A 57,671-nucleotide genomic window follows, 5' to 3' on the forward strand; every position below is an offset into this window, starting at 1 on the left:
CATACCGAACACGGAAGTTAAGTTCTTCAGCGCCGATGGTAGTAGGGGGCTTCCCCCTGTGAGAGTAGGACGTTGCCGGGCAATTTAAAAAGCGAGTCAAGGATTTTATTCCTTGGCTCGCTTTTTTGTTTGACGTATTAATGGAGAAAGTCCCGCCCGTTTATTTTGAACAGTTGATAGGATGAAAAGTGTTTTTTAACTAATCGCAGGGTTGACTGTGAGGCATGTGGCAACAAAAGTCTCTCCCATAGCAAGAAGCATCCGTTTATCTACTTCACGCCTAGTACAGTGCTCATAAACCTGGGCATCCGCTCATAAAAACATAAATGTGCTCATAAATGTGCAAACCCGCTCATAACCGTAGAAAACTGATCATAAAGCAGAAAAAACGCTCATAAAACTAGAAAAGCGCTCATAAATCAGAAAACCCGCTCATAAACCTTCAAAAGTGCTCATAAAATCACCGACTTCTTCTGAGGAAGAGCGCCATGCGAATATTACAATCAATTTCAAGGGATTATGAGCGCAATTAAAGTTTTATAAATACATTTCAACAGTTCGGAGCATTTTACAAGATTAATCCACACCATTGTGGTTTTCTGAGCTATTCATAGAATGGGATAATTAACGCTTCATATAATCTACCAGTGATTCAGTTAGAGACAAAGTGTATGGAATTCACTTGTAATCATAGCGAATCCCATGTACCATGTATCTTGTAGAATGGAGGGGTGCCACATGAATCCTTGGGTAATGGTTTTAATCATATTTGTGATTAATATCGTTTATGTAACATTTTCCACGATTCGTATGATTTTAACTCTAAAAGGATATCGCTACTTTGCAGCCCTCGTTAGTATGTTCGAAGTGGTTATCTATGTAGTAGGCTTAGGGTTAGTATTGGATAGTCTGGATCAAATTCAAAATTTAGTTGCTTATGCGCTCGGCTTTGGCTCAGGCGTAGTTGTAGGTACAAAAATTGAAGAGAAAATGGCACTTGGTTATATCACCGTCAATGTTATTACAGATGAGCTGAATAGGGAATTGGCTTCGACGTTACGTGCGAAAGGTTATGGCGTAACAGATTGGTCTGCTCATGGGTTAGAAGGAAATCGTTCTGCCATGCAGATCTTAACCCCTCGTAAATATGAGCTGAAGCTATACACGACGATTGCTGAGCTGGATCCCAAAGCATTCATCATCTCCTACGAACCTAAAACAATTCGAGGAGGATTTTGGGTCAAGACGGTTAAAAAAGGGAAGTTATTTAAGTGAAACAACGAAAAACAGTATGGTTTCAAGTTGAAGAACATGAGACAATTTCGGATTGCATAGATCGCATGAAAGCAGAAGGGTACATACCTGCTGGACGTCGGGAAGAACCGTTGTTCGAAGAACGGGATGGCCAATACGTGCCGATTCGCCAGATGATCCAGTTGAAAGGTGTGCTAGCAGATAGTGAATGATCGAGTCAAGGACGCCAAGGAGGAACTAGACGATGATTGAACGGTATACACGCCCTGAAATGGGAGCGATTTGGACAGATGAAAATAAATACAACGCGTGGTTGGAAGTTGAGATATTAGCGAGCGAAGCATGGGCTGAGCTTGGAGATGTTCCGAAAGAAGACGTTGAGAAAATTCGTCAAAATGCTGGATTTTCTGTTGACCGGATTCTTGAAATTGAAGAAGAAACCCGGCATGACGTTGTCGCTTTCACACGGGCTGTTTCAGAAACACTCGGGGAAGAACGCAAGTGGGTCCATTACGGACTTACTTCAACCGATGTTGTAGATACTGCGCTTTCGTATTTACTGCTTCAAGCCAACAAAATTTTACGAGCTGATATCGTGAGATTCATCGACATTCTTTCTGAAAAGGCGAAGGCTCACAAATACACGGTTATGATGGGACGTACGCATGGTGTACATGCAGAGCCGACTACATTCGGTCTCAAGCTGGCTTTGTGGCATGAAGAGATGAAACGTAACTTAGAGCGGTTTGACGCAGCGGCTGCATCTGTACAAGCAGGTAAAATTTCTGGCGCAGTAGGCACCTATGCGAATGTTGACCCGTTTGTGGAGCAGTATGTATGCGAGAAGTTAGGTCTGACCCCAGCACCTGTTTCTACACAAACTTTGCAACGGGATCGTCATGCGCAATACTTATCGACTTTGGCGTTGGTTGCGACATCCATTGAAAAGTTTGCGGTGGAGATTCGCGGACTCCAGAAGTCTGAAACACGGGAAGTGGAAGAATTCTTTGCAAAAGGACAAAAAGGTTCTTCTGCAATGCCACACAAACGCAATCCTATCGGTTCTGAAAATATGGCGGGTCTTTCACGTCTGATTCGAGGTTACATGCTCACAGCGTATGAGAATGTGCCATTATGGCATGAACGGGATATTTCCCATTCATCTGCAGAGCGTGTAATTCTGCCGGATGCAACGATAGCGCTCAATTACATGTTGAATCGTTTTGGTAATATCGTGAAAAACTTGACGGTCTATCCGGAAAATATGAAGCGCAATATGGACCGCACGCATGGCTTGATTTACTCTCAACGAGTGTTGTTGTCATTGATCGATAAAGGAATGTCCCGTGAAGCAGCATACGATACAGTTCAGCCGTTAACAGCAACGTCATGGGACGAGCAACGTTCGTTTAAAGAATTGGTCAAAGAAAACTCAACGATTACTAGTCATTTGAATGAAGCAGAGATTGATGAGTGTTTTGATTACAATTATCACCTACAAAAAATTGATCTGATTTTTGAAAGAATCGGTTTAGCATAATACTAGATAAACGATGAAAAAGGTTTCGGCATAGTAGCCGAAACCTTTTTTTAATTCATTGCGCCAACTGCTTTCAGCTGCATATTCACTTTCACGTCGAATTCGAGTTCCGGATAAATGGCTTTCCACTTGTCCAGCGTATCTTTAGTATTTAATCGTGACGACCGGTATTTCAAACCGAATCCGAATGGATCAACATTCTTCTCCTGGAGATGGACAAATAAGTCCTTTACTTGTTCTTCAAACTGTTCCCCGGATATTTTGCTATAATGATCGAGCTCTTCCAGTTTTAATATTTTGTTGGATTCGCTAATCGCTCCGATTGCTTTTATGTTGACTTCTGCTCGAGGCTTCTGTCCGTTTTTTACGTGCATTTTCACTTTCATTTTCACACGGTCCAATGTGAGCATGAATTTGTAGCCGGCATTTTCAATTCGATAGCCGTATCCGGAGGCACCAACAACAAGTGTATTATTCAATTTTGTTTGTGTTGGTGTTAATATGACAGGTTCGACCTTATTTTTTAGAACAATGGAGTGGTTAATTGTTAACTGGGTACCTGAGTCGTTTGCTTCCACGATAGGAAGCACGGAACTCTGTCCTTTCGTATCGTATTCACGACGAAATTCGAACAAAAAGGTCGTTGTGACGAACGGACTTTCCGTACCTGTTTTGTCAAAGAAATTATAGAGCGCATTTTCACCTGCTGCTTCAAGAGGAGGTTGAACTTTAAGCACATCTTCAGCAGTCGGTTTTGCCATTAGTACATATAATATGAGTTGTAGGTCACCGCGTCGGACGAAGTAATCCATTAAAGGAAACAAATCTCCTGACAGCAAGTCCTCATTCAATGCGAGGATTTTTGTTTGGCTGAAATCCATCACTTTATCTTCTTGTGTCTCGAGAAAACGGATGGCTTCCGCAACTGAATCACTCTCATGTTCTAAAAAAGTATATTCATTTGCTGTTGAAGATTTTAAAGAGGCAATGGGCTTTGCAAGTTTAATCGTTACTTTAAACTTTTTGTCTGTCTCCTCGGCAGGGTCGACCCCGATTCCGACCACAAAAGAGCGCTTGTCCACCCCTTTGTACGCACATCCTGAAATAGAGGAAATAAGAGCAATTAAAAGAATGGAAAGAATGATGACTTTCGTCCATCTTCTACTCATTTGGAAGCCCCTTTCTTAATAGCCATCATAGTGAGGAAGAACACGGCTAAAAATAGTGGCATTGCGTAGTAGTAATATCTCGTATAGTGATAGAGATCATATTGTGAGAGAAGTGCCGTTAGCCACAAGCCAAGTGAGGCAAAAACAAGGACAACAAGAAAAGGCGTGAAGTTCTGCTGTTTGACTTGTAGTGCCTTCAATCGGAAAACGCTTAGTATCAGTTTATAAGAGACATGCCAGTGAATGATGATGCTGACAAAGGCGAGCGTCACAAAAAGAAACATGAAAATGAAAACGACGCGTTCGATAATTCCGAATTTCATGCGAACGGCATCTGCAGAAGAAGTCCAAGGAAAGATAAGCTGATCGATTTGGTCGAATCCGGAAAGACCAATGGGTATGAAATAGGAAGTAACCAGCATGAATACCCCGAATATACCGATAGCAGCCAGCGAGAGACTCGAGAGTTTCTGTTTTTCCTTAAAATAACGGTTAAAGACGATGAGGTTGCTGCAGCCTAGGAACATAAAAAAGGTAGCAGCAATCGAGCTGTATTTAGGCATTTGATTTATATGCATGAGCGCTAAACGGGCTTGGTCCCAGTCCACCTCGCTAGCAGAATAGAGCTTGAAGAACATGAGAACTCCTACAGGAATCATAAGAATAAAAACAATTTCCAATGTAAAGAGAACACTCTTGGATTTCAGCAATACGCCAAAAAACACAGTAACCACTATGGATAAAGTGATCGTATAGATGGACATTTCCGGTGTCAGAAAAGTGATGAGTAAAAAGACAGTCATGATAAGAGTAATCAGCCCAGCAATATACCAAAGGATTGCGAAATATATGGTTACAGATATGCGAACGCTAGAGGACGTATATGCCTGCAGCAAGTCGATAAAGTCCATTCCTGGAAATTGGATGAAAAACTTGATAGTGATATACGTAAACAGCATGCCAGCTGCCGTACCAATTAACATAGAACCAATAGCGCCATCTGCGGATTGCACCAATAATATACGGGGGATAGGGGTCGTGATAATCGCCATCATATTGGTAAATATCAAGTAATATAAAAAACGGCTCACTCGCTATTCACCATCTTTTCACTCCGCTTGCTGCGCCATCCGATTCGTAAATACGGTTCGCCGAAACTGTCCAGGTTTGTGAGGTGGATGATGAGTAAAAGCGTTCCGGATATCAGGCCGATTAATCCAAATAGTGACGTAAATAGAATCAGGAACAAACGTCCGATTCTTACCGCGAAACCAAGTTCGTTCATCGGAATAACAAATGTAGAAATGGCCACAATCGCAATGACCATAATCAAGACATTGGAGGCGAGAGAGGCTTCCGTTGCAGCGGTTCCTAAGATCAACCCACCTACTGTAGTAGCTGCTGCGTTGATAGATCTAGGAAGCCGTACGCTGGCCTCTGTCAGCAATTCCACAAACAAAAGCATGATAATGACTTCTATAAAGGAAGGATAAGGAACCCCGATTCGGCTGCCTGCAATGGTCAGCGTTAGTTCAGGGCTCAATACTTCAGGTGAATATGCCGTGAATGCAACATACAAACTCGGTAATAATAAACAATTTAGCAGACCGAACCAACCGAGTAATGTATTGTACAGTGAGATGATATAGGTGTGGTAGTTCTCTTCCATCGAGACCATGAAGTCGAAGAAGATAACGGGTAAGATAATGGCATAAGGAGAATTATCAACGAGCAAGACGATTTTTCCTCCTGTTAAGTTATAGACAATCCGATCAGGCCGTTCTGTAAGAATCGAGGTTGGAAACAGTGTGAAACGCCTGCTTGTTAGGCGAACAGCGAGTTCACCGGCGGATTGGAGGAGAGGTTCGTCTAAAGCATCCAGCTTTTCTTTCACTCGACGAAGCACGTCAACGTCCACTTCTTTTTCATCGTAAAGAAGTGCAATCGACATTCTGCTTTTGTCGGTCAATTGCTGGGTTTCAACGTATAGATTCGGTTGATGATAATGCTGCCTGACGATACTAACATTGGTTTCAAGATCTTCACTAAGGGCGAGTTGCGGGCCGTGTATCGTTGTTTCTGAAATCGTCATACTTTGCAATGTGTTTCCCAACTTCCTGAACTCAAGCACACTATAGGTGGACTCTGCATAGACGAGTACAAAGCCGGAAGTGAGCATAGTGAGAAGTTCGTCAGGCTGGGGCGGGTCCAACCGATTCGGCAGACCTTGTATGTAAGCAGCAAATTTCTGTTCATTATCCAGCTCAAAAAAGGGTTTGATGATGGTTTGCTGCAGGGCGGCGCCATCCACAACGGTTTTCATATAAAGAAGATGGGCGTGGGCGTCATCGAGTGAAAGGGGAACGTGTAAAACGTCGAAAGAAGAAGGCAGTGAATCAGATATGGATTTCATGAATAGCGGCATCTCTTGTTTTTTGCTTTCTGTCATCCCAGTTCACTCCTTTACGGTTAGGCATATAGTGTACTCAGCCTAACCGAAAAGGAGTGATTTTATTCTGAATGAATGAGGTTGAGTGAAAGGCGCTCATAAACCGAGGAAAGAGATCATAACCATGGGGAAAGCGCTCATAAACCAAGGGAAATGATCATAACCACAAGGAAAGCGCTCATAAACCGAGGAAAATGATTATAAATCAAGGAAAGCGCTCATAAACCGAGGAAAATGATCATAAATCAAGGAAAGCGCTCATAAACCAAGGAAAATGATCATAAATCAAGGAAAGCGCTCATAAACCAAGGAAAATGCTCATATATCGAGAAAAGCGCTCATAAACCAAGAAAAATGATCATAACCACTCAAGCCGCCACTTATTCCGCTACGCACATCCACGCGTTAAAAAACGTCGTCTGGAAAAATTGAGTGATGCGTCCAAATCCAGCATCGCGCAACAAACTTACAATGTCCTCAGAAGGAACAAATGACAACGCGCGCACTGTTTTCTCCATTTCCAACACTTGCAGCTCGGACAACGAAGATCGGTCGATCCAGCTTTGGCGCCACAGCCCGAACAATTCATCGAATGACGGATCGTTGCGATCTCCCGCCATGGAGGCGATCACAAAGGGTGCACCCGGCTTCAGCCGCTTCCGGATCTCCTGAAGCACTGTCAATTTCTCCTCGATGCTATCAATAAAATGCAACACTAGAAGACACGATGCAGCATCATATAAGTGCTCCATCTGAACATCCCCTGCACTCCCTGAGACAAACTCCGCACGCTCCTGACCAAATCGGCTTTCAACTTTCGAACGTGCTTCCTGTAGCATCGGTTCAGAAGGATCTGCCGCAGTGAACTTCCACGATGGATTGTGCTCCGCGAACTCCAGTAATTCATTGCCACCACCTGCACCGATCACGAGAACCTCAGCGTTGTCCTCCGCATGCATCCGAAGGGCCGTATTTGCAAGTCGGACGAGCCCATCATAAGTCGGCAGTGTCCGGCGGATCCCTCTATCGTATTCAGTTGCAGTATCCGCATCGAATGTTAGTCGTTCAGTCAATGAAATCATCCTCCTAAAAGTTCTCTGCACTAAGTTTTCGCTACCAACACCTGCAGTTCCTCCATTCACCATCTATTCACAATTTCCAAGCTATGGTAGGATACATGTAGCAAACGATGATAAGGGAGACGATCTCAATGTGGAACGCAGAAGAAATCGCTTCGCAACTTGCCGTCATTGACGGAAAGGAAGCACCGGATTTAATCATAACGAATGCAACTTACTTACATTCCGTCTTAAAGCAATGGAAAACCGGTACGATCTGGATCAAACACGGTCGCATTCTCTATACAGGAGAGCGCATGCCAGTATTGACAGAAGGTGCTGAACAGATCGACGCGACAGGTAAATGGATTGTCCCAGGATACATAGAACCTCACGTCCACCCATTTCAGTTGTATAACCCGGAAACGTTCGCACAATTCGCAGCTCAACACGGAACGACGACGTTTTTAGCAGATAACTTAATGCTGCTGATGTCGATTGACCAAAAACAAGCATTCACGTTACTCGACCAATTGAAAGAACTGCCGTTTACCTTCTACTGGTGGGCACGCATGGATTCTCAGACGAATTTGCAAAACGAAGCGGAAGTCTTTGCCCCTGAAAAAGTGGCTGAATGGCTGAAGCGCGATGACGTACTCATGGGTGGAGAACTGACAGGATGGCCCCGTTTGTTAAAAGGCGACCCTGTCATGACCGCATCGCTTGAAAAAGCGAAACAGCTTGGAAAAAAAGTCGAAGGACACTTCCCGGGTGCTTCTGAACGTACACTGGCTCGCATGCGCCTTCTCGGTGTGAACGGAGACCATGAGTCGATGACGGCGGATGAAGTAGAAGCACGCTTGCTGCAAGGATACGCAGTGACACTCCGCGAATCGTCCATACGTCCGGACTTGAAACCGTTGCTCGAGGGCATTCTTGAAAAGGAACTCGACGTATTCGATCATCTCATGATGACGACAGACGGTTCACCGCCACTGTTTCACGAAGACGGTGTGATGGATAAATGCATCCGGATTGCACTGGAAGCTGGTGTCGACCCGATCGATGCGTACCAAATGGCGTCTTATAACATAGCGAGGTACTATGACATCGATGAATTACATAGTGTTATAGCACCGGGACGTTTTGCAACACTGAATTTTTTATCGGACATGAAAGAACCGGAACCGACGGACGTGTTGTCAAAAGGCATCTGGCTGAAACGCGATGGACAAGCATGCACCGAATTCAACAAAGCGGATTGGTCAGTGTTCCCGGAGTTTGCACCTGACTTCGATCTCACCTTAGTAGATGTAACAGCAACCGAATCCATCGGCATCGACATGCTGAATGACGTCATCACGAAGCCTTACGAGACAACTGTAGATCTAACTGCTGAGCGGTTAGAAGGAGATCACCATGAATCTTTCCTTGCCCTTATTGATCGGAATGGAAAGTGGCGGGTGAATACAGTCATCAAAGGGTTCGCACGCTCCGTGCAAGGTCTTGCTTCTTCGTATTCCAACACGGGTGACATCATTTTGATCGGCAAAGACAAAAACGAGATGCTCCGCGCGTTCCGCCATCTGAAAAAACTAGGCGGAGGAATCGTACTTGCTGAAAATGGTGAAGTGATCTCTGAATTGCCACTCTCTATAGGAGGAAGTCTTTCGGATGAGCCTATAGAGCAGCTGAGCGAACTGGAACGCTGTTTTAAAAATGCCTTGCGCGAGAGAGGATACGACAAAGGGGATGCCATCTACAGCTTGCTCTTTCTCCAATCCACCCATTTGCCCTATGTACGGGTAACCCAGCTTGGTGTTGCAGATGTGATGAAAAATCAGGTTTTGATTTCAAAAACAGAACGATAGGAGAGCCGCTATGAACGTATCGAAAGTACTTTTTACGGCAGTACTCGCTGGACAGATCTTGCTCGTAGGCTGTTCAAAGGATAAAGAGGAATTGTCAGAGCCAGAGGTCGAAGCAGGAGAAACTGTGGAGACCGTCGCACAACCGAGCGAAACGATGGCTCCATTTTCGGGAACGGCAGTGGAATCAGCAGACCATCGCCCGATTCTTGCGACCGTCAATAATCACCCGCTTGCCCGCCCACAATCCGGGTTAAGTCAGGCAGACGTCGTATATGAAGTGTTCGCAGAAGGCAATATCACCCGGCTGCTGGCGCTTTACCAAAGCCAACTGCCTGATGAAATCGGGCCAATCCGCAGCGCCCGTGATTACTTCGTCGAAATTGCAGAAGGGCTTGATGCGTTCTACATCGCGCATGGATACAGTCCCGATGCGCATGCATTATTGAACGCCGGAGTGGTGGACAACATCAATGGTATGCAGTACGACGGCACGTATTTTGTCCGCTCAAAGGAACGGAAAGCCCCCCACAACTCCTACATTTCAAAAGAGCATATCGAGGAAGCTATGGAGGATCTGTCGATTGACGATGAAATCCGGGAAATTCCATCGCTTTCGTTCCATCCGGACGCGGATAGTGCTAAACTAGGAGAGATAGCATCGACGATCGTGGTCGGTCACCCAGACCCCAATTTCATGAGTACGTATACGTTCGACAAGGAAAGTAAAACGTATGAGCGTTCGGTTAATGGAATTATTACAACAGACAAAGCAGCAGATAAAAAGGTGACACCTGCAAATATACTAGTCATGGAAGCCCCATACGCTACCATCGATGCAGAAGGGCGCCAATCGCTGGATCTGACGAATGGCGGTTCAGCAATCCTGTTTCAAAATGGCGTCGCACTTCCACTCGAGTGGAAACAGATCGATGGGGTGATTACACCTGTACAGGATGGGGTACCTGCAAAATTAGTACCTGGTCAGACGTGGGTCCATATCGTTCATGAACAAGCGATTGGCACCACGACGACCTATACCCCTTAAGGACGGAGGCAGTTTCCTATGCTGGAAAAAATAAAAGGCGAACAGACTGATCAGTTGTTCCGCGCAATACTGGAATTGAACGATTTGGATGAATGCTATGCGTTCTTCGATGATTTGTGCACAATCGGAGAAGTGCAATCCCTTGCTCAGCGTCTTGACGTAGCGGTTATGCTGAAAAAGAAGCATACGTATGACAAAATCCAAAGTGAAACCGGTGCAAGTACTGCAACCATCTCTAGAATTCGCAGATGCGTCGATTACGGAACAGGCGGCTACAACTTGATTGTCGATCGATTGAACGAAAAGCAAGAGTCGTCAACTGAAGAAAACACACGTTAAAACCGGTAACAGCTATAGGCTGTCCGGTTTTTTCATTTCTTCGAGCGTCAACGAGAATCAGGACGTATTTTTTGCTATACTGTAAGGAACGTAATTACGAAAAAGCAGGTGACTGAAAATGGATGTTCGAACTTGGCGTCATGCCTTTAAATTGGATCCCGCAAAAGAAATTTCAGACGAGGCGCTCGAACAACTCGCAGAGTCTGGAACCGATGGGATCATTATCGGGGGGACCGACAATATCACGCTTGAAGGCGTACTCGATTTACTTGCCCGTTTGAGACGCTACGCCGTACCACTCGCTCTCGAAGTATCGGACGTAGAGGCCGTCACATTCGGGTTTGACTATTACTTCATCCCGACCGTTCTGAATGCGAAAGACGTGAAGTGGATGAACGGGATCCATTTGGAGGCGTTGAAAGAATTCGGCCATATGATGAAGTGGGAAGAAGTTGCAACAGAAGGTTACTGTATTATGAATCCGGAATGTAAAGCAGCCCAGCTGACAGGGGCAACGGAAGTTCCCACGAAGGACGATGTCGTCGGATACGCTCGCATGGCAGAGCATTTGTTCAAACTGCCGATTTTTTACTTGGAATATAGCGGAACGTACGGGGACCCGAAAATCGTCAGTGCAGCAGCTTCTGTATTGGATGAAACCCGGCTCGTCTATGGCGGAGGTATCCGTACTGCAGAACAAGCAGCTGAAATGGCGGCAATTGCCCATACGGTTATAATCGGCAACGTCATCTATGATAATTTGAAGAAAGCACTCGATACAGTGGATGCGGTAAAAGCGGTTACCTGTCCGAAGTGATTTCGTGTATACTGAAGAACAAACGTTCCTAAAAGGCGGTTATAGATTATGAAAGAACTCGCACAAGATTTACTGAAGGGCATGAACCCTGAACAGGCGAAAGCCGTTAAGAAAACAGAAGGTCCTTTGCTCATCATGGCAGGTGCGGGATCCGGTAAAACACGTGTGCTCACACATCGGATTGCGTACTTGGTCATTGAGAAAAACGTCTATCCATCAAAAATTCTTGCCATCACGTTTACAAATAAAGCAGCACGCGAGATGCGGAATCGAATCGATGGATTACTAGGCGAGGGATCGGGCGATCGCATGTGGGTCTCCACATTCCACTCGATGTGCGTGCGGATTTTGCGTCGCAATATCGATCGGATCGGCTTTTCCAAAAACTTCTCCATCTTGGACTCCTCAGACCAGTTATCTGCCATTAAATCTGTCTTAAAAGAACAGAATCTAGACCCGAAACAATATGATCCGCGGACGCTGCTGAACATTATCAGTTCTGCGAAAAACGAGTGCATCGATGCCAAAGAATATCGGGCTGGCGTGAACGAATCGAACCCGTACGACCGTGTCATCGCAGACGTCTTTGAAGGATATACGAAAAAACTGCGTAAAAATCAGTCACTCGATTTCGACGATCTAATCATGCTGACCTTGAGACTGTTCGAGCAAGTTCCAGACGTGCTCGAGTTTTATCAGGACAAGTTCCAGTACATCCATGTCGATGAATACCAGGATACCAACCATGCACAATACAGACTCGTTCAATTACTGGCGGAGAAATTCCGCAATATATGTGTCGTGGGTGATTCCGATCAGTCCATCTACAAATGGCGTGGCGCCGATATCGGCAACATTCTGTCTTTTGAAAAGGACTACAAAGATGCAGAAGTCATCTTGCTTGAACAAAACTACCGTTCGACTCAAAATATCCTACAAGCAGCGAACGACGTCATTAAAAACAACGAAAGCCGTTATGATAAACGACTAAGGACAGAAAACGACGAAGGCGATTCCATCACCGTCTATAAAGCGACTGACGAGAAAGATGAATCCCAATACGTCGTCCGCAAAATCATCGAGTTGCAGCAAGAGAAAGGGTACTCTCTCGATCAGTTTGCGGTGTTATACAGAACCAATGCTCAGTCCCGGATGATTGAGGAATACTTAGTGAAATCGAATCTGGAATATACAATCGTCGGCGGTACGAAGTTCTATGAGCGTAAAGAGATTAAAGACTTACTCGCATACTTGCGGCTTATCGCGAATAACGACGACGACCTCGCCTTAGCGCGAATCATCAATGAGCCGAAACGAAGTATTGGCGCAACATCGTTTGAAAGGATGGCGACATTCGCGATCGAAAACGACCGGTCCATTTTCGATGCGATGCAAGAGCTCGATTTCATGGGCTTAACGAAAAAAGCTGCGATGGAGTCAGCTAATTTCCGCGACCTTATCAAGGGATTCACACAAATGCAAGAGTTTTTATCCGTCAAAGAACTGACTGAGCAAGTGTTGGACAAAACCGGTTACCGCGCGATGCTTGAACGTGAAAAGACGATTGAATCGGAAAGCCGACTCGAGAATATCGATGAGTTTTTATCCGTTACAGAAGCATTTGAAAAGCGTGCTGAAGCTGATGAAGGCGACAAATCACTTGTAGCGTTTTTGACAGATCTTGCCCTCATTGCGGACATCGACTCTCTCGACAAAGAAGAGAACCAATCGACAGAAAAAATCGTCCTGATGACGATGCACTCTGCAAAAGGACTTGAGTTTCCAGTCGTTTTCGTCATCGGAATGGAAGAAAATATTTTCCCTCATGCCCGTTCCATCGGCAACGACGAAGAAATGGAAGAAGAACGTCGCCTTGCATACGTTGCCATTACGCGTGCGGAACAGAAGTTATTCATGTCTTCGGCATCGAGCCGGATGCTGTACGGCAAATTCAGTTACAATAATCCATCTCGTTTCATCAACGAGATTTCTGATGAAGTGATCGAACAAGAGAACGCTTCTGGCGGCTTCTCAATTGGCGGATCCCGCACAGGCGAACCAAAACGTCCAGCTGTAAAAAAGCCTGTCTACGAAACGACAGGTGGGGAGAAGCTAGGATGGTCAGCAGGAGACAAAGCTTCGCACAAAAAGTGGGGGACAGGTACGGTCGTCAGTGTCAAAGGCTCTGCGGATGACGTTGAACTCGACATCGCCTTCCCCGAAGTCGGCATTAAACGACTGCTTGCGAAATTTGCTCCAATCGAAAAAGTATAAAAGGAGGAACACGATGTGAACGATCGCAACGAGCTCGAACAGCGCGTGGAGGAACTCAATACGTTGCTCACCGAATATGGACGAGCGTATTACGTGCTCGACAAACCGGTGGCTACAGATGCGGAGTACGACAAACTGATGCAGGAACTGCTTGCGATTGAAGCCGAGAATCCGGATTTGATCTATCCGGATTCTCCAACGCAGCGAGTAGGGGGCAGCGTGCTTGAAGGCTTTACGAAAGTCGAGCACGACTACCCGATGCTCAGCTTGTCGAATGTGTTTAACGAAGAAGACATCCGTGAATTCGACCGGCGCGTCCGAGATGCGGTCGGCGATAAGGTTTCCTACATTTGTGAACTTAAAATTGATGGACTTGCTGTCTCGTTGAAATATGATAACGGCAGATTTGTCCAAGGGTCCACTCGCGGGGATGGCTCTGTCGGAGAAGACATCACCGCCAATTTGAAAACAATCCGCTCCATTCCATTGAAATTGAGCGAGCCGATCAAAATCGAAGTGCGCGGCGAAGCCTATATGCCGAAGAAGTCATTCGTACGGCTTAACGAAGCACGGGACGAAGCAGGTGAAGAGCCATTTGCGAATCCGAGGAATGCTGCGGCAGGTTCGTTACGTCAACTCGATCCGAAAATTGCCGGGAGCCGGAATCTTGCCGTCTTCCTGTACGGAATCGGAGGAGATGGAGAAGCGTACGGTCAAGCAACACACTCGGAAGCACTTGACTATCTCGACAAACTTGATCTTGTGACGAACCATGAACGCAAGAGATGCAAGTCGATTGAAGAAGTCATTGAATACGTCGACAGCTGGGGAGACAAACGTTCCGAACTCGATTATGAAATTGACGGTATCGTCATTAAAGTCGACAGTTTCGAAGATCAGGAACAGCTGGGCTATACTGCAAAAAGTCCGCGTTGGGCGACTGCTTATAAGTTTCCTGCAGAAGAGGTCGTGACGAAACTGCTCGACATCCAACTGAGTGTCGGCCGCACAGGAACGGTCACACCGACTGCGATCTTGGAACCGGTCCGCGTAGCTGGGACAACAGTCGGACGTGCGTCGCTTCATAACGAAGATTTGATCCACGAAAAGGATATCCGAATCGGGGATTACGTGACGATTCGGAAAGCAGGCGATATCATTCCTGAAGTCATTGCCCCCCTAGTTGAAAAGCGGACGGGGGATGAAGTGCCATTCGACATGCCGGAAAACTGTCCGATCTGTGATTCGGAACTCGTGCGCATTGAAGGGGAAGTCGCGTTACGGTGCGTGAATCCTCAATGCCCTGCTCAGTTAAAAGAAGCACTCATTCACTTTGTCTCGCGGAATGCAATGAATATCGAGGGAATTGGCGAACGGGTTGTCGATCAGCTGTATACAGCTGAGCTCGTCAAGGATTTCTCAGATTTATATGGATTAACGGAAGAACAGCTGCTTGAGCTTGAACGAATGGGAGAGAAATCGGCATCCAATCTCGTATCAGCGATTGCTGCTTCAAAAGAGAATTCACTTGAAAAACTTCTATTCGGTTTTGGCATTCGTCATGTCGGAGAAAAGGCAGCGACGTTACTTTCGCGTGAATTCGGTTCATTAGACGGACTCATGGCGGCAGAACCCGAACAGTTGCTAGCTATCCATGAAATCGGAGAAAAAGTAACGGATGCGATCGAAACCTACTTTTCCAATGAGGACGTCCTCGAAGTCATTCAGAAGTTGAAAGACTATGGTGTCAATATGACCTATAAAGGCCGTACCCTGCAAGAAATTCCAAGTGAGGGTCCGTTTGTTGGTAAAAAGGTCGTCTTAACAGGGAAACTTTCGATTTTGACACGAGGCGAAGCGAAAGAGAAAATCGAAGCACTCGGCGGTGAAGTGAGTGGGAGTGTCAGCAAAAAGACCGATCTTGTAATTGCAGGGGAAGACGCAGGATCCAAGCTTGCGAAAGCGGAAGAGCTCGGCATAGACGTATGGGACGAAGCAAAACTCATCGGTGTGCTGGAAGTAAAGGAGTAAACAACTAGATGAAAAGGTTATTCACAATACCGGCAGTTGCTGCTGTCCTGTTTCTTGGCGGGTGTATTCCGTCAATTGGACCGGGGAAAGAAGAAATCGTTCAAGAAAATGAAGAGGTCGAACAAGAGACCGTCCTCATTCCGGAAGTGCAGCTGAGTGAGCACTACTACCGTACGTTACTGCCATTTAAAAAGAGTGCAAGTCGCGGGTTGATCGTCAACCAAATCTATAGCAAGTATGATATTGGCGAGGTTGAAGAGGGCCTCCTCCGGTTATCCGCTAAAAAGTTCGATCCAAAAGACCACTTCTTCCAAGAAGGTCAATTCATCGATGAAAAAACAGCTGTCCAATGGCTTTCGAGAAGTTCCAAGTTTGAGGAAGGATTGAACCCGCCTATCAACGATAAGATGTCTCCTCAAGATATTAGCGAGAAAGCGCCTGTCTATTTGGCACATATCGTTGAGCAGAACTACTACGTGAAAACGGGCGATAAAAAAGTAGGGCTAGCGGGTATTTCGATCGGGCTTGCCATGAACTCCGTGTTCTACCAACGGGATGCGACTGAAGCGAAAATCCCGGACAAGACGATTGAACAGCAGGGGATGAAAATGGCGGAGACCATCGTCAAACGCATGCGCAAAATCGATGGCGTTGGCGATGTTCCGATTACGATCGGTCTATACAAACAGCAGCCTCGCAGTTCCATAGTCCCTGGAACGTACTTTGCGACAGCTGTAGTGGATAAAGGCAAAGACGCGCCAACGGGTTGGAAAGAAGTGAATGAGAAATTTGTCTTGTTACCTGCTGCATCGAACAATGACAATTATCGCGATGTGAATATGACGTTTGAAAGTTTGAAGCAGGATGTGAACGATTATTTTCCTGGATTCGTGAGTATTGTCGGTACGGCATTTTACAGCGATAACAATTTCAAATCGCTAAAAATCAATGTTCCGATCCAGTTCTATGGTAAAAACGAAGTTGTGGCATTGACGCAGTATATGACATCGTTAGTGTTGAAATACTATCCGGACATCGAAGTCGAAGTGAGTATTACATCGAATAACGGTCCGGAGTCAGTCATTATGAAAAAGCCGGGTGAAAAGGAACCAACTGTACACATCTACTCATATTGAGAATAGGAACTTTTCATCATCTGCCTGAGGTGTTATGATTAATCGTATTGTACAAAAGCCAGGAGGAGAGACTATGTCCAATTTTACTAAAGAGGATATCCAGTATTACGCGAATTTTGCACGGATTGATATGCCAGACGCGGAAGCAGAGAAATTCGCGGCTCGTTTGGACACATTGCTCGAGTTTTCGGATCGACTGAAAGAACTCGATACGACAAATGTTGAACCGATGACACATCCGCTAGCAATCACGAATGTGTTGCGCGAAGACACACCTGAAGACATTCTCGACCGTGATGAGATGCTGAAGAGTGTAGAAGACCACGAAGAAGGACTTATTAAAGTACCGAACATCCTAGAGTGACCTGTATAGAGGAGGAATTGACTTATGGTAGTAAACAAAACTGCGTCTGAACTTCAGTCTCTTTTACATAGTCGTGAACTATCGGTTAAAGAACTAACTGAAGCTACACTGCAAACCATTGAAGAAAAAGATAAAACCATTCAGGCCTTCCTAACTGTGACCGGACCAGAAGCCCTTGCTGCTGCTGAACAGTTGGACAACCTTCCTGATGACAAACGTGGCAGCCTATTCGGAATGCCGATTGGAATTAAAGACAACATCATCACAAAAGGCATCAAAACAACATGTGCGAGTAAAATGTTGGAGAACTTCGTGCCTGTCTATGAAGGAACAGCTACAGAACGGGTGAAAGACAATGGAATGGTCGTTGTCGGTAAGCTCAACATGGACGAGTTCGCAATGGGTTCAACTACGGAGCACTCTGCATTCCACATCACACGCAACCCTTGGGATTTGAATCATGTACCAGGCGGATCTTCAGGCGGTTCTGCAGCTGCTGTTGCTGCTGGAGAAGTGTTATTCTCGCTAGGTTCAGATACAGGTGGATCTGTACGTCAGCCAGCTGCATTTTGTGGCGTCGTAGGTATGAAACCGACGTACGGCCGTGTATCACGTTCAGGCCTTGTTGCATTCGGATCTTCTTTGGACCAGATCGGACCGATTACAACAACGGTCGAAGACAACGCGATGCTGCTTAGCGCAATTGCCGGAGCGGACTACCGGGATGCTTCTGCATCTGAGAAGCCAGTTCCAGATTTCCGTAAGTCGTTGACAGGGGATATCAAAGGCTTGAAAATAGCTGTTCCTGCACGCTATTTAGGCGAAGGTGTCGACCCGGAAGTACGAGAAGCAGTCAAAAAAGCAATCGGTGTTCTAGAATCTCTCGGAGCGCATGTCGATGAAGTCGACTTGCACTATTCCCGCTACGGGGCACCGACATACTACGTGATTTCATCGGCAGAAGCTTCATCCAACCTTGCCCGTTTTGACGGAATCCGCTACGGTTACCACCCAGCAGATGCGAAAAGCTTGAACGAGATCTATTTGCGTTCACGTTCTGAAGGATTCGGAGAAGAAGTCCGTAAACGTGTCCTCTACGGAACGTATGCACTCAGTGCCGGACATCACGAGGACTTGTATGAGCGCGCGCAGAAAGTACGTACATTGATTGCCCAAGACTTCCAAAATGTCTTTAAAGAATACGATGTCATCGTTGGACCAACGAGTGCTACAAAAGCATACAAACTTGGCGAAACGATTAAAGATCCGCTTACGTTGTATGCAAATGACTTATTGACAACACCTGTAAACCTTGCCGGTATTCCAGCGATCTCGGTGCCATGTGGTTTTGCAGACGGCCTTCCCGTCGGATTGCAGATCATCGGAAACCATTTCGAAGAAGCGATGCTCTATAAAGTGGCGCATGCTTACGAGCAAGCGACAGAATTCCACAAACAGACACCGCCTGCTCAGGAGGGGAACTGATTATGAACTTTGAAACGATTGTCGGACTTGAAGTCCACGTAGAACTGAAAACAGATACGAAAATCTTTTCTCCGGCACCTGCCCACTTTGGTGCAGCACCTAACATGAACATTCACCCGACGGACCTTGCATATCCAGGCACATTGCCTACGATGAACAAACAAGCAATCGACTTCGGGATGAAAGCGTCAATGGCACTGAACTGTGACGTTGCACGTGTCATGAACTTCGACCGGAAGCACTACTTCTATCCGGATAATCCAAAAGCTTATCAAATTTCACAAGACGATCGTCCAGTCGGGGCAAACGGATGGATTGAAATTGAAGTGGATGGCTATAAAAAGAAAATCCGCATTGAGCGTGTGCATTTGGAAGAAGACGCAGGGAAACTGACGCACTCTGATAACGGATATTCTCTCGTTGACTTGAACCGTCAAGGGACTCCGCTCATCGAAATCGTTACGGAAGCGGATATTCGTACACCGAACGAAGCATATGCATTCCTCGAGAAACTGAAAGCCATTATCCAGTACACAGGCGTATCTGACGTGCGAATGGAAGAAGGCTCACTTCGTTGTGATGCTAACATTTCCCTTCGTCCTTACGGGCAAGAAGAATTCGGTACAAAAACCGAACTTAAAAACTTGAACTCGTTCAACTTCGTACGTCGCGGAATCGCGAACGAAGTCGAGCGCCAAGAGAAATTGTTGCTCACAGGAGAGAAAATCGTCCAGCAAACACGTCGTTATGACGAAGCGACAGGACAAACTGTGCTCATGCGTGTTAAAGGAAGCGCGAACGACTACCGCTTCATCAACGACCCGGATCTTCCGGAAATCGTGATCGATGAAGACTGGATCGAGCGCGTGCGTGCTGAAATCCCTGAATTGCCGGATGCACGTAAAAATCGCTATGTAAATGAGCTTGACTTGCCTGCATACGATGCACACGTCCTGACATTGACGAAAGAAATGTCCGATTTCTTCGATGAAACCGTAAAAGCGGGCGCGGATGCAAAACTAGCATCGAACTGGCTTATGGGCGGAGTATCAGAATACTTGAATGCTGAAGGCAAAGAATTGAAAGAAACACCAATTACGCCTGCAGGACTTGCGAGCCTCGTGAAACTGATTTCTGATGGAACGATTTCATCGAAAATCGCGAAGAAAGTATTCAAAGAGCTCGCTGAAAACGGCGGCGACGCTGCTGTGATCGTGAAAGAAAAAGGACTTGTCCAAATTTCAGACGAAGGCACGTTGCGTAAAGTGATCGGTGAAATTCTGGATGCGAACGAACAATCGATCGAGGACTATAAGAACGGAAAAGACCGCGCTGTAGGATTCCTCGTCGGTCAAGTGATGAAAGCAACGAAAGGGCAGGCTAACCCGCCTCTCGTTAACAAACTTTTGTTGGATGAAATCAGCAAACGATAAGTAGACACCTTCGAAGACGTCCTGTGATTTGGCTTAAGCTATCTACACAGGGCGTTTTCTTGAGCGTTGCTAGGGAATTGATTTCCATGTGCTGATAGAGGTACACTTAGGAAAAGATGTTTTTGCATTTCTGATTTCATGGAATCCAAGTTGGATTCGTAACATCATTAAAAGGAGTGTGAGGAACGTTGGCTACTGAATTGGAGTACTTTGAACGCGCGATTTCACTGGAAGAGTATATGGATCGTATGGAGCAGCTGAAGGACAACAGTTTTTCAATCTATGAAAAGTTTGACGTGCCAAAGGACGATGAATTCATCACCCGCCTGAAAGAAGTGAAGCCACGAATTCTCGTCATTACAGAGGATTGGTGCGGAGACGCAATGATGAATAACCCGGTTTTGCGCCGCATTGCGGAAGCAGCGGATTTAGATGTCCGTGCAGTGTATCGGGATGAAGACACGGATCTGATTGATCGTCATTTAACGAATGGCGGCCGCTCGATTCCTGTTTACCTTTTACTCGGTGAAGACGGTGAGGTCGCTGCGAAATGGGGACCCCGTGCGGCGACCATCCAAAAACATGTGATGGAACTGAAACAACAAATACCGGCAAAAGATGCACCGGACTTTGAAGAGAAGCAACGAATGGTGCATGAAAAAATCCATGCTGAGTATACAACGAAGCCAGAGTATTGGCTGACGGTTTACGAAGATATCCGTACTACATTCTTACCAGTAGTCCAAGAGGCTTAAAGAAGCGCTTGCAGACCTGGAGCTGAGTGAACAAGAAAGAGGGAAACGACGTATGAAGCGTGCTCGTATTATTTATAACCCGACTGCGGGACGGGAAGTCTTCCGCAAAAACTTGGCGGATGTGCTCATGCGGCTTGAACAAGCTGGTTACGAAGCGTCAGCACATGCAACCACATGCGAAGGCGATGCCACGACCGCTGCAGCTGCTGCCGTTGAACGCGGCTTTGACCTGATCATTGCTGTAGGGGGAGACGGGACATTGAACGAAGTCGTGGCGGGTGTTTCAGATTTCGACGAACGTCCGCCCATCGGTCTTATTCCAATGGGGACGACGAATGATTTCGCCCGGGCCCTTCGTATTCCGCGCGACATCAATAAAGCGCTTGATATCATTTTAGAAGACAAGAAAATTCCGGTCGATGTCGGGAAGATGAACGACCGATTCTTCATCAATATCGCAGGTGGCGGCAGAATGACGGAACTGACGTATGAAGTCCCTAGTCGCTTAAAAACGATGCTTGGTCAACTCGCGTACTACTTGAAAGGGATTGAAATGCTTCCTTCCATTCATGCAAGCCGCGTAAAGATCGAGTATGACGGACAAGTCTTTGACGATGAGGCGATGCTGTTCTTAGTCGGCTTGACGAATTCTGTGGGAGGATTTGAAAAACTCGCACCTGAATCGAGCATTAACGACGGGAAATTCACATTGCTTATCTTGAAAAAGTGTAACATCGCAGAATTTATCCGTGTTGTGACGCTTGCAGTCCGAGGCGAACATTTAAATGATCCACTTGTTATTTCATGCAAAGCCCAGTCTGTCAAAGTGACGTCAGACGAAGAAGTCCTCGTGAACCTGGACGGGGAATTTGGTGGGAAAGCCCCTGCTGTCTTCGAAAATCTGTCGCGCCATATTGAAATGTATGTCCCCTTTGATAAACTTCGCGAACAAGATCGTACATGGTAACACATTGAAACTCCGCCGAACCAGGCGGAGTTTTTTTGTGCGGTGAATTTATAAATGGACATTTTCCTCGTGCAACCCGCTCGTTTCCCGTTGGAACCCGCCCGTTCCGCGTTGAAACCCGCCCGTTTCGACGTGCAACCCGCTCGTTCCGCGTTGAAACCCGCCCGTTTCGGCGTGCAACCCGCTCATTTCGCCCTCGAACCCGCCCGTTTCCTCGGATTACCCGCTCATTCCCGCGGTAATTCCCCTTCTCCTACACGTATCCAAGATCGCGACCAATCCTTCTTTCCCTCATTCAAAACCAATCCTGATTGGTGTGCTCCGCTTCGCTGCGCATTTAGGGATGCGAAGGGTAGGAATTCGGATTTTCACCGGAACCCGCTCGTTATCTCTCGGTTACCAAGCTCGAACCCAAAAACTTCTCTCCATCCAAACAAAAAAAGCAACGAGCACGAGGCTCGTTGCCATTCACCAACTCTTATTCGATAAACTCCAGGGCCTGATCTTGCTTTGATGCAAGCTTCGGAAGATCTTCGACAGGTATCCATTTGAACCGGAATATCAATCCTTCGTCCTTCCCATCCCCATGTACCTTGTAATCCCACCCACGTTTAGGATCTCCCACATAATCGAAGTGGAAAACGTTTCGTTCGAGTACTTCATCTTTATCCTTCGGGAAGAAGTTCGTTTTATGCAATTTTCCGCATAAGACAAGTTCATCTCGTTGGATGCCGGATTCTTCCTCAATTTCTCGATATAAGGCATCGATCAGTAGTTCATCCCGTTCGATCGTGCCGCCTGGTACTTGAAGTCCAGCTTCAGGATAATCCCTATGCTCGAACACAAGAAGTTGTCGGTCATCTTCTTCACCTTTTGTAATATAGGCAAGTACTTTCCGTTTAAGTTTCATTGCGTTCACCTCACTTAATTGTACTATTATACAATACAATTGACAATAATTCAAGTTTTCAAGCAACCACTTGTCACAACTCCATCACTTTTATTTACCCAGATAGGCGTAATTTAATCCTAATTGGGGAAAGTAATGAGTACATCATGTTATGGTAATTTCATAAGAAACTTTTGAAAGGATGTGGCCCGATGTACAAAAAACAGGAAAAGGTTCTCATGTGGTTAGCATTTGGCGTCGCGGGCATTATGCTTCTCTCAATTGTTGGAAAAATATTTGGATGAAAAATAAGTAATACAAGGACACTTTAGTATTGAAGGAGGCAACGCAGATGGGCAATGAAGAAGCAGTATTTTTCTCCCGCGTTTTGACGGAAACGACCTTATCTTTCCATATCATTTATGCGACCATAGGTGTCGGTGTCCCACTCATGATCATGCTAGCCCAGTGGGTCGGAATTAAGAAAAATGACGAGCATTATATATTACTCGCAAGAAGGTGGGCACGGGGATTTGTCATCACTGTTGCCGTAGGTGTTGTTACCGGTACCGCCATAGGGTTACAGCTCTCGTTATTATGGCCGAATTTCATGGAATTAGCCGGCAACGTCATCGCGTTACCGTTATTCATGGAAACGTTCGCATTCTTTTTTGAGGCGATTTTCCTCGGGATCTATCTCTACACGTGGGATCGATTTGAAAATCAGAAGAAGCATTTACTATTGCTTATTCCAGTAGCGCTCGGTGCAGCATTCTCTGCGGTGTTCATCACTATAGTGAACGCATTCATGAACGCTCCGCGTGGATTTGACATCGTCAATGGGGAGCTTGTCAACATCAGTCCATTACTTGCGATGTTCAATCCGGCGATGCCGACAAAAGTGGCGCACGTCGTCGTGACGGCATTCATGACCGCTGCATTCATCTTAGCTGCAATCGCGGCATTCCGCTTATTGCGCGGATCTGATCACGTTTATCACAAAAAGGCTCTTTTGCTCACTATGAAAGTCGGCTTCATCTTCTCGATTGGCGCCGCAATTATCGGCGATTTCTCCGGGAAGTACTTAGCAGAGTATCAGCCGGAAAAACTAGCTGCTGCGGAATGGCATTTTGAAACGACAGACAAAGCGGAGCTCATCTTGATGGGCGTTCTGACGGAGGATAACGAAGTCAAATACGCACTTAAAATCCCATACGGACTTTCAATTCTCGCCGCAAACAATCCGTTCGCAGAAGTTACAGGATTGGATCAGTTCCCCGAGGATGAAGTACCGCCGCTTTACATCCACTATTTATTCAACTTGATGGTATTCATCGGCATGTGGATGACGTTCTTATCTGGAGTATTCCTCTTAGGAAAGTGGAAAGGATGGACCTTCATCGCATCGAAGTGGTTCCGCTGGCTCATTGTCCTCGGAGCACCGCTTTCGCTCCTTGCCATTGAATTTGGATGGTGGTTTGCAGAAGTCGGCCGACAACCGTGGATTTTACGAGATATCATGAAAGTTTCGGAAGCCGCAACGACAAGTGGACAAGTGGATACCATGCTCGTTCTGTTCTGCTTGCTTTATCTCGTCCTCGGGGTCGGGAGTGTCGTTGTATTACGCCGGATGTTCCGTCGCAATCCAGTGGAGAAAGAACTGGAAGACCGTCATGCGATGAGAGGACGTGATGTACGATGAACCTTGAGATAATAGGAATCACCGTATTGTGGACGTTTCTGTTTGGGTACATCATGGTCGGAGCAATCGACTTCGGCGCAGGATTTTTTAACGCATATAGTACAATCACAGGAAAACAGCGCATACTCACGAAAGTCATTCAGCGCTATTTGTCACCAGTGTGGGAAATCACCAACGTTTTCCTGGTATTCTTCTTTGTCGGCATCATCGGGTTCTTCCCGAAAACGGCGTTCTACTACGGCACAACGCTGCTTGTGCCCGTCAGTTTCGGGGTTATCCTCCTCGCCATCCGTGGTTCCTACTATGCGTTTGAAACCTATGGAGCACGCGGGCACAAAGGATACTCGTTCATGTATGGGGTGGCAGGCTTGCTCATCCCAGCATCACTGTCGATCGTACTGACCATTTCCGAAGGGGGATTCATCGAACTCGTTGACGGAAATCCCGTACTTGACTATTGGAAGTTATTCACAAGTCCATTGACCTGGTCGATCGTTGTCCTCAGTCTTTCAGCTACTCTATACATTTCAGCTGTTTTCTTAACGTGGTATGCCAACAAAGCACGGGACGTTGAGGCAACAGGATTACTGCGAAGATATGCACTGACATGGGCACTGCCGACGATGATTGCAGCAGGGGGAATTATTGTTGAACTTAGAAAATATCAGCCGGAGCACTACAGTAATATCCAGAATTTCTGGCCGATGTTCTTGATTTCCTTCCTGCTATTTGTCGGGACCGTGTTTTTGCTCTATACGAAACGTCAATATGGATGGGCGTTCGCAATGCTCGCAGGGCAATTCGCATTTGCGTTCTACGGGTATGGGGCATCGCATTATCCGTATTTGCTCTATCCATACTTGACGATTTACGACAGCTTTACAAATCCAGCAATGGCTATCTCACTCATCGTCGTGTTCGTACTCGGGCTCTGCCTGCTCATCCCGTCACTGATCCTAGTCATGCGTCTATTCCTGTTTGATAAAGACTACGTGAGCGGCAAAGGCGATTATCATGCATAAGGGGGAGATCGTTTGGAAAACTTCATCATCTTTTACGCACCATTCATTGTATTAATCGGGTTGATTGTAGCAGCCTTTGTCGTCGCACCAATGGACGGCTGGGCGATCGGAAAGAAAAAAGAGAAGCAAAAGAAATGAGGGAAGGGGGCTGCTGAGGCAGCTCCTTTTTCTTGCGATAAATTCGTGGCGGGGCACTGGACTCCAGGCCGGACCGTTCCATTCTGATCAAGTAAGTGGGGAATCCGCTCAAGCAAGCGGGAAAGTAATCAAGTAAGTGGAGAATCCGCTCAAGCAAACGGGAAAGTGATCAAGCAAGTGGAGAATCCGCTCAAGCAAACGGGAAAGTGATCAAGCAAGTGGGGAATCCGCTCAAGCAAACGGAAAAGTGATCAAGCAAGCCGCGAATCCGATCAAGCAAGAAACCAATCCATTCCATCTCCACAAAATCGACTCAAGCAACTCACCTCGACCTATGGTAAACTACAGTACAGACCGAAAACTGGAGGGCACGAACTTATGACCTATGCAGTAAACCAAAACGACCGACTCGTCGTTCATATAGAAGATCTCACACACGACGGATCAGGCGTCGGCAAAGTCCAAGGCTATCCGCTTTTCATCCCCGGCGCACTACCGGGTGAAGAAGTAGAAGTCAAAGTCGGCAAAACGTTGAAAAACTATGGATTCGCAAAGCTGCTCAACATTGTCACGCCTTCACCTGAACGTATCGAAGGACCTTGTCACGTCTATCCCGAATGTGGCGGCTGCCAAATTCAGCACTTGACCTACGACGCCCAGCTCAAGCAAAAGCAGAAAACTGTCCGCGACGCTATTGACCGCATCGCTAAGCTACCTGACGTACCGGTACATCCCGTACTCGGTATGGAAGATCCATGGCGCTATCGCAACAAATCCCAGATTCCTTTCAGCGAACGCGATGGCCAAGTTGTCTCCGGATTTTATCGCTCGAAAACACATCATATCGTTGATACCGACGTATGCATTATCCAAAGTGAAAAAGCGGACGAACTCATGGCCATGCTGAAACGCGAACTGCAAATACTTGGAATCGACGCTTACGACGAACACAAACACAAGGGATTCCTGCGCCACTTAGTCGTCCGCAAAGCCCGTGCAACCGGTGAACTCATGGTCGTTCTAGTCACAGCCAGACGCAAATTCCCTGAAGCCGACCAAGTCATCCAAGCGATCAGACGCGTCGTTCCTGACGTCACGTCCATCATGCAAAACGTCAACACACAAAAGACGAACGTGATTTTTGGCAATGAAACCCTCTGTCTCTACGGCAAAGACATCATCATCGACTCCATTGGCGGTGTCGATTTTGAAATCTCGGCACGCTCGTTCTATCAAGTGAATCCCGTGCAAACGGAAACGCTTTATAACCAAGCGCTCAACTATGCACAACTGACCGGGACGGAAACCGTCATCGACGCCTACTGCGGGATCGGGACCATCTCGCTATTCCTCGCAAAACAAGCGAAAGAAGTATACGGTGTGGAAATCGTACCGCAAGCCATCGAAGACGCAAAACGGAACGCTGCACTAAACGGTATCGACAATGCACATTTCGAAACCGGTGCTTCAGAGGACATCATTCCGAAATGGTACAGCGAAGGAAAAACATTCGATGTGTTAGTAGTCGATCCGCCGCGGAAAGGCTGTGACGAAAAACTGCTCGAAACCATTCTGACGCACAAACCAGGTCGCGTCGTCTACGTCTCCTGCAACCCGGCAACCTTAGCCCGCGATCTTCGTATCTTAGAAGATGGCGGCTACAAAACACAAGAAATCCAGCCAGTGGACATGTTCCCACACTCCACACATATCGAAGCAGTCGCTTGGTTGGAACTATAAAAATCAGACGCGGTCCTCTAGATCAACTAGGGGGCCGTGTTAGTTTTTTTTATAAGAATCAGGTGTCCGAATTCGGCTTTTATAATCTGGGATACCTTCATAGTGATTTGAAAATTGTCTGGATTATACATAACGTGGATATACTTGGATTTAAAAAGAGGAGGCAACTTGAACCACTTGCCTTAGTAGTAAATGGTCGTAGAAAACGATATAATGGAAGTATGAGAACGAGGAAAGAGAGCTGATGATATGAAGGAGTTAACGATGGAATCCAAAGAATTTAAAAGGGTTCTTCAAAATCTGCATCTTGAAAATCTTAGCCTCCCTTTGCATATGCAAAAGAAAATTTTAGAACTGGTGAATTCAAACGTATCGATTACTTCTGCACTTATAAAGGACCTGCTCCAATATGGAAAGTATAATGAACAAGTGAATGACGATTTCCTTCTAGAAAAAAATTTATTGAATATCAGCTCATATGAAGAGCTGGAACGAGCAGAAGCGTTGGCCTTCTCACTTCGAGCGACCGAGCTAGAAAAAACTGAATATGCCATGGTTTCTTTAACATTGGATGGCTTTAAAGAGTTGCATCATTATTTGTTCCAAGATATCTATTCATTTGCAGGTGAGTTTCGTGATGTGCAAATTATGAAGGGAACGACGAGATTTTGTCAGGTTCAATAGTTAGATGACTATGCAAATAATCTGTTCACTGAACTTCAAGAGGAACCAAAATGGGCTAATCTTGAAGAAGCTGCACAGCGCTTAGCTTATTTTAAATCCGAACTCAATATGCTACATCCTTTTCGAGAAGGGAACGGTCGAACGATTCGTATTTATATGTATGTTTTTGCTTTGTTAAGAGACATAGAATGGAATTACGAAACTCTAGATCACGACATATATACAAGCAATGATTCAATCTGTTGTGAACACAGAAATGCTGGAACTAGTTTTTTCTCAATCTATACAATTTCTTAAATAAGCGACAAGTTATTTAATATGCTTTCATCTGATGGTATAGAAATTCAGAAATCCAGCCAGTGGACTTGTTCCCACATCCCACTCACATCGAAGCAGTCGCTTGGCTCAAACTATAAAAAACAGACGCGGTCCTCTAGCTTAACTAGAAGACCGCGTCTGTTTGATTCTCCCAAGTCAGCTCACTTTGAATTCCAATCGGCATCCGATTCACATACCACGCCCCTATGAATATACTGAGCCAAACGTCCAAGTAGGAGTGAGGAAGAGAATGAATTTAAATCATGTGAACCCGTACAGACAACCTGAAATCATTACCAGCACGTATGGAGATGTTAATGGAGATGGAATGGTAGATGTGGTGTATTTGACGGGGGTCAAGTCGGTGGACCCATCGAGTCCCTATTTGCAGCAGATTACGTTACACATTCAAGACGGGGCGACGAACAAAGTGCAGACGATTGCGCTGAATGAAGAAGGGAACTCCGGTTACAATCCGACTCTCTTTTTGGGGGACTTTACAGGCGATGGCATTTTAGACATTCTGATTAGCATTGACTCCGGGGGATCGGGTGCATTTACATTCGACTATGTGTACTCCTTCGCAAAAAATCAAGCTGAAAAATTATTTGATTTTGAGCAATACAACAATCAGAACCAGTACACGGTCACTTATCAAGACTATTTCAAAGTGAACGTTCATAGCCCTGCAACGGGTAAATCTTATTTAATAGATATCAGTGATCGAGGTGCAGAGTATCTATCTCAAATCTATTATCAAAATGGGAAATTGAAACAGCCGGTCCAGGGGATGGCAGATGGGGTTAGCGGGTTTTATCCAGTAGATATGGACCGTGATGGCGTGTATGAAATTCAGGCATATCAGCAAATTAGCGGACTTTACCACGCAGATGCATTTGGATATATCATTAATACATTAAAATGGGATGGACACAAGTTCGCGATTTGGCAGCAATGGTTCGCCATTTACGGAACCTCAAACTAGGTCTCGCAAGTAGGGAAACTGCACAACTCAGAACCTGTTGTGCAGTTTTAGACGCACATCATACCTCGATATTACGATCTTTCCATTTGACTGAACGTAATATATGTACTCGGAACAAGGAATATAAAAAGACGCTCGTGAAAAATAGGAAAAGTATCGGGAAGAAGATGAAAATCGGCCATTTAAAATTCCCGCACCTTCGTGCAAACCAGCCTGTTTGCACCGCATAGAGTGCATATAAGGACGCGGTCAGCAGAATACGTACAGAATCTCCTGCAAGTAAAGAGGAAATGAGTTCTCCTACACTAATGAAGCTGCCGGATATCCATATAATGACCATCAGCAAAATGACGGGATGTGTGGATTGGGAACCGATCGCAAAGCTTTTGCACCAGCCCTCCACCATACTTTTAAACCCTTCCGGATACATGCGGAACGAGATCGTACCTTTCCCACCTAAACAATGAACAGGCAAGTCGTGATCCAGAAAAGCTTGACCGAGTGCCAGATCATCCATAATCGCGCTTTGGATTTTTTCGTGGCCGCCTGTTGAAAAGTAATCGTCCCGGTCGCAAAGAATGCAGGGCCCGAATGAGCCGGCAGTTTTAAAGCGTCGTTTCCCAACTGAAAACAAATTCATCCCGACAATAACAACGATATTGAAGACTGCTGAAAGGTTTTCATACAGTCGATAGACGGTGTGAAAGGGCTGGAGTGAAAGAATCCCTTTCGCTCCTTTTTGTTGATAGAGCAGCAAAATCTTTTCCAAGCCATCGTCCCCGCTAAAATACGTATCCGCATCCAGAAATAACAGCCATTGTCCTGTTGCCTGTTGAGCGCCTTGCCAGCAAGCCATCGACTTGCCGGCACCAGCTTGCTCCGCGCGATTGAAAATCACTTTTGCCCCGTACGCAGTCGCAATGTCGACCGTCTTGTCGGATGAATGATCATCTACCACCAGAAGCTCGAAAGATTGAAAGTTCTGTTGCTGCAACGAACGTAATAATGGTTGAATCCGCCCGGCCTCATTGCGGGCTGGGACAATAATGGAAACCCATGGCAGGGAAGTGTGAGCTCCTTTCCGAGAATTGGGAACAGGCAATGACCAAAACACGAGAAGGCCGATCAAAACGGCCAAAATACCCACTATAAGAGTAACTCCATCTGAAATCGCCATCTCCTCCCTCCCGTATAAGTGAATGAATAAATGGCTCATCACAATCGCCATGAAATTGTACGTCAATAACCAAAGAGAATCCCCTGATCATCACTGATCAGTTCTTGTGCAGCGATCTTAGCAGACATCAAGACAATCGGAACGCCTGCTCCGGGGTGCGTGCTGCTGCCCGTGAAATACAGATTGGAACAGTCTTTTGCTTTACTTTGAGGACGTAAATGGCTGCTTTGGAGCATAGTGGGCAGCAACCCGAAAGCAGCGCCATTATAAGCATTGAACTTGGATTCGAAATCGAGGGGAGTCATACATTTTTCTGTGACGATCTCGTCCTCTATTTTTTCAAACCCTTTTATGGATTTCAGCGTATTTAACAAATAGGAACGGTAATCGGCAATCGTTTCATCGTTCCATTCATATTTGGAAGTGGCGACATTGGAAACTGGCATCATGATGTACAGCCCGTCTTTGCCTGCAGGAGCTAACGATGGATCCAATTTGGATGCGATATAGACATAAAAAGAAGCTTTTGTCAGTTTGTTCCCCTCAAAAATATCGTGCATATTTTTCTCCAGGTTTTCGTCAAACACAAAATTATGGATGTGGTCTATTGTTTCATATTTGCGATCCATCCCTAGGTACAACACCAAGCAGGAACAAGAATACTTCATGCTGTCGATTTTGCGGTCTGTATACTTACCTTTCGCTTGCTTGTCCTGAACCAGGTGTTTCATCGCATACGGAAAGTCTGCATTGCAGACAACATAGTCCGCTGGGATTGCGTTTCCATCCACCCGAATTCCGATCGCCTGTTGATGTTCGATTAGAATTTCGTCTACAGGAGCATTGTAATGGACAGTTCCGCCGAGTTCTTGAAACAGCCGCTCCATGGATGCAGCCATCGTATACATCCCGCCCTTGATAAACCATATTCCGTACAGGAACTGGATCATGGGAATCATCGTGTAAAACGAAGGGCTCTGGATTGGTGAAATTCCGATGTAAAGCGTCTGGAAACTGATGATCTGTTTCAATCGTTCATCTTTTATATAATTGCCGATGAACTGATTCGCGCTTCCGCTGACCTTCATGCCCCTTCCTTTTTTCAACATGGAAAGATTATAAAAATCACTTTGTTTACGGAACGGTCTTTGGATGATGTTGTCCATCGCGACGTTGTAGCCTTTATAAATCTCACTTAAATAACTGAGAAACCCCGCAGCATCCTCTTGGCTGAATGACTCGATCGTCTGTGTCCAGTCAACGAGATTACTCGAAACGTCGATAGGGTGGGAAGAATCCTTACTAAAATAGACTCGATACATCGGATCCAGCTTTTCCATCGGAATGTAGTCATCAGGATTGCGTCCGCAAAGTTGAAACAGTTCCCGATAGATGTCCGGCATCATCACAAGGCTCGGCCCCAAGTCGAATCGATAGCCATCCATTTCAATTCGGTTCATCTTTCCTCCTGGAGTCGACTCCTTTTCATATAAATCCACCTGATATCCTGCGTGCTGCAGACGAATGGCACTGGCGAGGCCAGCCACACCTGCGCCGACCACAATCACTTTTTTCCCCAATGCGTATCTCCTCTTTTCTTCAAATCCACTATCAAATAGGACTCCTTCCGTTCGCAATCAGTCCGTTCTTCGATCCCTTGCAACAATTTGGTCACGGACTTGCTGACCGCTTAGCGTCACCATCGGCATGCCACCCCCTGGGTTAACTGTTCCACCAACGAAATAGAGATTATCATACCGTTCACTATGCTTAGGATGCTTGAATCCTTTGTTCATCTTTTTATCGGAAAGTGTTCCGTAAATGGCGCCTCGATCCGACCAATACGTCCTTCTGATGTCTTCAGGAGTCCAAATATCCTGTGTCACAATATTCTTCCGTAAATCCGTCAACCCCATCTTTTCCAGTTTAATCAAAACCCGGGTAGCAAACTTTTCATAGTCCCGATGTGTCAATGGTTTGTCCTGGATATGGGGGATGTGAGGTAACACTTTTATATTTTCACACCCCTCAGGTGCTTGGGAAGGGTCTGTCTTGTTGACGTTTACTAGATAGATGACGGGATCATCTGGAAGTTTGTGCTGGTGGAAGATTTTTTTCATTTGCCGCTTTTGATTCTTTGCAAAAAAGAAATTATGATGGCTCAGCTGTGGATACTTTTTCTTCACACCTAAATGCATGACGAGACCAGAACTGGAAGGTTCAAATTTCTTTTTTAACTTGTTCACATACTTTTTGTCTTCCTGAAGCAGCTGTTCATAAACCGGAATCACTTCCATATTGGAAATGTAATAATCCGCAGTCACTGTAGTGCCATCTTCTAGAACGGCTCCCGTAATCTTGCCATCCGCTTTTGTCAGCCGGATAATGGCTTGTCCCGTATGGAAGTTGACCCCGATTTCTTGGGCAAGATCTACCATCCCTTTACCGAGCAGATGCATGCCGCCAGGGACATACCAAGCGCCCTGGTCTTGCTGCATGTAAATCATCATGTTCAGTAACGCGGGTGCGTCATAAGGGGAAGAGCCCACGTATTTACTGAAATATGAGAGCATATCCCGGAATTGTTTGTTGCTGATTCTCTTATCAATGGCCTGATGGACCGTAGAAAACAGGTCGAAATTTTTAAACGTACTCGCGACGCCGTGAAATTCTCCAATTTCTTTCGTACTGTCGAGACCTTTGTTGAAATACCCTTTTTCAATCGTGTTATAGAGATTCTCTGAGTAGCTGAGCAATTTTTTGAACTGCCGGATATCCCTTTTGTTCAATGAAGGATTTTTAGTCTCCATGTCTTGCAGATTTTCATACAAGTCAATAACGTTCCCGTCAGGAAAGAACGAACGCCACTGATGATTCAACTTAACGGTCGGCACATAATCCTTCATCTGCTTTCCGCTGCCTGTAAACAACCGTTCAAACACTTTGGGCATCGTTAAAATCGAAGGACCAAGGTCAAAGCCGAATCCATCTTGTTCAAGACGATTCAATTTACCTCCAATGTGACGATTTTTTTCATACAATGAGACCTTATATCCGTTTTGTGCGAGTGAGATGGCTGCCGACAAACCTCCGAGGCCGCCCCCAATTACTAAAATAGTTTTACCAGTTGACAAGTGTCTCATCACCTTTCCGATTATTGAAAACATCTCTAATGGAGAAGTTGCACATAGATTCATTTTCTTTGTAATAATTTGAACATTAAGTGTACCATGATGTATGTTTTTATGTATCTGTTAGATAAAAGTCACTTCAACGTCGTATTATCCTTAGTAAAGTCCGAATAAGATTTCAATATCTTCAATAAACATAGTTTAATTATGGTATGATTTTCCTTGTATAGCAAGCGAGATTTCATTAAAAGAGGAATGACGAGATTATAGCTCAATTAATGGAGCAAACCAAAGATTGCAAGAGAGTCTTGAAAAATGGATCATTCGTGAACTTCAAAAATTCGCTCCTGATTTTACAGACCAATTTATGATCGCGATAGACGGCTAGTATACAGAAGGAGAAAAAACAATAGTCATTGAATGAGTGGATAACGTATTAGAGCCATATGGCGTCCGCTTATTCAATGGGTTTTCAATAGGGAAGCATAGTAACTGAACATGTCCAGCAAGTGAGCAACACCATTCTATGCGCAATCCAAATCCCCCGGATTGAGCGCCTTAAAAGGAGCCTCGTACGCATGAATCGTCCAATTTAAACTCCCTACTTTTAAAAGAAAGACTTTTAAAAATGGGGGATACATGATGAAATTGAATAAGAATTTTACGCTGTTAGTTACAGGGGAGTCCATTGCCAATATCGGTGATGTCTTGTATATGGTCAGCTTGATCAGTATGGTGTTTGCACTTACAGGATCAGCTGGTGCTGCATCCGTTGTACCATTCACCATTACATCATCCATGTTCGTCTCGAGTTTGTTGACACCGCTTCTAATCGGAAGGGTGAACTTGAAATGGCTACTGGCAGGTTCTCAAATTGGGAAGACGGTTTTACTTTTAGTACTCGGTGCAGTAGTGGCAATGCTCACAGTCGAGAACTACTTTTACGTGTTTTTTGTAGTGGCGGGAATTGCTCTTCTGGACGGAGTTGCAACGCCTATCCGACAAACGTTGACACCGCATTATGTGGAGCCTGATGATCTATTGAGAGCGAATGGTATAGCTCAAACGATTACTCAGATGATCCAAATGGGAATGTGGTTCGTGGGCAGTTTGTTCTTACTGATAGTCAATGCGCAGCAGCTTATATGGATCACGGGTGGTTTATTCGCTTTGTCCAGTATTATTCTATGTTTTCTCCAATCGGTATCCAAGCCGACTCGCGTATCTGAAAGAAAACTGGAACAGATTCAAGAAGGATGGAAGACGCTCTGGAAGGTTCCGGTATTGCGGAGGATTGCCGTGATGGATGGATTGGAAACGATTGCAGGAACCGTCTGGATTGCAGCAATTCTCCTAGTCTTCGTCACAGACGCATTGCACGCAGCCGAAAAATGGTGGGGATTCATCAACGGGGCATTCTTTGCAGGACTGATTGCCGGTAGTCTCTATTGTGTCAAGTACGCTTCGCAAGTTGAAAAGAGGCTAGGAACCCATATACTGGTAGGGGCTGTCATGAGTTGTGTGATAACGTTTCTTTTCGGATTCAGCAAGTTGCCAGTGCTTGCACTTCTGTTTTCGTTTGCAGTCGGACTATTTGGGCAGATGAAATCGATTCCGCAGGAGACCGTTATCCAGACGAGCGTGCCTAAAGAGAAATTGTCGACGGTTTACACCTCTCTCGGTGCCCTTTCAACAGGGATATTCGGAATCTCTTCACTCGGCATGGGGATTCTGGCCGATTGGCTTGGCATCCAGTCCGTGTTTCTAGTTTCCGGTCTGCTGCTCGCTATCGTCAGCATCATCGTAATCCGCAGTAGGGGAATTTTTGTGAGACATATCGTATAAGGAGGTGCCTATGCGTCACACAATTGGGAAGCAATGTAGAATTGCTTCCTTTTCGTCTTGCGCAAACAACTCCAGATATACCGATAACTTAATAGAAATCAGCACTAATCTTTAAAGCCGCCAGCCTTTTAAATCATGAAAGTTGTGACACTATTCAATTGAACACTTCTTATATTCAAAGAATGCGATGTTAGAGGCATACTGTAAATTATTAAAGTTGTGTATGAACAAAGCGTGGTATCATTTGAACTAGCTAAACAGTGTGAACAACTGCTCAGTGTGTTGAAAACACGATTTGAGTAGAAAATGCATCGTCATACAGATTTAGAGTGGACAACTATCTAAGCAAAGCACGATGCGAAACTTGAGAAAATCGGGACACTGAGGAAAAGGGGAGACGAATATGGATGTAAAGATACTAAAAGAGAAGTTAGCTGGAATTGAAGAAAGTTATCGGGAAACATTCCAGACAATGAGTGACCATTTATTTCACCATCCGGAACTTAGCGGGGAGGAATATGATTCTGCTAAGTATTTAGCTCAAGTCATGGAGTCTTTCGATTTTACCGTCCGATTTCCTTATCCGGATACTCAAGAACTGGAAACCGCTTTTATTGCAGAGTTTGGAACAGGAGATGGACCGACGATTGCTTTTTTAGCAGAATATGATGCATTGCCTGGGTATAATACGCCCTCAGGAAATGGACATGCGTGTGGACATAATTGGATTGCTTCGACAATGTGTGGAAGTGCAATCGTGTTGTCGAAATTACAAGAACACTTTGACGGAAGAATCCTTCTAATCGGAACACCCGCTGAAGAAACGTATGGCGGGAAAATCAATATGTTGAAAGAAGGAGCGTTTGAGGGCGTTGACATTGTTTTTCAAGCGCACCTAGCAAATGAGACAGTCATTGACTCCGCGGCGTTAGCGATGACGGATTATGAATTCGAATTTATTGGGAAAGCAGCACATGCTGCATCGTATCCTGAAAACGGCATTAACGCATTGGATGCTGTGCAGTTGACCTTCATGGGCATTAACGCACTGCGCCAACATGTAAGGCAGGACGTTCGAATCCATGGCATCGTAAAAGAAGGTGGCACGGCAACGAACATAACTCCGGATAGAGGGATTTGTCATATCACGGTACGTTCTCAGGATCGAGAGTATTTAAAGCATGTAAGTTCGCGTGTAATTGAGTGTGGTAGAGGTGCGGGTATCATGACGGGTGCCGAATTTACCTATCGCCAACTAGGGAACTCTTTTGATGACTTACTAAATGTACCGTCTTTAATGGAACTGACGAAAATGAATTTTGTGGATGTTGGAATTACACATTTCACTTCACAAAAGGATGCACCGACACCGGGTTCAACAGATATTGGAAATGTGAGCTACAACTGTCCGACATTGTATGTTGAAGTCGATTTAGAAGCAGATAAGCCATTTTTTGTTCATGAAGAAGAGGCGTTGCGTTATGTGAATTCCCATTATGCGTATGTAAAAATGTCCCAAGTGATTCGGGCATTTTCTGCGAGCGCACTCGAATTGTATTTAGATCCTGTACGTTTAGAGGCCATAAAGAGAGAACATAGGCAAATACGAGAAAAGAAATAAGAAAACGGCCTATAAAGAAAGTTTCCGATGTATGTTGTTATAACGCTTTTGAAAATCATCGCAAATTCGGATAAGAAATGAGATCACCCCCTTCTTATAATTATGAGGAGGGAGGAGATTATTATTAAACAACTATCAAAAGATCCATATACAGTCTATCTCAACATGGCTTTTCTATCGCAATTATTTTTCACCTTAATCGTAACCGTGAATTTGCTGTACCAAGTGTATACGGTCAAGCTCGATCCGCTGCAGCTGGTGCTCGTCGGGACAGTCTTGGAGCTGACCGTCTTTCTTTTTGAAATTCCGACAGGCGTCGTTTCGGATTTGAAAAGCCGTAAACTTTCGATTGTCATTGGTTATATCCTTATTGGTGTCGGCTTTTTGATAGAAGGATTGTTTCCGTATTTTTCTGCGGTAATAGTAGCTCAAGTCGTTTGGGGAATCGGATATACGTTCACTAGTGGAGCGCGTCAAGCATGGATTGCAGATGAAATAGGAGAAGAACGCGCTTCAGAGGCATTCGTGCGCGGTGCGAAAATGGAAAATCTGTCGCAAGTCATCGCAATTCCTTTAAGTATCGCAATTGGCTATATGATGATCAGACTGCCGATCATTATCGGAGGGCTCTGTACGGTGGGGCTAGCTGTATATTTAATGGTAGCTATGAGGGAGGAGAATTTTAAACCGCTAAAGAGAGAGACGCAGTTAACAGGATGGGGAAGTATGAAAGACAACCTGCAGCAACTCATCGTCCAATTCAAAGTGAGTGTGGTTATGAGAACTCTTATCTTAATCGCCTTGTTTGTCGGCTTCTACAGTGAAGGATTTGACCGATTATGGGTATCTCACTTATTGGAAGTGGTGAATCTATCTTCGTTGACTCAGGAAAAATTGGTGATTCTTACAGGAGGGATTCAGTTTGTCGTCGTTCTCGTTTCCTTTACTGCATTGCATGTCGTAAATCGTAGTACTATCCACCAAAATCTTAATCAGATCTACCTGGTCCTTTTTATGGCAAGCTTAGTAATCATCCTTTCATTAATCGGATTTGCTACTTCCACATCTGTGCTTGTCTTATTAGGTTTTTTTATCATGATTCAAGTTACACGAACCATCATGTACCCGCTAGAAGATATTTGGCTAAACAAAATCATTCCGGATTCTTCAACTAGAGCGACATTCTTCTCGGTAAAAGGCCAAGCAGATGCCATCGGTCAAATAGGCGGTGCTCCGTTAATCGGGTTGGTTGCTACCCGCTATACCATCAAAACAGCATTAATCGTCAGTGCAATCCTTCTGACACCTGTATTGTACTTTTATCGGATCCTACTAAAAAGAAAGCAGGAATAGCTAACTTCCTTGCTTTCTTTCTTTAATTGGAAGAAATATCTCCATATAGATTTTATCATATTCCCAGTCATGACAATGTTCATCGTAGTACTCAAAGTCATAACAGGTTTCATCGACTTCATAAGAGGAGTGAGGAAGCCAATCGTCTAAAATATACTGCCATGTTCCAGCAATCGAAACGGCAAAGTCTTCTGCATAAACGAGTGGAGTACGGAAAATAGCATAAGTCGTGGAAGGGATTGTCAATTTAGTCCATCCGTCAGGAAGAGAAGTACCATTATCGTAGTTCACAGCAAACAAATAGGTGAAACCATCCTCAAATTCGTCACTTCTCAAATTGAGACAGTATTCCCCATGTGTTTCGGGAGCTAATGCCTCATATAATGTCCGTTCAATGGATTCATCAGGAAAAAGCTTTTGAATCCAAAGGGCTGGAGAGTCGCGTGTGTAAGAAATATTGTGAATGGACCTTTCAACTGTTTTCCCGGCGATCGTAAAAGAACTTCTACTCACGATTTTTGGCTGCATCACAATGCCACCTACCTTTTGTTGTACAAGGCGACTCAAATCGATTTTTTGAGGGAGTGAGCTAGGACAATGCTGTCTATATAATCGGGGAGGGCTACCAAAACACTTCTTAAATGCCTTCGTAAATCCAGCGTGTGTTTCAAATCCATACGTTAATGCAATCTCAATGACCTTTTTCCCTTGAGCTAAATCATACAAAGCATATTGCAACTTCCGTTTCAATACGTAATCCATCAACGTATAGCCGGTATGTCTTTCAAAAATCCGGTTAAAGTGATACGGAGAGTACCTAGCAATGTCAGCTAAAAGATCAGGAGTTAGCTCTTCTTGAATGTGCTCTTCTATGTAATCGATCACTTGTTGAACGTTAACTAATCCTAAAATACGAATCACCTCTATTCATCTTAAAGATTGAAAGAAATCTAGTTTCTGAACAGTATGCCAAATGTAAGCTGATTATAGCACATTGTGCATAAGTGATTTTCTGTGAAATGAAAAGAAGAATTATGAAAACGCCGCCTTGGCACTGACGAACAAGTCGGTGGGTTACATGAGAAATTCAACTTAGATGAATATTTAAGTTCATGTATGAACAAACCATGGTATCATTTGAACTATCAAAAGAGTGCTGATTAAGGGGGAACGTATATGACGAACCAAAGTGAAAACATGGCAAAGAAAGAGTTGCCAGTCGAACGATGTGAAGAACTGCTTAGTGCATTGAAAACACGATTCGAGGACAATATGCACCGTCATCCAGATTTAAAGTGGACAAACATCCAAACAAAACTCAATGCGAATCCTGAAAAACTCTGGTCACTGAACGAAATGGAGAGAACAGGTGGCGAGCCGGATGTCGTCGGATATGACGAAGAGACGGATGTTTATAACTTCTACGATTGTTCCGCAGAAAGCCCTTCAGGCCGCAGAAGTGTTTGCTTCGATCCTGAAGCTCTCGAATCCCGAAAAAAGAACAAGCCAGCTCATAGCGCTGTGGGGATGGCGGCGGAAATGGGCATCGAATTGCTGGATGAAGAGCAGTATCGCTCGTTACAACAACTCGAAAACTTCGACAAGAAAACGTCCAGTTGGATTCAAACGCCTCAACCAATCCGAGAACTCGGTGGAGGACTGTTTTGTGATTTCCGCTATGCGACCGTTTTTGTTTACCATAATGGGGTTGAATCTTATTATGCAGCTAGAGGATTCCGTGGAGTCCTGAACGTATAACCAAAAAGCTCATTACAACAGTCTCAATCCTTCACTGGTTTGAGACTGTTGTATGTTTCATGATGTTACTCTTACCTAAATGTAAAAGTAGAGGTTCGAAGGGAGTTCAGCATGTTGCCGTTGAGAGATACGATTCATTCGCGGAAGGAAGCATTAAAGAACAGGTATTCTTTGAAATGTTAACGGATGCATACGTATATACGATTTGGGTATTTCCTACATGACCACTCTATTAATCGAATATAGGTTTGAATGATTTTATGGAAGACGGAGCGGCAGTCATTACGAGATTGACAAGAAGTGAACTTGAAACTTTTCTATCAACCTCAATACCAATAAAAAGGAGTGGACTAATATATGACGACGTATATTAGAAAATGTAATTTAAAAGATGTTCATGAACTTCAGAAAATCGCCTATGAAACGTTCGAAGAGACATTTGGTCCTCAAAACTCCCCTGAAAACTTGAAGGCCTATCTCGAGAAATCATTTACCGTGGAACAATTGGAAAAAGAAGTGGCAGAGCCTAATTCGCAATTCTTTTTTCTATACAAGAGTGGGGAAATTGCGGGCTACTTGAAAGTGAATACGGGGGGAGCCCAGACGGAAAGTATGGGTGAGGAGACCCTTGAAATCGAAAGAATCTATGTCCGACAAGCGTTTCAGAAAAAGGGACTAGGTAGATATTTGCTCGAAAAAGCGATTGAGGTTGCGAGAGAATGTCATAAGAAGAGGATCTGGCTTGGTGTCTGGGAGAAAAACGAGAATGCAATTGCATTTTATAGAAAAAAAGGTTTTGTGCAAATGGACGCTCACTCTTTTTACATGGGGGACGAGGAACAAGTGGATTGGATTATGAGCAAGACCCTGTCCTGACTTGTCTTGTTAGGAAGGTGCCAGAATGTAACACAAAACTATGCAATTCGAAAATGAGTTTAACTTGTTACGTGCAACTTAAAAAGGCAACGAAAGAGATAAAAAAAACCGCCACACAAAAAAATGGCGGTTTTTTCTATTCCTACTGGGCATCAAGGAAAATGCCGTTGTGCTAATAAGGGAATAAAAAACTGAAGCTGACTGACCTTCATCATCATTTCTTCCCTTAACAATTCTTATTTCAGTTGGACGTATCCGACTTCCTCATATTCCTAAGTGGTCTCCGTATTGCACTTGCTTCCTTCGACTTGTAATTTGATTTATAAAATATCGACAAAGGATTCTAGTGACTTCATGTAAAGACTTGGCCAGAACTAAGTAATGGTTCAGGCAATTCAATAGTGGAGACTTCAATAACACTATCTCTAAAATCGTTAGGGCATCAAGTGTTTTTAAGGAATGGAATAATTCACGTTAGTCATCAAATCAAAAGGGAATACTAATACGGATATGAAAAAGGAGTGATGGAACATGAAAAAACAACTACTTGCAACAAGCGCTGCATTCGCTCTAGTGCTGGCAGGGTGCGGAGCGACGACAACGAAAGAAGACAAACACACTACAAGTGAAGAAGTTTCCCATGATGATATGGAGGGCATGGATCATTCCAGTGATGGGAGTCTACCTGAAGGTTTAAAGGAAGCGGAAAATCCTACATTCCCGGTTGGCTCTGAAGCAATCATTCAAACGGATCACATGGAAGGCATGAATGGAGCAACCGCACAATCGTCGGAGCGTATGATACGACTGCCTATGCCATCACCTATACACCGACAGATGGCGGAGAGAAAGTGACCAATCACAAATGGGTGATTCACGAAGAACTCGAAGATCCGGCAGCGCCGACACTTGAAAAAGGAACTGAAGTGACCACCCTTGCTGACCATATGAAAGGGATGAAGGGAGCGAAAGCAGAAATCGAATCTGCTAAGCAAACGACTGTTTACATGATCGATTATGTGCCGACAACCGGTGGAGATGAAGTGAAAAACCATAAATGGGTTGTGGAAGACGAATTATCTAAGAAGTGATTATGAATTGAGAGAGCTGCCGAGTGCAGCTCTTATTTGTTTGGAAGAAGAAGGTCAGTTTCTGAGTAAATCATCTTCGTATGCTAAACTGATAAGAAAATCGATAGGCAACGATGCGTAAGCGCAACGGAGCCTTCCGGTAATAAAAAAGGAGTCCATATGAAAATCACAATTGACAACGAAGTCTTCCATTACAATGTGCAATATGGAAAAGGGAAGAAACTTTCCTTACATATCGATTCATTCGGTTTCATCACCGTGAAAGCACCGAATGGCACAACTGAGCACGTCATCCAGCAAGAACTGCACAAGTGGGGAAGTTGGATTGTAGAGAGGATGAAGGAAAGGGAGTCCGAAAAGATAGATCCACTCGCCCGGCAATATGTACCTAATGGGACATTCCGTTATCTAGGAGAAGAACGCCTGCTGCAGGAACTCATTGAAACACAGGGTCTTAGTGAAGACCAACTCCGACACAATTTGAAGAAGTTCTACTTCACCCAATGCAAAACCCTTATCGAAACACGCATCAAACGGTATCAGAAAGAACTGAAAGTCTCGGCAAAAGAGATTGAAATCATCGAGTCGTTCGGCAAATGGGGAAGCTGCAACTCGAGCAAGAAACTCGCATTCAACTATCGGCTTGCCATGGCACCCGTCGATGTCATCGACTACGTCATCGTTCACGAACTGTGCCACATCACGCACATGAACCATGATCGATCGTTTTGGCGGCGTGTCGGAAGCATCATGCCGGATTATAAGGAAAAGGAAGACTACCTTGCGAGCAACCAGCATAGGATGACCCTTTGATTAAAGTACCTATAATGTGGAATTTCGGATTTAAGTAAATGGTTCAACTATCTTTTTTTCGTAAGAAGACAGCACGATATTCGTTGAGGGCGTACCATATTGCATGGAATCATCGATGAATTGCTCTAAACTCTCTACAGAGTACGTTGCTAATTTGACAATATAGCTAATTTCACCTGCTACTCGATAACACTCAAGTACATCCGGATGATCATGGCAAAATTCAGCTAATGCTTTACAATCCCTCGATGTGAACAAAACCAGCGCAGAAATGGGACGGTTCATTTTTTTTAGAGAAACATGTGCATGATACCCTTCAATCACATGTTGGTCCTCCAGTTTCCGTACACGCTCAGTTACAGAAGGGGAAGATAAGTGAACGGCTTCTCCTAAATCCTTCATTGAAATTTTTGCGTTCGATTGTAAAAGACTTACAATCTGTTTATCAATTTGATCCATGAAATAGCCAACCTTCTTTTTTAAAAAAGAATAACTTAAATTCCAAGTTAATTAAAGCGAAACAATGAAATATCCTTTGATGCCTTATTTATGAACCTTCATTCTTTATATAAAATAAGGTGACAGGAGGCGATTAGAGATATGAAAAAGATCCTATTATTATTGGCTGATGGATTTGAAGCGGTTGAAGCGAGTGTATTTTCGGATGTACTAGGTTGGAATCGATGGGAGGGCGATGGATCCACCGAGGTCGTAACAGTCGGTCTTCGAGATAAATTAACGTGTACATGGAACTTTACTGTCCTACCAGAAAAAACGCTTGATGAGATTGTACTAGATGAGTTTGATGCTCTCGCTATTCCAGGTGGATTTGAAGAAGCTGGATTTTACGAAGATGCGTTCAGTCCTCCTTTTTTAAATGTAATCCGGCATTTTCATGCCAATCAGAAGCCGATTGCTAGTATTTGTGTGGCATCATTGGCATTAGGTAAAAGCGGAATTCTTCAAGGTAAAAAAGCTACGACTTACAATCATTCAACGAGTATCCGAAAAGAGCAGTTGAAGAATTTCGGAGCAGTTGTACAAAATGACCTTGTTGTTGAAGATGGTCATATTATTACATCGTCAAATCCAGGTACAGCATTCGATGTTGCATTTCTATTACTCGAAAACCTAACCACTAAAGAGAACGCAGATCACGTAAAGGAACTTATGGGGTTTTAGATTGATCTTCAATCAGGCAACGCTTTAGGGTAATACTTAGTAGGAAGATTGAGGACTGATAAAAAATTGACGACAGACGACCTTGCGAGCAATTAACACATGAGCATCCAACAAACAATTACTGAATTTTAAGGAGTTAGTCAGAATACAGGGATAAGAGTTCATGTGATGATGCATCACTTGCATCACTCAGGTCCACAAAGTAGTCCAATTGCCATTTTTGTGTGGCGATGGCCTGTGGACTAGTGGGCTTATCCCAACTAGGATACACTCTAAATGCCATTTTTCCGTTTGTACTAGTTGTTGTAAGAATGTTTCTGCTTGCGAGGATTGTTTTTGGAAAGATGAATTGTCCAAAATGGTGTTCAGTAAAGGTATTGATGACAACTAAATCAGGGGATGTATCGTATGGGAAGGGCTGATTCCGATTGAATTCATCTTTTTCCCAGAGAGCAACGAATTGCCCTTTCTTTGCAGGAGTGATTTTTGCAACTCTGAAACGAACCGATTTAGCGCCTAACTGGAAGGTTCCAGCTCCGTACTCAGAGTTTTGACGTTCTTCTTGAACATCGTTAATTGTGAAATGATTAGGCTGATATACATGTTTATTTACATACGCTAAGAATGTTTGAAAATCATTCATTACTTTGCCCCCTCAACTTATTACGAATATCTATCTGTACAGAACGTTTGTTCTATTATATAACTCTTCGAAAAAATTAGCAAAGAAAAAAAGAGTCTATCGCCCTTCTGGAATGGGTGACACAGGTAGAATCCGCAACCAACTCTACACGTAAAGGAGATCATCCATGGAAACTGAAATTCTCACTATCTTCAACGAACAGCAAAAACCGATTGGCACGGCAACGCGCGAAGAAACCCATCGTCTTGGCCATTGGCATGAAACGTTCCATTGTTGGTTTGTTGCGAAAGAAAATGGACAGGACATGCTCTACTTGCAACTACGTAGTCCTATGAAGAAAGACTATCCGAACTTATTGGACATCACTGCAGCTGGACATTTACTCGCGACTGAAAGTATCGAAGACGGTGTAAGAGAGATTCAAGAAGAAACGGGAATCGCTGTCGCGTTTGAAGACTTGCATCCGCTCGGTGTCATCCCCTATTCCATGAAAAAGCCTGACATGATGGATAATGAGCTGGCTCATGTGTTTGTGTATCATACAGAACACAACTTAAGTGATTTTCACGTACAGCCGGAAGAAGTGGCGGGAATGTATAAGGTGGCGTTCAAAGACTTCGCAGAATTGTGGAGGGACCATGTGGATTCAATTCCAAACCAGGGATTTGTACTGACAGAGAATGGGGAACATCAGCTTGTGCACCAACACTTAAGCAGAATCGATTTTGTCCCGCATCCGATTGACTACTATGAAGATGTGATTCGGGGAATAGAAGCTATTCTTTGAGGAAAATAGGACGACCACATCACGGATACAACTTATTAAGAAAAATGGAGACCGTGTGTTTCGGAAAAACAAAAAAGCAGCTGCAAGAGCTGCTTTAACTAGTGTTCGGTTTCAGAGCGAATTGAATTTCATATTAGCAAACCGCATCGAGATCTTAAAATTGAATTCGTCCCATATTTTATTATCTTTCACCCGCGCTGACTTCTGCAAACAGCTCCAGCGTATCCTTTTTCTGTGCATGGTCCGGATGGCTGATGTCCTCAAGCGGTGCCCCCATGACGATTGTGACGTACTCACGGTTTCCAGATGTACCGAGCGTAGCCCAGCACTGGCCGGCTTCGTATGTCGTACCGGATTTTCCACCGAGAATTTCAAAGCCGTTCTGTTCCGCTGCATTCAAGGAAGAGAGAACCGTTGACTTCAACGTGATGCCTTGCGGATGATTCGCGGTCGGTGTTGTCTGGAATGACCCTTTCGTGAAGATGGCTTTGAAATTTTGGTTATCCAAAGCGTAATCGAGCAGTTTGGCCATATCCGAAGCGGTCGTATATTGTTTTGCGTCATGCAGGCCTTCCGGATTTGTAAAGCGGGTATGGGTCATTCCAAGCTCTGCCGCTTTGTCGTTCATGAGCTGCACAAACTGTTGCGTACTCCCAGCTACATGGATCGCGAGAGAGTTTGAGGCTTCTCCGCCTGAAGGTAACATCGTTCCATATAGCAAATCCCGGTAGGTGACAGCTTCCCGACCAAAGAACCCCGCCATTGAAGCGTTTTGCGCCATCATTTCCTGATAGGTTGCTGTATCGACGGGAGCACTCGCAGAGAGGTCTTTAATATGCTCAAGCGCTACAAGAGTGGTCATCATTTTCGTCAGCGATGCAGGATACGCTTTCTGGTCTGCATTTTTCTCATACACCGCTTTTCCAGTAGAGCGATCCACCATGAGGATATACTGACTCGAATAGTCATCAGTCTGAAGAACGCCTGGCATCTCTTTCAAAACCAGACCATTCCAACCAGTCACTTTCATGGCGATGACCAAAACGACAGCAAAAAGAATCATCCCCCGTAAAAACGTCCACAACTTCTTCATGTTGCATCTACCTTCCATTTCTCTAGTTCCGGATTTTAATATTCTTGTTAAGTATAAGGGACAACCATGAAGGAAAGTACAGGGAAATTCTGAAGTTTTTCTGAAGATGATTGGAGAGTACTCCACAAACACGTTTTTTTGATAGCTAGAGCAAGGTTCCTTTATAGGCGTCACTATGAGATGAGCAATTGAACAAAGTGATCTAGTTGGAGGATGAAAAAAGGGATTCTAAACCTCATCTTTCGAAACTTTCCTCTCCCTTACACCGTAAACACTAGTAACAGGTTGTCAGGTGGAAAAACGCGAGGGGGAGCGGAGATGAAAGAATTCATCATCAAGCAAAAAATGCTGAGAATGAACGGACAATTCAATGTGAAAGACGAACAAGGGAACGATGTATATGAAGTGGAGGGCAGCTTCCTGAAAATCCCGAAAACGTACACGATCCAGGACGCTGAAGCGAACGAGGTCGCACGAATCACGAAAAAGGCGTTCAGCTTCCTTCCGACATTCCATCTGGAAGTCGAGGGACAGGAAACCGTGACGATTCAGAAGGAGTTCTCCTTCCTGAAGCCCCGCTATACGATAGACGCACCCGGCATCGAAGTGCTCGGAACGTGGTGGGAAATGAGTTTCGATGTACTGAAGGACGGAGAAGTGGCGGGCACCGTGGACAAGAAGTGGTTCCAGTGGGGAGACAGCTACCAAGTGCAGATTTACAATGAAGACTTGGAAAAACTCATCATCGCGCTCGTAATCGCCATCGATTGTGTGAAAAGTGATCAGAGTGCGGCATCCGCTGCTTCTTTCTAGGCCAGTGACCACTTCAGTTTCAGACAGGTGAATTAAGCTGATATCTCTTGAAACTGATAATTCTATAGCGAGCGCAAAAAGCGGAATTGACGTAACTCATTTTGAAGCACGGGACTAGGCATCTACGAAAATGGATAAGAACAAGACAGTCCATTCGCCCTCTTAATAGGGAATCGGCACTTGTCTAACATTGCACTGACGTAGTTGCTTAGAGAGGAACTCCACGAGTTACCAGTTATACGTTCATTGACGTATTTGCTTGGTAATAATTTCTTTTGCATTCCAACTTACGAATATATTTTAAAATCCATGAAGTGAATGAACTGTCTAATGGTACATGAAAACTGGTATAATAGAGGTAAGAACAAATGAGGGGTGTTATTTTATGAATGCAAATTCACGAATAGAACGCCAAAGGCAAGTAGAGTTTGCAGTTGGAATGGCTTCGATTGACGGTGGAAAACCAAGTGTATTTACAAAGAATCTTCTAAAGCAATATGAAGAGGGGCAGTTATCCTCCAGTCAATTGAAGCAAGCGATTGTTGAAAAATATACAAGGGCCAAACAATGATTTATGGATCCTTATATTTATCCTAATACAAACATCTTGATCAACAAATTAGACATTCGTGATGAAAAACAATTAATTGACGTTGAAGCACAGTTGTTAATTGCAGGGATAGTAGATATTTCTTCTATAACCTGGAAGATTGATTTTCATAAGTATGATAGTCTCCAAATCATTCATCACTTTCTTTTTCATGAGCTGTATACATGGGCTGGGAAATTTCGATCAGTCAATATATCTAAAAGCGAACGGGTTTTAAATGGATTATCTGTTGCTTATAGCGATAAAGATCACATTGTATCTGATTTAGAAAATGTTTTTAAATGGGCCCAATCCAAACAATGGAGTTATTCTAATCCTAGTCTTATAAAAGACTTTTCTGTATTGATGGTGAAACTTTGGCGTATCCATCCTTACCGTGAAGGGAATACAAGAACAGTTTCAATTTTCATGAAGCTCTTTGCTGAAGCAAATAGGTTGGATTTTAATGCTCAATTACTCTCACAACATGCAGGATATTTGCGGAATGCGCTAGTTCTTGCAGCAGTGGAAGAGGCCCCAGAACCACAATATCTCTTCAATATGATGTCAGATGCACTAGATGTAGTCAGTTCCAATAAACTCCATCTTGATGATGAAGCGTCTAGTAGTTATCAAATGATTAGGCAATACAATGTTTCAGAACAAGAAGAAAAACCTTTTAAAATTGATCGTGATGATAAATAACTTCAAGCCATGGGCTAGAAGGATATCACAAGCGGTCAAAAAGTGGCAGATTCGAGTGAAAGTCTAGGGGACACCCATAAAAAAGAGCTGGACATCAAACGATGCTCAGCTCTTTTTCTAGTGTAGTATTCGTAAACCACTCAGCGGGACTCAAACGGTTGGACGGGAATTATGCCAAGATGCTGTTCGGGCTCCTCTACTTTTGTAGGCTTCTTAGACCAAATGGTCGCGAGAATCGGCCCCGAAATATTATGCCAGATCGCACCCCATACGCTTGGAAGTGCAGCAAGAGGACCGAAATGTGCAGTTGCGAGTGCGACGCCGAGACCTGAGTTCTGCATGCCGACTTCAAGAGAGATGGCTCTGCGGTCATTCTCATTCAATCCAAGCATTAAGGCCGTCAAATAGCCAAGCAGCAATCCGAAGCCGTTATGAAGGAAAACCGCAGCGAACACGACGAAACCGGAAGAGATGACATTGCCTGCATTGGCAGACGTGACAGCGGACACGATGATGAGGATAGCGAGCACCGAAATGAGCGGTACAACTGTGACGCTCTTCTCGACGGCCTTCGGGAAAAACCGTCTGATCAAAAGACCAAGGACAATCGGTACGATGATTACTTGGACAATCGACTTGAACATAGACACCGGGTCAACCGGAAGCCACTGACCTGCCAGCCATAACAGCAAAACAGGAGTCACAATCGGTGCGAGTAGCGTGGAAAGGGAAGTCATCGCAACCGACAGCGCCAAATTCCCTTTCGCCAAATAGACCATCACGTTCGAAGCGGTACCACCCGGAACACATCCGAGGAGTACCAAACCAGCAGCCAATTCTGGCGGAAGCTTCAGTACATAAGCAATCGCAAACGCAACAAGCGGCATAATCACAAATTGAGCTGCAACCCCCACGATGACTGGCAACGGTTTCGTAGCGATAATCTTAAAATCCACCGCCTTCAATGTCAGCCCCATGCCAAACATGACAACTCCGAGCAAAATGGTGATATATGCACCTAATCCTAGAAAAGGTGTTGGAAATAGAAAGGCCATAAGCGCTGCGATGATGACCCACACAGCAAAATACTTCCCTGCAAACGAACTGATCGACTCCAATGCTTTCATCCTCATATACCCCCTTGATAGTCTCTGGACGTTGCTCGGAGCATCACCTGGAATAGAGAAATGACTCCGTAGCACCATCCATATTTTTCTTGTGATGAATGACTCAACAACGCTCATTCATGACTATGAACCAATACGATAGAGTCAATTATACACAATTATCAGAATGATTCAATATATATTTCATATCGCAGGATTGTTAGCATGAAGACGTCGAGGCAGACTTGTACATAGCAAAGATGAAAAAGACACAAGCTCTTCTTTTGATTCATTAAGAAAAGTCTTCCAGTATGACGATTTTGTAAATTTTCGATCAAACGGCACATAGCTGCGGTCAGACATGGTACCTTCATGATAGTGAAGTCAAAATCCAAGCCATGAAAGCATCGACTACCAAAAGGAGGCTCCCATGAAGCCAGCAAAATCGAATCGAAGTATGAAATCATTATTGGAAATCCTATTCGTCTCAACTCGTCTAGGGTTGACATCGTTCGGTGGACCCACTGCACATTTGGGCTACTTCCATGAAGAATACGTCCGCAGAAAGAAGTGGATGGACGAAAAAAGCTATGCAGACCTCGTCGCATTGGCTCAGTTCTTACCAGGACCTGCAAGCAGTCAAGTCGGAATCGGAATTGGCGTCATGCGGGCAGGCGTCATCGGAGGCATCATCTCATTTCTCGGATTCACACTCCCGTCAGTGATTGCACTCATCCTGTTTGCAGGACTACTTACAACTACGGATATCGGGAACGCAGGATGGATTCACGGACTAAAACTGGTCGCAGTGGCGGTCGTTGCCCATGCCATCATCGGAATGGCCAAAAACCTGACCCCGGACGCAACAAGGAAGACCATTGCACTCTTTGCACTCATCGGTACATTGCTTTGGCAATCCGCATGGACGCAAGTCGGTGTCATCCTCCTCGCAGCACTCGTAGGATTCTTGCTGTTCAAGCAGCAAGAAAGCACCGAACCAGCCAAATCGACCTTCCCGATCACCAAGCGTGTGTCCGCAATTTGTCTCGTATTATTTGCAGGACTACTCGTTCTGTTACCGATACTCCGGGAACTTACAGGATCCGTATGGGTCGCCATGATTGACAGTTTCTATCGATCCGGCTCACTCGTATTCGGCGGTGGACATGTCGTCCTGCCCTTACTTGAACAGGAATTTGTTCCAACTGGATGGATCAGCGAAGAATCCTTCCTAGCTGGATACGGAGCAACCCAAGCCGTACCGGGTCCGCTCTTCACATTTGCCGCCTACATCGGAACGGTCATGAAAGGATGGCAAGGCGGCCTCGTTGCAACCTTCGCTGTGTTCCTGCCCGCATTCCTGCTCATTCTTGGAGCACTCCCATTTTGGGATCAATTGCGGAACAACCCTGAAGTCAAAGGGGCCATCATGGGCGTCAATGCAGCCGTAATCGGCATTCTGATCGCGGCACTCTACACCCCGATCTGGACCAGTTCCGTTCTACAACCAACCGACTTCGCCCTCGCTGCAGTATTGTTCACGATGCTGGCATATTGGAAACTGTCTCCATGGATGGTAGTGGTGGCGGGAGCTGTTGGTGGAATGGTGTTGTCGTATTTGTGAATTGAAAAAGGCTGCTTCAACTGTCTGGGGTAAGACGGTTGGAGCTAGCCTTTTTGAGTAATAATTTTATTTAGATTTTCTCTCGAAATACATATGCAGCGAACCTTCACAAATCTGCCGAGTCCAATCAAATAGAATCTCAGCATGCATTTCTTCCGGATCGATTTGTATTGTGAATAATCTATTCACAAAAGTAATCAATCCTCTATAAGATCCGCTCCACTTCGTCATCGGCATATCTTCAATGAGTTTTGTCATCCTGTTTTCATCATAGTTGATGAGTGTCGCACCTTTTTTTGTATGCCAATCTTTTAACCTATAAGATTTCTCTGTTAAATATTGATGAAAGCCAGGAGCTGCTTCCGTTGCAGTGATAGGTTTATACCAATCAAGGCTCCCCCGTTTAAGCATGACATGCAGTAGCACCATCTTATAACTTTTCGTCATACTGGTTGTAGCCACATTTACAAACCACTCTTTATAAGTCTCTAAAACTGCCACTTCAAGATCGGTCAACGCATCTGCATGTTTCAAAAAAATGGGATAGGCTTTAAAGTTCCTTTTTACATCTTCTATATCAGCATCTGCTTTTAAGTGGAACTCTAAGTAAGTTGGCCTTCTTCCTAACGTCAGTTTTAACTCTTGATAAGCGTGTACTAACGCTTGTTTAGGAGACATCTTTGGTTTCATCGCCTCTAGTAAATCGATCACAGCTGTTTCTAAATTGAATTCCCATTGTTCTGGTTGTGTAAGAACGTCTCCAGTAATTGTAGTGTTTCCAATGGTGTCGTTTTCGATGAAAACTGAAAATTTTCTACGAGCCGTTTGATAGTTACCGATCAAGTCGATAATTACGCAATGCGACTTCCCGTTAGCCAAGCGCAGTCCACGACCAATTTGTTGTGTGAAAACAGTAGGAGATTCTGTAGGACGCACAAAAAGTAACGTATCAACAGCCGGGATATCCACACCTTCGTTGAACAAATCTACTGTAAAGAGGATATCCAGGCTGCCATCTTGTAACTGTTGGCGCGCATTCATTCGAATCGTTCTATCGCTTCCACCATGTAAAGCAATAGAACGCGCTCCCTGTTGCGAAAAATACTTGCTTAGAAATTGTGCTTGGCGCACTGAAGAGCAAAAACCAATCGTTCTTGTTTGTTTTCGTTCCACCCAGGCATCGTACACAGCTTCAGCATATTCGGTTCGTATTTGCAACTGTAACAATCCTTCTTCGTCGTACCGATTATTTCTAAACTTCAGCTCGCTGTAATCGGTTTTGTCGAAAACTCCGTAATAGACGAAAGGTGATAACCAATTGTTGCGAATTGCTTCAAAGAAATTTACGGAGATGGCGATGTTGCCATCACATAGACTGTAGACATCTTTGTTGTCTAAACGTTCAGGCGTTGCAGTCAATCCAAGCAAAAATTTAGGTGAAAAGTGTGCTAGCACGCGTTCATAGGAATTAGCCATAGCATGATGACATTCGTCCACGATAATTAGATCAAAGTCATGCCTTTCAAATGTATTCAAGTGTCGTTGCATACTAAGTGTTTGAATGGAAGCAAATACAACATCAGAAATAATGTCTTTTGAAAAACCATTGAACAAACCGCAGGATCGTTGAGGGTTTACTTGTCTAAAGGAAGTCATAGCTTGAGTCAGTAATTCTTCTCGATGGGCTATAAACAAAATACGTTGAAACTTTTGAGCAAAAAAGGCAGCTAAATACGTTTTCCCTAGCCCTGTTGCAAGAACAACCAATGCCTTATCTCGCTCTTCGAGTAATGTGTTATCAAGAGAACGAAGAGCAAGTTTTTGCGCAGGCCGTGGAGTGAGAATTACAGGCTCATAAGTCTCCTGCCGTTCAAGTACAACCGTCGGCTCCTCCGACGGACCGAACGTCATCTCGAGTTCCTCTTGCTTGGCCCACTCCCGGCTGAACGGAAGGCGGGTATTCATCCGCTCATATCTCTCTCTGTACTGCAATATCTGCTCCTCATTCACTTCCTGCGTCGCAGGTGACAAAAACAGCTTCATGAACTCCGCAGCAGCTGTTTCAAACAGCATGGGATCGACAGAAGAAGGAGTATGCAAATTCCACTCCACACCGTTCCCAAGCGCTGATTTCGATAAATTCGAAGAACCGACAATAACCGAATCACCTGTCTTGGAGCCAAACAAATACGCCTTCGGATGAAATGACGTTCCTCCACTTTCCATCATCCGAATCTCAGCGTCCGCCAGTTGTCTATGTAATAGCAATAGGGCATCGGGCTGCGTGATCGACATGTAATCACCTGTTAAAATCTTGATATCTGCCTTCCTGAGGGCGGCTTGCTGAAGAACAGAAAGAATCTCCTTTACACCGGAATTCATCAGAAACGCAGTAACGATATAAATGGTATCCGCAGAATCAGCTAACCCCTTAATATGATGAAGCAGATCGTGAGTAATAAGGCGGATGTCATTCATCATGCACCTCGACTAAATAAATACGATCAGAGAAACCGCCGCGCTGTGCTGCTTTCTCTGCACGGAGCTCCTCAAGTTCTGCAGGGGTCGCTCCAAGAACAGCTGCTGCAGCATGTACAAGTTCCAGGAGATCAGCAAGCTCTTCTAGTTGATCGGCATCTTCTGCAGCTTCTTCATATTCAGTGAGTTCTTCATGCATTTTGTGCTTGATTTCCAACAAATACTCATCTTCAGACAGAATTCGAGTAACTGTCTTATTACCGTCTTGCTCGATGATCTCAGGGATTCGGTCGCGGACTAGTTTGTTGTAGATTGGCATGGTGCACCTCTTTCTAGATTTTACCTATAGTTTAGCATGTATCTATAAATAACCGTTACCCTCTACCCATCTTGCTGATATAGGAAAAATTCTATCAAGAAAAAATATATAACGTAACACCCGATTTGATAATGTCTCACTAATAATGATTAGGCTGATATTGATTTGAAGGATTTTATATGTCTGTTGCATATAGAAGTGAAACTATTAAGAAAAGTATGCTAAAGTTAGTAGTATGTGTCATTAAAATGAAACTTAGATATAATGGTATTTATTTATGAGGTGAAAAACTACCATAGGAAAGAATAGGTGGAACAATTGAAAAAGAAAATTCATGTTGTAGGGGCTATTATTGAAAATGAAAATGCTGAAATTTTAGCTGCATTGCGAAGTCCAGAAATGACATTGCCTGATTACTGGGAATTTCCTGGAGGTAAAATAGAACCAGGAGAGTCTAAGACAGAGGCTTTACAAAGAGAGATATTAGAAGAGCTAGGATGTTCAATTAAAGTATTAGAACAAGTTGAGGATACGACTTATGAATATGAAAATTTTATTGTTCGTTTGGAAACGTTTATGGCTAAAGTTACAGAAGGGGTTCCAAAGTTAAGTGAACATGCTGAATTGAAATGGGTATCAAGAAGCAAGCTTGCCACTTTGAAATGGGCTCCAGCAGATATACCGGCAATTGAAGCATTATTAACATCCACTCTAGAAAAATGAGAGGTGAATTTATATGGATAACTTTATACGAAACTTAGAAATATCATTGCATGAGGGTTTTGTTGATAATTTTAATAACAAAGGAAGCTTCAAACCGGAATTATTAGTTAATAATAGTTTGCAGAATAAAAACGTTTTAACTACTATACAAGAGGAGTTACAAAGTAGTGAGGTATTTTTATTTTCTGTTGCATTTATTACTGAAAGTGGGTTAGCAACACTTAAATCCCTATTCTCAGATCTTATTGATCGAGGAATAAAAGGAAGAATTATTACTTCTAATTATCTATACTTTAATCAACCTAAAGTGTTTCGTGAACTAATGAAGCTTACCAATGTTGAAGTAAGAATAACCTATTTAACAGGTTTTCATTCGAAAGGCTATATTTTTAAGCAGAGTACCCATTACTCCTTGATTGTAGGAAGTTCCAATTTGACTGCTCATGCATTAAAAGTGAATTACGAATGGAATGTCAAGCTGACTTCTCATGAAAACGGGGATATTGTTCATCACTTTAAAAATCAGTTTGAGGAAGTCTGGGCTTCATCTAATGTCTTAACAGAATACTGGATAGAAAATTATGAGATTGAATACTCCAAAAATGCTGATTTGAAACTTGCCGAGCAAGTTATTGAACTTCCCTCAAATTACAATCCGAACGCAATAAAAGAAGCACTTGAAATTACACCAAACAAAATGCAGAAAGCGGCATTGGCTCAAATTGAAGCTGTGCGCAATGCGGGGAAAACTAGAGGACTAGTTGTTTCTGCTACAGGGACAGGTAAAACATATTTATCTGCATTTGATGTCAGAAGCTTTAATCCGAAACGAATGTTATTTATCGTTCATAGGGAACAGATCCTAAATAAAGCCAAAGAAGATTTTATAAAAATACTCGGAGGTATTGAAGAAGATTTCGGAATGTTTGTTGGATCCAGTAAGCAAGAAGAAAAGAAGTATTTATTCGCAAGCATTCAAACATTATCTAAAACAGAAAATCTACATAGATTTAATCCAGCAGACTTCGACTACGTTTTAATCGATGAAGTGCACAAAGCAGGTGCGGCATCTTATTTAAGCGTCATTGAATATTTCAAACCAAAGTTTTTAATGGGCATGACTGCTACACCTGAGAGGACAGATGACTTTAATATATATGAGCTCTTTGACTACAATATTGCGTATGAAATTCGATTACAAGAAGCATTAGAAGAAGATATGCTTTGTCCGTTTCACTATTTTGGGGTAACAGATTTTGAATTAGACGGTGAAGTACTTGATGACGCGGCTGTTTTGTCAAAGTTAGTTACTGAAGAACGTATAAACCATATCATTGAAAAAGTTAACTTCTATGGATACTCGGGAAATGTAGTGAAAGGATTAATGTTTTGTAGTAGAAAAGATGAGGCAAAGAAATTATCAAAAGCACTTAATAGGCGTGGCCTAAAAACAGTCTCATTAACAGGAGACGACTCTCAAGAAGAAAGAAATCGACGAGTGACACAGTTAGAAAATGGATTGTTAGATTATATTCTCACAGTTGATATATTTAACGAAGGAATAGATATACCTAGCCTTAACCAAGTTGTCATGTTGAGACAAACACAGTCGAGCATAATATTTATCCAACAATTAGGACGTGGGCTACGAAAACATTTTTCTAAAAATTATGTCACTATAATAGACTTTATAGGAAATTATACAAATAATTATTTGATCCCTATTGCGCTTTCCGGAGATAAATCACTTAACAAAGATACAGTTCGCCGGAGAACAAAAGATACAAGTTACATTAAAGGGGTTTCGACAGTTAATTTTGAAGAGATTGCAAAGAAGCGAATATTTAGTTCTATCAACAGCAGCAATTTGACCTCTTTAAAGATCCTTAGAGAGGCCTATATTGAATTGAGAAATAAAATTGGGCGGATACCTCTCTTAAGAGACTACTTGGAAAATCATTCAATTGATCCTGTAGTAATTGTTGAAAAGTATTTTAATTACTATCAATTCCTATTGAGGATGAAAGAAGATGTTCCGGGAATAACAGCCTACGAGAATAAAGTTTTAACGATGCTATCCTTAGAAGTCTTAAATGGTAAACGTAAACATGAAGTTCTTTTGCTTGAATTATTGTTGTACGAGGGCTTTGTTTCAAAAACAGAGTATTCGGAACTACTATCTAAGGTAAACTGTGTAATCGATAAGGAGACTTTAACCTCAGTTAATCGTGTATTTGATCTATCTTTCTTTACACAGAATAATAAAAAGAAATATGGTGAGAAGGAAATAATTGAACTAGATCAAAACGAAAGATACTTTTTCAATGATTCCATTAGAGAAAGTTTAAAAAATAACCCTTATTTTTACAAGTTATTTGAAGATATTGTTGAAAGTGCGAAAATATTATCAAACAGATACCAATGCGATAAGCCACTTACTCTGTACGAAAAGTATTCAAGAAAAGATGCCTGTAAACTT

52 protein-coding genes, 1 rRNA gene and 1 pseudogene (1 of these 54 running past the window's edge) are annotated in these 57,671 nt (G+C 44.0%); 38 read left to right on the forward strand and 16 right to left on the reverse strand.

Features of this window, described 5'->3' with window-relative positions; all coding sequences use genetic code 11:
• The 4 genes from rrf to purB all read left to right on the forward strand — a co-directional run.
• Window positions 1-81: ribosomal RNA gene (gene rrf / locus H9659_RS15745) — 5S ribosomal RNA — on the forward strand; the annotation flags it as partial.
• 657 nt (window positions 82-738) lie between these two features.
• Window positions 739-1,275, forward strand: a complete 537-nt coding sequence (locus H9659_RS08990; protein WP_225217756.1) for a DUF2179 domain-containing protein — start codon at window positions 739-741, stop codon at window positions 1,273-1,275.
• Window positions 1,272-1,466, forward strand: coding sequence for an NETI motif-containing protein (locus tag H9659_RS08995; protein WP_191689653.1), 195 nt, complete (start codon window positions 1,272-1,274; stop codon window positions 1,464-1,466). Before H9659_RS08990 ends, H9659_RS08995 begins: the two co-directional genes overlap by 4 nt.
• A 32-nt stretch (window positions 1,467-1,498) precedes the next feature.
• Window positions 1,499-2,794: an adenylosuccinate lyase gene (gene purB, locus H9659_RS09000; protein WP_191689655.1), complete on the forward strand. Its 1,296-nt coding sequence runs from the start codon at window positions 1,499-1,501 to the stop codon at window positions 2,792-2,794.
• 50 nt (window positions 2,795-2,844) lie between these two features.
• Here the strand turns inward: purB and H9659_RS09005 are convergent, their stop codons facing one another.
• From H9659_RS09005 to H9659_RS09020, 4 genes are all read right to left on the reverse strand, one after another.
• Window positions 2,845-3,963: a Ger(x)C family spore germination protein gene (locus tag H9659_RS09005; RefSeq protein ID WP_191689658.1), complete on the reverse strand. Its 1,119-nt coding sequence runs from the start codon at window positions 3,961-3,963 to the stop codon at window positions 2,845-2,847.
• A complete protein-coding gene (locus H9659_RS09010) occupies window positions 3,960-5,054 on the reverse strand; it encodes a GerAB/ArcD/ProY family transporter (RefSeq protein ID WP_191689660.1) in 1,095 nt (364 codons plus the stop codon). The genes H9659_RS09005 and H9659_RS09010 overlap by 4 nt, the downstream gene beginning before the upstream one ends.
• Window positions 5,051-6,412 carry a spore germination protein gene (locus H9659_RS09015; protein ID WP_191689662.1) on the reverse strand — a complete coding sequence of 454 codons (1,362 nt, stop codon included), beginning with the start codon at window positions 6,410-6,412 and terminating at the stop codon, window positions 5,051-5,053. The genes H9659_RS09010 and H9659_RS09015 overlap by 4 nt, the downstream gene beginning before the upstream one ends.
• Window positions 6,413-6,792: 380 nt before the next feature.
• Window positions 6,793-7,485, reverse strand: coding sequence for a class I SAM-dependent methyltransferase (locus H9659_RS09020; RefSeq protein ID WP_191689664.1), 693 nt, complete (start codon window positions 7,483-7,485; stop codon window positions 6,793-6,795).
• A 137-nt stretch (window positions 7,486-7,622) separates the two neighbouring features.
• Here H9659_RS09020 and H9659_RS09025 point away from each other — a divergent pair, with 137 nt between their 5' ends.
• The 12 genes from H9659_RS09025 (at window position 7,623) to H9659_RS09080 (ending at window position 21,987) form a co-directional block, all read left to right on the forward strand.
• Complete coding sequence (locus tag H9659_RS09025) at window positions 7,623-9,341, forward strand: adenine deaminase C-terminal domain-containing protein (RefSeq protein ID WP_191689666.1); 1,719 nt, start codon at window positions 7,623-7,625, stop codon at window positions 9,339-9,341.
• A gap of 10 nt (window positions 9,342-9,351) precedes the next feature.
• Window positions 9,352-10,386, forward strand: a complete 1,035-nt coding sequence (locus tag H9659_RS09030) for a DUF3048 domain-containing protein (protein ID WP_191689668.1) — start codon at window positions 9,352-9,354, stop codon at window positions 10,384-10,386.
• A gap of 18 nt (window positions 10,387-10,404) precedes the next feature.
• Window positions 10,405-10,725 carry a YerC/YecD family TrpR-related protein gene (locus H9659_RS09035; protein WP_191689670.1) on the forward strand — a complete coding sequence of 107 codons (321 nt, stop codon included), beginning with the start codon at window positions 10,405-10,407 and terminating at the stop codon, window positions 10,723-10,725.
• 118 nt (window positions 10,726-10,843) lie between these two features.
• Window positions 10,844-11,542, forward strand: coding sequence for a heptaprenylglyceryl phosphate synthase (locus tag H9659_RS09040; RefSeq protein ID WP_191689672.1), 699 nt, complete (start codon window positions 10,844-10,846; stop codon window positions 11,540-11,542).
• 48 nt (window positions 11,543-11,590) lie between these two features.
• On the forward strand, window positions 11,591-13,816 hold the full coding sequence (gene pcrA / locus H9659_RS09045; protein ID WP_191689674.1) for a DNA helicase PcrA: 2,226 nt from the start codon (window positions 11,591-11,593) through the stop codon (window positions 13,814-13,816).
• 15 nt (window positions 13,817-13,831) lie between these two features.
• Window positions 13,832-15,847: an NAD-dependent DNA ligase LigA gene (gene ligA, locus H9659_RS09050; protein WP_191689676.1), complete on the forward strand. Its 2,016-nt coding sequence runs from the start codon at window positions 13,832-13,834 to the stop codon at window positions 15,845-15,847.
• An 8-nt stretch (window positions 15,848-15,855) separates the two neighbouring features.
• Window positions 15,856-16,983 carry a CamS family sex pheromone protein gene (locus H9659_RS09055; RefSeq protein WP_191689678.1) on the forward strand — a complete coding sequence of 376 codons (1,128 nt, stop codon included), beginning with the start codon at window positions 15,856-15,858 and terminating at the stop codon, window positions 16,981-16,983.
• Window positions 16,984-17,056: 73 nt separating this feature from the next.
• Window positions 17,057-17,347: an Asp-tRNA(Asn)/Glu-tRNA(Gln) amidotransferase subunit GatC gene (gene gatC / locus H9659_RS09060; protein WP_191689679.1), complete on the forward strand. Its 291-nt coding sequence runs from the start codon at window positions 17,057-17,059 to the stop codon at window positions 17,345-17,347.
• 24 nt (window positions 17,348-17,371) lie between these two features.
• Window positions 17,372-18,832, forward strand: a complete 1,461-nt coding sequence (gene gatA, locus H9659_RS09065) for an Asp-tRNA(Asn)/Glu-tRNA(Gln) amidotransferase subunit GatA (protein ID WP_191689681.1) — start codon at window positions 17,372-17,374, stop codon at window positions 18,830-18,832.
• 2 nt (window positions 18,833-18,834) lie between these two features.
• Window positions 18,835-20,265: an Asp-tRNA(Asn)/Glu-tRNA(Gln) amidotransferase subunit GatB gene (gene gatB / locus H9659_RS09070; RefSeq protein WP_191689683.1), complete on the forward strand. Its 1,431-nt coding sequence runs from the start codon at window positions 18,835-18,837 to the stop codon at window positions 20,263-20,265.
• Window positions 20,266-20,453: 188 nt separating this feature from the next.
• A complete protein-coding gene (locus tag H9659_RS09075) occupies window positions 20,454-21,020 on the forward strand; it encodes a thioredoxin family protein (RefSeq protein ID WP_191689685.1) in 567 nt (188 codons plus the stop codon).
• A 52-nt stretch (window positions 21,021-21,072) separates the two neighbouring features.
• Window positions 21,073-21,987, forward strand: a complete 915-nt coding sequence (locus H9659_RS09080) for a diacylglycerol kinase (protein ID WP_191689687.1) — start codon at window positions 21,073-21,075, stop codon at window positions 21,985-21,987.
• A gap of 48 nt (window positions 21,988-22,035) precedes the next feature.
• On the opposite strand, the gene H9659_RS09085 is transcribed toward H9659_RS09080, so the two are convergent.
• Window positions 22,036-22,176, reverse strand: coding sequence for a hypothetical protein (locus tag H9659_RS09085; RefSeq protein ID WP_191689689.1), 141 nt, complete (start codon window positions 22,174-22,176; stop codon window positions 22,036-22,038).
• 289 nt (window positions 22,177-22,465) lie between these two features.
• A complete protein-coding gene (locus H9659_RS09090) occupies window positions 22,466-22,897 on the reverse strand; it encodes an NUDIX hydrolase (protein WP_191689691.1) in 432 nt (143 codons plus the stop codon).
• A gap of 331 nt (window positions 22,898-23,228) precedes the next feature.
• Between H9659_RS09090 and H9659_RS09095 the strand changes: the two genes are divergently transcribed.
• The 7 genes from H9659_RS09095 to H9659_RS09120 all read left to right on the forward strand — a co-directional run bounded on the left by H9659_RS09095 (window position 23,229) and on the right by H9659_RS09120 (window position 29,465).
• Window positions 23,229-24,578 (forward strand): cytochrome ubiquinol oxidase subunit I, encoded by a 1,350-nt coding sequence (locus H9659_RS09095; RefSeq protein WP_191689692.1) that lies wholly within the window; start codon window positions 23,229-23,231, stop codon window positions 24,576-24,578.
• On the forward strand, window positions 24,575-25,600 hold the full coding sequence (locus tag H9659_RS09100) for a cytochrome d ubiquinol oxidase subunit II (protein WP_191689694.1): 1,026 nt from the start codon (window positions 24,575-24,577) through the stop codon (window positions 25,598-25,600). Before H9659_RS09095 ends, H9659_RS09100 begins: the two co-directional genes overlap by 4 nt.
• A gap of 12 nt (window positions 25,601-25,612) precedes the next feature.
• Window positions 25,613-25,738, forward strand: coding sequence for a cytochrome bd oxidase small subunit CydS (gene cydS, locus H9659_RS15560; protein ID WP_263618290.1), 126 nt, complete (start codon window positions 25,613-25,615; stop codon window positions 25,736-25,738).
• A gap of 378 nt (window positions 25,739-26,116) precedes the next feature.
• Window positions 26,117-27,478: a 23S rRNA (uracil(1939)-C(5))-methyltransferase RlmD gene (gene rlmD / locus H9659_RS09105; RefSeq protein ID WP_191689696.1), complete on the forward strand. Its 1,362-nt coding sequence runs from the start codon at window positions 26,117-26,119 to the stop codon at window positions 27,476-27,478.
• A 264-nt stretch (window positions 27,479-27,742) separates the two neighbouring features.
• Complete coding sequence (locus tag H9659_RS09110; protein WP_191689698.1) at window positions 27,743-28,162, forward strand: hypothetical protein; 420 nt, start codon at window positions 27,743-27,745, stop codon at window positions 28,160-28,162.
• A 21-nt stretch (window positions 28,163-28,183) separates the two neighbouring features.
• Entirely contained in the window at window positions 28,184-28,459 is a 276-nt protein-coding gene (locus H9659_RS15730; protein ID WP_191690006.1) for a Fic family protein, read from the forward strand.
• 271 nt (window positions 28,460-28,730) lie between these two features.
• The gene (locus tag H9659_RS09120; protein WP_191689700.1) at window positions 28,731-29,465 is read left to right on the forward strand and encodes an FG-GAP repeat domain-containing protein; all 735 of its coding nucleotides are present in this window, start codon (window positions 28,731-28,733) and stop codon (window positions 29,463-29,465) included.
• A gap of 58 nt (window positions 29,466-29,523) precedes the next feature.
• On the opposite strand, the gene H9659_RS09125 is transcribed toward H9659_RS09120, so the two are convergent.
• The 3 genes from H9659_RS09125 to H9659_RS09135 all read right to left on the reverse strand — a co-directional run bounded on the left by H9659_RS09125 (window position 29,524) and on the right by H9659_RS09135 (window position 33,785).
• Window positions 29,524-30,642 carry a glycosyltransferase gene (locus H9659_RS09125; RefSeq protein ID WP_191689703.1) on the reverse strand — a complete coding sequence of 373 codons (1,119 nt, stop codon included), beginning with the start codon at window positions 30,640-30,642 and terminating at the stop codon, window positions 29,524-29,526.
• A 62-nt stretch (window positions 30,643-30,704) separates the two neighbouring features.
• Window positions 30,705-32,222 carry a phytoene desaturase family protein gene (locus tag H9659_RS09130; protein ID WP_191689705.1) on the reverse strand — a complete coding sequence of 506 codons (1,518 nt, stop codon included), beginning with the start codon at window positions 32,220-32,222 and terminating at the stop codon, window positions 30,705-30,707.
• Between the two features lie 57 nt (window positions 32,223-32,279).
• Window positions 32,280-33,785: a phytoene desaturase family protein gene (locus H9659_RS09135; RefSeq protein ID WP_191689706.1), complete on the reverse strand. Its 1,506-nt coding sequence runs from the start codon at window positions 33,783-33,785 to the stop codon at window positions 32,280-32,282.
• Window positions 33,786-34,412: 627 nt separating this feature from the next.
• Between H9659_RS09135 and H9659_RS09140 the strand changes: the two genes are divergently transcribed.
• From H9659_RS09140 to H9659_RS09150, 3 genes are all read left to right on the forward strand, one after another.
• Window positions 34,413-35,618, forward strand: coding sequence for an MFS transporter (locus tag H9659_RS09140; RefSeq protein WP_318240712.1), 1,206 nt, complete (start codon window positions 34,413-34,415; stop codon window positions 35,616-35,618).
• A 403-nt stretch (window positions 35,619-36,021) separates the two neighbouring features.
• Entirely contained in the window at window positions 36,022-37,239 is a 1,218-nt protein-coding gene (locus H9659_RS09145; RefSeq protein WP_191689708.1) for an amidohydrolase, read from the forward strand.
• Between the two features lie 165 nt (window positions 37,240-37,404).
• Window positions 37,405-38,592, forward strand: a complete 1,188-nt coding sequence (locus tag H9659_RS09150; protein ID WP_191689710.1) for an MFS transporter — start codon at window positions 37,405-37,407, stop codon at window positions 38,590-38,592.
• Here the strand turns inward: H9659_RS09150 and H9659_RS15670 are convergent, their stop codons facing one another.
• The gene (locus H9659_RS15670; protein ID WP_318240713.1) at window positions 38,593-39,513 is read right to left on the reverse strand and encodes an AraC family transcriptional regulator; all 921 of its coding nucleotides are present in this window, start codon (window positions 39,511-39,513) and stop codon (window positions 38,593-38,595) included.
• Between the two features lie 276 nt (window positions 39,514-39,789).
• Between H9659_RS15670 and H9659_RS09160 the strand changes: the two genes are divergently transcribed.
• The 4 genes and pseudogenes from H9659_RS09160 (at window position 39,790) to H9659_RS09175 (ending at window position 43,130) form a co-directional block, all read left to right on the forward strand.
• Window positions 39,790-40,350 (forward strand): DUF4256 domain-containing protein, encoded by a 561-nt coding sequence (locus H9659_RS09160; protein WP_404828978.1) that lies wholly within the window; start codon window positions 39,790-39,792, stop codon window positions 40,348-40,350.
• A gap of 357 nt (window positions 40,351-40,707) precedes the next feature.
• Entirely contained in the window at window positions 40,708-41,226 is a 519-nt protein-coding gene (locus H9659_RS09165) for a GNAT family N-acetyltransferase (protein WP_191689714.1), read from the forward strand.
• Window positions 41,227-41,757: 531 nt separating this feature from the next.
• Window positions 41,758-42,317 (forward strand): annotated as a pseudogene (locus tag H9659_RS09170) (DUF1541 domain-containing protein).
• A gap of 159 nt (window positions 42,318-42,476) precedes the next feature.
• Complete coding sequence (locus H9659_RS09175) at window positions 42,477-43,130, forward strand: M48 family metallopeptidase (protein WP_191689716.1); 654 nt, start codon at window positions 42,477-42,479, stop codon at window positions 43,128-43,130.
• Window positions 43,131-43,160: 30 nt separating this feature from the next.
• On the opposite strand, the gene H9659_RS09180 is transcribed toward H9659_RS09175, so the two are convergent.
• The gene (locus H9659_RS09180; protein WP_191689718.1) at window positions 43,161-43,589 is read right to left on the reverse strand and encodes an Lrp/AsnC family transcriptional regulator; all 429 of its coding nucleotides are present in this window, start codon (window positions 43,587-43,589) and stop codon (window positions 43,161-43,163) included.
• 141 nt (window positions 43,590-43,730) lie between these two features.
• Between H9659_RS09180 and H9659_RS09185 the strand changes: the two genes are divergently transcribed.
• Complete coding sequence (locus H9659_RS09185) at window positions 43,731-44,312, forward strand: DJ-1/PfpI family protein (protein WP_191689720.1); 582 nt, start codon at window positions 43,731-43,733, stop codon at window positions 44,310-44,312.
• Between the two features lie 136 nt (window positions 44,313-44,448).
• On the opposite strand, the gene H9659_RS09190 is transcribed toward H9659_RS09185, so the two are convergent.
• Window positions 44,449-44,955, reverse strand: a complete 507-nt coding sequence (locus H9659_RS09190) for a MepB family protein (protein ID WP_191689722.1) — start codon at window positions 44,953-44,955, stop codon at window positions 44,449-44,451.
• Between the two features lie 166 nt (window positions 44,956-45,121).
• Between H9659_RS09190 and H9659_RS09195 the strand changes: the two genes are divergently transcribed.
• On the forward strand, window positions 45,122-45,742 hold the full coding sequence (locus tag H9659_RS09195) for an NUDIX hydrolase (protein ID WP_191689724.1): 621 nt from the start codon (window positions 45,122-45,124) through the stop codon (window positions 45,740-45,742).
• Between the two features lie 181 nt (window positions 45,743-45,923).
• Here the strand turns inward: H9659_RS09195 and H9659_RS09200 are convergent, their stop codons facing one another.
• On the reverse strand, window positions 45,924-46,835 hold the full coding sequence (locus H9659_RS09200) for a D-alanyl-D-alanine carboxypeptidase family protein (RefSeq protein ID WP_191689726.1): 912 nt from the start codon (window positions 46,833-46,835) through the stop codon (window positions 45,924-45,926).
• A gap of 318 nt (window positions 46,836-47,153) precedes the next feature.
• On the opposite strand from H9659_RS09200, the gene H9659_RS09205 reads away from it, so the two are divergent.
• The 3 genes from H9659_RS09205 to H9659_RS09215 all read left to right on the forward strand — a co-directional run bounded on the left by H9659_RS09205 (window position 47,154) and on the right by H9659_RS09215 (window position 48,942).
• Window positions 47,154-47,648, forward strand: a complete 495-nt coding sequence (locus H9659_RS09205; protein WP_191689728.1) for an LURP-one-related/scramblase family protein — start codon at window positions 47,154-47,156, stop codon at window positions 47,646-47,648.
• A 385-nt stretch (window positions 47,649-48,033) separates the two neighbouring features.
• Window positions 48,034-48,219 (forward strand): antitoxin VbhA family protein, encoded by a 186-nt coding sequence (locus tag H9659_RS09210; RefSeq protein WP_191689730.1) that lies wholly within the window; start codon window positions 48,034-48,036, stop codon window positions 48,217-48,219.
• 3 nt (window positions 48,220-48,222) lie between these two features.
• Window positions 48,223-48,942, forward strand: coding sequence for a Fic/DOC family protein (locus H9659_RS09215; RefSeq protein ID WP_191689732.1), 720 nt, complete (start codon window positions 48,223-48,225; stop codon window positions 48,940-48,942).
• 140 nt (window positions 48,943-49,082) lie between these two features.
• Here H9659_RS09215 and H9659_RS09220 read toward each other — a convergent pair whose 3' ends face one another.
• Complete coding sequence (locus tag H9659_RS09220; protein ID WP_191689734.1) at window positions 49,083-50,069, reverse strand: bile acid:sodium symporter family protein; 987 nt, start codon at window positions 50,067-50,069, stop codon at window positions 49,083-49,085.
• A gap of 409 nt (window positions 50,070-50,478) precedes the next feature.
• On the opposite strand from H9659_RS09220, the gene H9659_RS09225 reads away from it, so the two are divergent.
• On the forward strand, window positions 50,479-51,672 hold the full coding sequence (locus tag H9659_RS09225; RefSeq protein ID WP_191689736.1) for a chromate transporter: 1,194 nt from the start codon (window positions 50,479-50,481) through the stop codon (window positions 51,670-51,672).
• A gap of 66 nt (window positions 51,673-51,738) precedes the next feature.
• Here the strand turns inward: H9659_RS09225 and H9659_RS09230 are convergent, their stop codons facing one another.
• Complete coding sequence (locus H9659_RS09230; protein WP_318240714.1) at window positions 51,739-54,153, reverse strand: DEAD/DEAH box helicase family protein; 2,415 nt, start codon at window positions 54,151-54,153, stop codon at window positions 51,739-51,741.
• Window positions 54,143-54,469, reverse strand: a complete 327-nt coding sequence (locus H9659_RS09235; RefSeq protein ID WP_191689738.1) for a nucleoside triphosphate pyrophosphohydrolase — start codon at window positions 54,467-54,469, stop codon at window positions 54,143-54,145. The genes H9659_RS09230 and H9659_RS09235 overlap by 11 nt, the downstream gene beginning before the upstream one ends.
• A 318-nt stretch (window positions 54,470-54,787) precedes the next feature.
• Between H9659_RS09235 and H9659_RS09240 the strand changes: the two genes are divergently transcribed.
• Together H9659_RS09240 and H9659_RS09245 are read left to right on the forward strand one after the other, a co-directional pair.
• Window positions 54,788-55,192 carry a (deoxy)nucleoside triphosphate pyrophosphohydrolase gene (locus H9659_RS09240; protein WP_191689740.1) on the forward strand — a complete coding sequence of 135 codons (405 nt, stop codon included), beginning with the start codon at window positions 54,788-54,790 and terminating at the stop codon, window positions 55,190-55,192.
• A gap of 13 nt (window positions 55,193-55,205) precedes the next feature.
• Window positions 55,206-57,671: the 5' portion of a DUF3427 domain-containing protein gene (locus H9659_RS09245; protein ID WP_191689742.1), read on the forward strand. 426 nt of this gene lie beyond the right edge of the window; the window shows 2,466 of its 2,892 coding nt (coding positions 1-2,466); its start codon is at window positions 55,206-55,208; the stop codon falls past the right edge of the window.

This window comes from Sporosarcina gallistercoris (genome assembly GCF_014836415.1).
In the GTDB taxonomy this organism is placed as follows: domain Bacteria; phylum Bacillota; class Bacilli; order Bacillales_A; family Planococcaceae; genus Sporosarcina; species Sporosarcina gallistercoris.

Excerpts from the sequence above, each read along its gene's own strand:
- H9659_RS09235 (WP_191689738.1), bottom strand. The coding sequence starts at position 54,469 with ATGCCAATCTACAACAAACTAGTCCGCGACCGAATCCCTGAGATCATC.
- H9659_RS09110 (WP_191689698.1), top strand. The coding sequence starts at position 27,743 with ATGGAATCCAAAGAATTTAAAAGGGTTCTTCAAAATCTGCATCTTGAA.
- H9659_RS09195 (WP_191689724.1), top strand. The coding sequence starts at position 45,122 with ATGGAAACTGAAATTCTCACTATCTTCAACGAACAGCAAAAACCGATT.
- H9659_RS09210 (WP_191689730.1), top strand. The coding sequence starts at position 48,034 with ATGAATGCAAATTCACGAATAGAACGCCAAAGGCAAGTAGAGTTTGCA.
- H9659_RS09135 (WP_191689706.1), bottom strand. The coding sequence starts at position 33,785 with ATGAGACACTTGTCAACTGGTAAAACTATTTTAGTAATTGGGGGCGGC.
- H9659_RS09030 (WP_191689668.1), top strand. The coding sequence starts at position 9,352 with ATGAACGTATCGAAAGTACTTTTTACGGCAGTACTCGCTGGACAGATC.
- H9659_RS09205 (WP_191689728.1), top strand. The coding sequence starts at position 47,154 with ATGAAAGAATTCATCATCAAGCAAAAAATGCTGAGAATGAACGGACAA.
- H9659_RS09165 (WP_191689714.1), top strand. The coding sequence starts at position 40,708 with ATGACGACGTATATTAGAAAATGTAATTTAAAAGATGTTCATGAACTT.
- H9659_RS09080 (WP_191689687.1), top strand. The coding sequence starts at position 21,073 with ATGAAGCGTGCTCGTATTATTTATAACCCGACTGCGGGACGGGAAGTC.
- H9659_RS09085 (WP_191689689.1), bottom strand. The coding sequence starts at position 22,176 with ATGAGCGGGTTGCACGCCGAAACGGGCGGGTTTCAACGCGGAACGAGC.
- H9659_RS09040 (WP_191689672.1), top strand. The coding sequence starts at position 10,844 with ATGGATGTTCGAACTTGGCGTCATGCCTTTAAATTGGATCCCGCAAAA.
- H9659_RS09160 (WP_404828978.1), top strand. The coding sequence starts at position 39,790 with ATGGCAAAGAAAGAGTTGCCAGTCGAACGATGTGAAGAACTGCTTAGT.
- H9659_RS09025 (WP_191689666.1), top strand. The coding sequence starts at position 7,623 with ATGTGGAACGCAGAAGAAATCGCTTCGCAACTTGCCGTCATTGACGGA.
- H9659_RS09140 (WP_318240712.1), top strand. The coding sequence starts at position 34,413 with ATGATGAAATTGAATAAGAATTTTACGCTGTTAGTTACAGGGGAGTCC.
- H9659_RS09005 (WP_191689658.1), bottom strand. The coding sequence starts at position 3,963 with ATGAGTAGAAGATGGACGAAAGTCATCATTCTTTCCATTCTTTTAATT.
- gatB (WP_191689683.1), top strand. The coding sequence starts at position 18,835 with ATGAACTTTGAAACGATTGTCGGACTTGAAGTCCACGTAGAACTGAAA.
- H9659_RS09215 (WP_191689732.1), top strand. The coding sequence starts at position 48,223 with ATGGATCCTTATATTTATCCTAATACAAACATCTTGATCAACAAATTA.
- H9659_RS09220 (WP_191689734.1), bottom strand. The coding sequence starts at position 50,069 with ATGAAAGCATTGGAGTCGATCAGTTCGTTTGCAGGGAAGTATTTTGCT.
- H9659_RS09055 (WP_191689678.1), top strand. The coding sequence starts at position 15,856 with ATGAAAAGGTTATTCACAATACCGGCAGTTGCTGCTGTCCTGTTTCTT.
- H9659_RS09200 (WP_191689726.1), bottom strand. The coding sequence starts at position 46,835 with ATGAAGAAGTTGTGGACGTTTTTACGGGGGATGATTCTTTTTGCTGTC.
- gatC (WP_191689679.1), top strand. The coding sequence starts at position 17,057 with ATGTCCAATTTTACTAAAGAGGATATCCAGTATTACGCGAATTTTGCA.
- gatA (WP_191689681.1), top strand. The coding sequence starts at position 17,372 with ATGGTAGTAAACAAAACTGCGTCTGAACTTCAGTCTCTTTTACATAGT.
- H9659_RS09090 (WP_191689691.1), bottom strand. The coding sequence starts at position 22,897 with ATGAAACTTAAACGGAAAGTACTTGCCTATATTACAAAAGGTGAAGAA.
- H9659_RS09100 (WP_191689694.1), top strand. The coding sequence starts at position 24,575 with ATGAACCTTGAGATAATAGGAATCACCGTATTGTGGACGTTTCTGTTT.
- H9659_RS09145 (WP_191689708.1), top strand. The coding sequence starts at position 36,022 with ATGGATGTAAAGATACTAAAAGAGAAGTTAGCTGGAATTGAAGAAAGT.
- H9659_RS09150 (WP_191689710.1), top strand. The coding sequence starts at position 37,405 with ATGGCTTTTCTATCGCAATTATTTTTCACCTTAATCGTAACCGTGAAT.
- H9659_RS09035 (WP_191689670.1), top strand. The coding sequence starts at position 10,405 with ATGCTGGAAAAAATAAAAGGCGAACAGACTGATCAGTTGTTCCGCGCA.
- purB (WP_191689655.1), top strand. The coding sequence starts at position 1,499 with ATGATTGAACGGTATACACGCCCTGAAATGGGAGCGATTTGGACAGAT.
- H9659_RS09175 (WP_191689716.1), top strand. The coding sequence starts at position 42,477 with ATGAAAATCACAATTGACAACGAAGTCTTCCATTACAATGTGCAATAT.
- rlmD (WP_191689696.1), top strand. The coding sequence starts at position 26,117 with ATGACCTATGCAGTAAACCAAAACGACCGACTCGTCGTTCATATAGAA.
- pcrA (WP_191689674.1), top strand. The coding sequence starts at position 11,591 with ATGAAAGAACTCGCACAAGATTTACTGAAGGGCATGAACCCTGAACAG.
- H9659_RS09095 (WP_191689692.1), top strand. The coding sequence starts at position 23,229 with ATGGGCAATGAAGAAGCAGTATTTTTCTCCCGCGTTTTGACGGAAACG.
- H9659_RS09015 (WP_191689662.1), bottom strand. The coding sequence starts at position 6,412 with ATGACAGAAAGCAAAAAACAAGAGATGCCGCTATTCATGAAATCCATA.
- H9659_RS08990 (WP_225217756.1), top strand. The coding sequence starts at position 739 with ATGAATCCTTGGGTAATGGTTTTAATCATATTTGTGATTAATATCGTT.
- H9659_RS09120 (WP_191689700.1), top strand. The coding sequence starts at position 28,731 with ATGAATTTAAATCATGTGAACCCGTACAGACAACCTGAAATCATTACC.
- H9659_RS09225 (WP_191689736.1), top strand. The coding sequence starts at position 50,479 with ATGAAGCCAGCAAAATCGAATCGAAGTATGAAATCATTATTGGAAATC.
- H9659_RS09190 (WP_191689722.1), bottom strand. The coding sequence starts at position 44,955 with ATGAATGATTTTCAAACATTCTTAGCGTATGTAAATAAACATGTATAT.
- H9659_RS09230 (WP_318240714.1), bottom strand. The coding sequence starts at position 54,153 with ATGATGAATGACATCCGCCTTATTACTCACGATCTGCTTCATCATATT.
- H9659_RS09185 (WP_191689720.1), top strand. The coding sequence starts at position 43,731 with ATGAAAAAGATCCTATTATTATTGGCTGATGGATTTGAAGCGGTTGAA.
- H9659_RS09180 (WP_191689718.1), bottom strand. The coding sequence starts at position 43,589 with ATGGATCAAATTGATAAACAGATTGTAAGTCTTTTACAATCGAACGCA.
- H9659_RS09125 (WP_191689703.1), bottom strand. The coding sequence starts at position 30,642 with ATGGCGATTTCAGATGGAGTTACTCTTATAGTGGGTATTTTGGCCGTT.